We start from the raw sequence: 55657 nt of genomic DNA on the forward strand, positions 1-55657 counted from the left end.
GATGATCGCATAATTGGGATCCATGTCCTGGACCCAGTGCGTGGGATCGAACCAATCGCCATCGCCGGCCAGCGCCGACACATATTTGTACGGGTTCTGGCGGACGATGTCCTGCCAGTAGAGGAACAGCGGCGGGTACACCGAATATTCGCCGTAGGTGCCGATCCCGCCATTGTACGACCAGCCGCCGGTCAGCACGCCCGCGACGACCGGCTTGAAGCCGCCGTTGCCGTCGCTGAACGTCTGGTCGATGATCAGCGGGCCGCCGGAATCGCCGCCGGCCGTCGAGCCTTCGAGATCGAGCGCGGTGCCGCCAAGGCCGTTGAAGTCGTAATAACCATTGTCGCGGCCGCAATAATTGTTGGCCAGGGTCGGCGTCTGGCCGGGCGCGCAAGGTTGCGACGTGTCGACGAAGAAATTGTCCGGCAGGTTGTCGTAGTCGAGCGTGGGATCGTCGAAGTCCATCCAGTAGAGCGAATGGGCATAGTGGCTGAAGCCCTGGTAGCGGCCCTGCGCCGGGCTCGACGCCCAATCGTCGGACGACATCAGCGCATCCACCATATTTTCCGCGACGCGGCGGCGGTAATCGATCCCGGCGAGGTCGCCGAGCGGCGTCAGGCCAACGCCGGCGCCACCGTAACCGGTGATCGTGGCATGTGCCGGACCTTGCAGCGGCGAGAACAACAGCGTCCAGGTCGGAATGTTGTCGGCGTGGGTATCGAGCGTCACCAGCGCGATATCGCCGAGGCCGAATTCCTTGGTCGCTTCCTCGTGATACCAGACCTGGTTGCCGTTATAGATGCTGAGCGCGGTCTGGGTCTTGTACCCGCTGTCGCGCCACACCTCATACGGGCCGGTGCCGTTGACGCAGCCATTGACCGCGATCCCGCGGCAGCGGTTGGTCGCTTGGAAACCGAAGCTGATCGGGATGCCGTTGGATGCCGGCAGGCCCTGCCCTGCGGGAACGCCGCCACCGACGCCGGTCACGCTGCCGTAAAATTCCTGCGGCGCATCATAAACGCAGTGCGCGGCAGTGATCACCGTGCGCGGATTGATGAGCGTGCCGGTGCACAGCCCAAGGAACGGGAAATCGATGCTGATCTGCTGGCCGACGCCGTTGACGCCGCTGGTGTCCAGCACCTGGCTGCTGTTCGCATAATTCGCGCCCGTGGTGGCATCGCCAACCCCTGGCGTGACGAGGTGGTTGATGATGATGCGATGGTCGGCATTCCACCCGGTTCCGGTCGACATGCCGGCCAGGGCCTGCTGCGCGTTGCGGCGATCCTTCTCGTCACTAAGGCTGCCATAGGCATTGGCCGAAGCGGGCGCCGCCATGGCGATCATCGACAGCGAAGTTGCGGCCAGCAGCGCGACACGCGCGGACATGTGAGACATTTTCATTTGAACCCCTCCAAAACCGATTGGTGGGGCCCGTCCGAATCGTACCCCCATCGAATCACTACCTTATCGTGCAAAATCAAAGCGCAAAGCGATTTGTTAAGATTTATGAAAGGAATCGGCCGTCTCGTTGCGGGACGGCCACATGTCTTTGGAAAGACTAGGGTTTTGCATGGATCGCAGGGCCGGTCTAAGGCGCAGTCGATTTCCGTGATCTGGAGTGACCAAGTGGGCGAGCCCAAACTCCTGCCGTTCGACTGGCAGGATCCCTTCGACCTCAACCATCAATTGACCGATGAGGAGCGGCTCGTCCGCGACACCGCCGAAGGCTATGCGCAGGAGAAGCTCCTGCCGCGCGTCACTTCGGCCTATCTCGAGGAACGCTTCGACCGCGAGATCATGAGCGAGTTCGGTGAGCTTGGCCTGCTCGGCGCGACCGTTCCGCCCGAATATGGCGGCGCGGGGCTGGGTTACGTCAGCTATGGCCTGATCGCGCGCGCGGTCGAGCGCGTCGACAGCGGCTACCGCTCGGCGATGTCGGTCCAGTCGAGCCTCGTGATGTACCCGATCTTCGCCTACGGATCGGAAGAGCAGCGCAAGAAATACCTTCCCAAGCTGGCATCGGGCGAATGGGTCGGCTGCTTCGGTCTGACCGAGCCCGACGCGGGCTCCGATCCCGGCGGCATGCGCACGCGCGCGCAGAAGGTCGACGGCGGCTATCGCCTGTCGGGCTCCAAGATGTGGATCACCAATTCACCGATCGCCGACGTCTTCGTGGTCTGGGCCAAGTCCGACGCGCATGACGGCAAGATCCGCGGCTTCGTCCTCGAAAAAGGCATGGCCGGCCTGACCGCCCCCAAGATCAAGGAAAAGCTGTCCCTCCGCGCCTCGATCACCGGCGAGATCGTGATGGATGGCGTCGAGGTCGGCAAGGACGCGCTCCTTCCCAACGTCGAAGGATTGAAGGGGCCGTTCGGCTGCCTCAACCGCGCGCGCTACGGCATCAGCTGGGGCTCGATGGGCGCGGCCGAGGCCTGCTACGCCGCCGCGCGCCAGTACACGCTCGACCGCAAGCAGTTCGGACGTCCCCTCGCCGCCACCCAGCTCGTCCAGCTGAAGCTCGCCAACATGGCGACCGAAATCACGCTCGGCCTGCAGGCGTCCCTGCGCGTCGGCCGCCGGCTCGAGGAGGGCGAACTGGTGCCCGAGACGATCAGCCTGGTGAAGCGCAACAATTGCGGCAAGGCGCTCGACATCGCCCGCATCGCCCGCGACATGCACGGCGGCAACGGCATCAGCGCCGAATTCCACGTCATGCGGCACGCCGCCAACCTGGAAACCGTCAACACCTACGAAGGCACCCACGACGTCCACGCCCTCATCATGGGCCGCGCCATCACGGGGCTGGCCGCCTTCTAATGTCCGTCATCCCGGCCTTGAGCCGGGACCCGCCTTGTTCTTGGCTAGGAAGATGGAAAAAGTACCCTGCGTATATATTCTGGCGAAGTCGTCGCACGGAACTCTCTACACCGGCGTAACGTCAGATCTTGTCGGGCGGATTTGGCAGCACCGCGAAGGGCTCGTTAGCGGCTTCACGCGCGACTACGGTATCAAGCGGCTGGTATGGTTCGAGCGCCACGAAGATATGGAAGCTGCTATTCAGCGGGAGAAGCGGATTAAGCGCTGGCTGCGCGCGTGGAAATATGAGCTGATCCACAAGGACAACCCGACCTGGCGTGATTTGGCTGAAGATTTCGGACTTCCGCCTCTGCCCCGGAAGTGAAGGCAGGTCCCGGCTCAAGGCCGGGATGACGACGGGTCAGACGCCTCTCGAAGACCGGCTAAGCTAATGCCGCGTTTGCAACCCAAGCGGTCATCCCGGCCTTGAGCCGGGACCCGCCTGACCTCCGTCAAACTTTAAATCCCGCATGACGCTCTCCCGAAATTGAATTATGCCGACCGCAACAAACGCGGGGCGGGCATGGGCATTTTCGGTTGGGTTATCCTCGGAGCCGTCGCGCTCCTCCTCGTGCTTGCAATCGCGATCTACAACCGCCTCGTCCGCCTGCGTGCGCTGGCCAAGGAAGGCTTCAGCGGGATCACCGTGCAGCTCCGCCGCCGCGCCGACCTGGTTCCCAACCTGGTCGAGGCAGTGAAGGGCTATGCGACGCATGAGCGCGAGACGCTCGACCAGGTCACCGCGCGCCGCGCCGAGACGACGCGCACCGGCAGCGTCGAGGAGACCGCCCGGGCAGACGCGCAAATGACCAGCCTGCTCGGCCGCGTGATGGTGATCGCGGAGGCCTATCCCGAGCTCAAGGCCAACACCAACTTCCTCCAGCTGCAGGACCAGCTGGCGAATATCGAAACCGAGTTGCAGAGCGCGCGGCGCTATTACAACGCCACCGTCCGCGACCTCAATTCGAGCATCCAAAGTTTTCCGCCGGTGCTCATCGCGCGGCCCCTGGGCTTCACCGAAGAGCCCTTTTACAATGACGAGGACCCCGCGATCCAAAGCGCGCCGAAAGTGTCGTTCGACCGCCCGGCGGCGTGAACACACGGTGCTTCCAAAATAGGATTTGGCTCGCCACCATGCGCTGCATGATCACGGCGCGCCTCCGCTTCCTGTCCGGAACGGCGCAACCGGCTAAAGGTCACGCCAAAAGCGCCGCACACCATGACATTAATGACCGTAAGCGCGCCTCTTCTCTTGTGCGCACCTGGCTAGTCCGCTGCATTGCTGCGCTTTTCATGCTTTTTGCGCCGTTTTCGGCCGCAAATGCCGAAGAAAGGATCACGCACTTCGTCAGCGACGTCCGGATCCAGCCCGATTCCTCAATCGAGGTCACTGAGACCATCGAGGTCCGCGCTGAACGCGATGCGATCAACCACGGCATCTACCGCGACTTCCCGACGCGCTATCGCGGCCGGCACGGCGGGTTCGTTCGCGTTGGATTCACCTTCCACGGCGCCACGCTCGACGGGCAAGCCGTGCCAGCCGCGGTTGAGGCGTTCGGCAACGGTGTCCGCATCAAGCTCGGCGACCCGGAAGAATATGTGGACGTGGGCGACCACCGCTACGTCCTGCGCTATCGCACGACGCGGCAGATTGGACGTTTTGGCGACTATGACGAGCTCTACTGGAACGCCACCGGCAACGGCTGGATGTTACCGATCGACACCGCCGAAGCGCGCATTCGCTTGCCGGGCGCGGTGCGGTTCGGACAGCGCGCAGCCTATACGGGCCCCGCCGGCGCAAGCGGGTCGGATGCCGAGGTGGTCGATGAACGGCCGGGCGAAATTGCGTTCCGGACGACGCGAAGTCTGGCGCCGTACGAAGGCCTGACCATCGCCGTCGCCTTCCCCAAGGGGGCCGTCGCCGAAGCAAACAGCGGTAGCCGGCTCGCGTCATGGCTGGCCGACAACGGACCGCCCCTTGTCGGCGGCCTCAGCTTCCTCGGCCTCCTCGCGTTCTACTATGTCGCCTGGGCGCGCGTCGGCCGCGATCCGCGCAAGGGCACGGTCGTCCCGCTCTTCGCGCCGCCCGACGACCTCTCCCCCGCGGCGATGCGCTACGTGACACGCATGGGCCTCGACAATCGCGCATTTGCCGCGGCGCTGGTCGACATGGGCGTGCGCGGGCACATCCGCATGACCGAGGTTGAAGGCGGCCTGTTGTCGCGCGAGCGGCGAAGGATCGAGCGCTTGCCCTCCGCAAGTCCCCTCCCCGCCGACGAGGCGGCGGCGCTCGAAGCGCTGCTCGACCCCGGCGAGACTATCTTCATGGAACAGGCTAACCATGGAAAGTTCTCCTCTGCCAAGAAGGGCTTGGAAGAGGTCTTGCAGTCGGCGCATCAGGGGCGGTTGTTCAACAAGAATTGGGGCTGGGCGGTCGCCGGTGCGCTTCTGCTCATTGCCGCTCTCTGGCTTGTGGCGGCCTCGATCGTCGCCGCCATGGGGCTCGATGTGACGATGGTCCTGGTCCCGCTTGGTGCCGCCATCGTCGTCGCGCTGCTCCTGTGGTGGATTCAGTCGGCGACGGCGGTCGGCAAATGCCTGGCGATCGTCATCGCCTTCGTCTTCGCGGCGCTGGCCTTCACCACTGGCGCGCCGGTGCTGTTCCAGGCGCTTGCGACGGGCTGGCTCCTGCCCTTCGCATTGCCTGCGCTTACCCTGCCGCTGGTCCTGTCCGCCTTCGCCTGGATCGACGCGCCGACCAAGGAAGGCCGCGCGGTTCTCGACCGCATCGCGGGGTTCAAGCAATATCTGTCGATCACCGAGGGCGAGCGGCTCGACCGCATGCACCCGCCCGAAGCCGATACGCCCGAATTGTTCGAGAAATATTTGCCCTATGCGGTCGCGCTGGGGGTTGAGAACCGCTGGGCCGACCGCTTCGCCGGCGTCCTCGCCGCGGCTGCTGCGCGGGGTCACAGCGGAATGGCCTGGTATTCCGGCAGCCACAGTCCGTGGTCCGACCCCGGCGGCTTCGCCGACAGCATCGGCTCGTCGCTCACCAACAGTATCAGCTCGGCGTCGACGGCGCCGGGGTCACGGAGCGGTTCGGGAGGTGGCGGGTCGTCGGGGGGTGGCGACGGCGGAGGAGGCGGCGGCGGCTGGTAGTTCAGGCCCAGGCCGGGCGCTTCAAGACCAGGATCGGGTCGTCCTTGTACCGCGTCTCATGGATGTGCTCGAAGCCGAGCTTCTCGGCGAGCTTGATCGACGGTGCATTGGCGGGGGCGATGATCGCCCAGATCGGGCTCGGCGGCAGGTTCGCCTCGGCCCAGTGCAGCGCCGCGCGGCATGCTTCCCCCGCAAGCCCTTGGCCGTGCGCCTCGGTGGCGAAGATCCACCCCATCTCAGGATCGTGGCCGAATTCGGGGTCAAGGTCGCGCCAGCCGGTAAACATGGCGAGCATGCCGACCAGCTTGCCGTCGCTTCGCCGTTCGACCGCCCAGCCGCCGAAGCCGTTAAGCAGCCAGCTTCCCGCCGCCGCGTTCACGCGCCGCCAGCTCTCCTCCATCCCCATCGGATCCGGCCCGAAGTGGCGGAACACCGCGGGTTCCTGGAGGATAGCGAAATAGGGTTCGCGGTCGTCCCGGCGCCAGGCGCGCAGGACCAATCGCTCGGTCTCCAGCGTCGGAGCCGAGCGACTAGCGTCCGTCATGCCGCGAACGGCTTACTTCTTGCCGAGGGTAAGACCGCCGAAGCGCTTGTTGAAGCGCGCAACCTGGCCGCCGGTGTCAAGCAGCTTCTGGTTGCCGCCGGTCCACGCCGGGTGCGAGGTGGGATCGATGTCGAGGTGCAGCGTGTCGCCCTCTTTGCCCCAGGTCGAGCGCGTCTGGAACTTGGTCCCGTCGGTCATCTCGACGTTGATCGTGTGATATTCGGGGTGGATACCGGACTTCATCAGATTTTCCTTGGTTTCGCGGCTGGTTCCGACCAGCTCCGCAAGGTTGCGGGCGCGCCTTACAAAAGGCCCGCGCAACTTGCAACCGAAGCCCCGATCAGGCGGTCGTCGGCCGAAGTGCCGGCACTTGTCGTTCGAGCAGAGCGAAACCGCCGAACAGGACGCCTGAAAAGAACAGGTCGCCGGCAACGCTGTTCTGGAAGAACGGGATCGCCGCGACATAGCAGGCCTGCAGCCCAGCCAGCGTCATGGGATAGTATCCGCTCGACAGCCACATGCCGAAATTGGTCAGGACGAAGAACACGATCGAGCTTGCCAGGGCCGCGCCCGCCACCCGGAACAGCGAACGGCGCTGCAGCGCGAGCCACCCGATCAGCACCACCAAAGCCGTGCTGAAATAGACCGTCGCCATCCCCGCATAGAAACCAAGGATGAGGTCGCTGAGCAGCAAGGCGCCGAGCGGCGCGGCCAATGCGATCGCGCCCTTCCGCCCCAGATAGGCGCCGCTGAACAAGGCCATCGCGCCGATCGGCGTGAAATTGGGCGGATGCGGGACAAGGCGCAATGCGGCCGCTGCGACGATCGCGGCGAGCAGCACCAGCAGGCGGGCGTGATTGGTCGTCATGACGCGCTGAATAGCGCCGGCCGCGGGGATTTGACAGCCCGCCCGGTCGCCGCCAATCACGCGGGCGGATCAAGGTGCCGTCCACAGGCCCTCGGGCTTGCCGGGGACGGTTCAAAGGGAAGCCGGCGAAATTCCGGCGCTGTGCCCGCAACTGTGAGCCACGGACACTTCGTCCGCGGCGAAGTCAGGAACCTGCCATGATCCATCGTCCGTTGCCCCGGCCGGGTCCAGCCGCGGGTGCGTGGGCCGCGCTGCCCTCCGTGACGAGCATTTTCGTTCATGGAGGATCACATGCCCGCAGTCCCGATCGACACCGACCAGATCATCATCACCGCGTCGCGCGCGCCCGACGACGCCAGCCGCTCCGCGGCAAGCGCGACCATGCTCGACCAGGTCCGCATCGTCCGGCTGGGTGAGCCGCTGGCCCCTGCCCTGCTCCGCCTCGCACCTTCGACCGCAATCACTGCCCAGGGGCCGAGCGGCCTCTTCACCGAGGTGCGCATTCGCGGCGCGGAGAATAATCACACCTTGCTGTTCATCGACGGCATCCGCGCCAACGATCCCGCCACCGGCGACTTTGCGCGCTTTGAATTGCTCAACGCAGATCTCGCCTCGCGCATTGAGGTCGTGCGCGGCCCGCAATCGGCGCTGTGGGGGTCGCAGGCGATCGGCGGCGTGATCGCGATCAACGGGCTCGACGAGCCTGCCGGCGCGATGGCGATCGCCGAAGCTGGGTCGTTCGGATCGCGCCGCCTCGGCGCGTCGGGATCGATGGGCGCCGAGCGCGCGAGCCTCAGCGGGGCGATCGGCTGGCAGCGCGCCTCTGGTATCGACAGCTTCTCCGGCGACGGCGACCGCGACGGCTATCGCAACATGTCAGGGCGGCTGCGCGGGACGATCACGCTGTCGTCGGCGGTCACGGTCGGCGCCTCGGCGCTGGCGCTTACCGGCACGTCCGAATTCGACGGCTATGACCTTGTCACCTTCGAGCGTGCCGACACGCTCGACACCAGCAAGAACCGGCTCGCCGCAGCACGGGTGTGGGCCGCACTGGGCCAGGTCGACACCCAATGGCGGGGTCGCGTCGGCGCCACCCTCCTCGGTTCGTCGAACGACAATCGCCGCGACGGCAATCCGGTCAACCGCACCAAGGGCACCCGCCGCGCGCTCGATGCGCAGGTCGAACGCCAGTTCGTCACCGGCCGATTGGAGCATCAACTGATCGCGGCCTTTGATGCCGAGAGCGAAACCTTCGAAGCCCGCGACACCATCTATTTGGGCGCGACGAACCAGGACCGCGACCGGTCGCACAAGGCGATCACCGCCGAATGGAAAGGCGACGTCGGCGCCTTCACCGCCGACGTCGCGATCCGCCGCGACATGTTCAACCGCTTCAAGGACGCGACGTCGCTGCGCGCCTCGCTGTTGACTCAAGTCGGCGGCGGGTTCGCACTCGCCGGATCCTATGCGCAAGGCATCGCGCAGCCGACCTTCTTCGACCTGTTCGGCTTCTTTCCCGGCGACTTCGTCGGCAATCCCGACCTCAAGCCCGAAAGCTCACGCGGGTTCGAAGGCTCGGTGCGCTTCCGCCGCGACCGGATCGCGGCCTCGCTAAGCGTCTATCGCCAGCACCTGCGCGACGAGATCGTCGACAACGCGAACTTCACCAGCGTCGAGAATAGCGAGAGCGCGAGCCGCCGGTGGGGCGTGGAGGCCGAACTCGGCTGGCAGCCCGTCGATGCGCTGCGGGTGACCGCACATTACGCCTATCTCAAGTCGACCCAGCCCGACCGTCTGACCAACCAACAGCTGGAGGAATGGCGCCGGCCGCGCCACAGCGGGTCACTCGCGGCCGACGGTGGGATCGGCTGCTGGTCCTATGGTGCGTCGATCGCCTACGTCGGGTCGCATCTCGACCGGCAAGAGGTCGCGCCCTTCGCCATTGTCAGGCTCGACTCCTATGTGCTGGCGAACGCGCGCATTGCCTATGCGGTGACGCCCGGCGCCGAGCTGTTCGTGCGCGGATCGAACCTGCTCGACAGCGACTATGAGGATTCGGCCGGTTACCGCACCGAGGGGCGCGGGCTGTTCGTCGGGATCAGGCTGGCGGATCGGCGATCATCGCCGTGAAGTTCGCTTCGGCGGCAAGCTTGCCGTCGATGCTCGCGCGGCCGGTGAACTTGCACACCGTAGCGCGCTTCTGGACGAATTCGACGTCGAGTTGGAGGAGCACGCCCGGTTCGACCGGCGTGCGGAATTTCGCGCCGTCGATGGCCATGAAATAAACCAGCTTGCCCGAGTCCGCGAGGCCCAGCGATTCCACCGCAAGCACGCCCGCCGCCTGTGCCAGCGCCTCGACGATCAGCACGCCGGGCATGATCGGCCGTCCCGGGAAATGCCCCTGGAAGAACGGCTCGTTCATGCTCACCGCCTTGATCGCGGTGATCGATTGGTCGGGGACGATCCGCTCAACGCGGTCGACCAGCAGCATGGGATAGCGATGCGGCAGCGCCGCCATCACCCGCCGGATATCGAGCGGGCCCATGGCGGAGCCGGCCGTTTGACCGTCCATGCGCGCCTTAACGGCCCGGTGCCGCAGCTTGCGCCGGTGCCGTGGTCGCGATGGTCGGCAGCGCCGTGTTCAGCGCGGCCAGAACGTCGTTGGTGACATCGAGGCTCGTTCCGGCGGCAAGCGTCGTGCCCGTTTCAACCATCAAGTTGGCGCCACGGCGCTGCATGACCTGCTGGTAGATTGGGCCGAGCTTCTGGCCGACCTGCTGCTGGATATAGGCCTGGTTGCGCTGGATCTGCTGCTGCTGCCGCTGAATCTCCTGCGAGCCCTGCTGCTGCTTCTGCTGGAAGGCACGCACGCGGGCCTGGAGCGCCGCGTCGGGCTGCGCGCCCTTCAGCGCATCGACCGCGGCCTGGATGGCCTTGGCTTCGGCCTCGAGCGGCGTGCCCAGCGCGCGTTGCCGGTTCTCAAGCGCCGTCACTTGCGACCGCAGCGCGGCCGAAGCGGTCTTGCACGCGTTGCATTCGGCCGTGACGCGCTCAAGGTTGACGACCGCGATCACCGCGGCCGGAATGGTCTGCGCCGACGCGGCAGCCGGGGCAAGGGCAGCGGCCGCGACGGCCGCGGAGAGAAGAATTTTCCGCATTAGAATGAAGTCCCTACGTTGAAGCTGAAGAGTTTGGTGTCGTCGCCTTCCTGCTTGAGCAAGGCCTTGGCGAGATCGATGCGCAGCGGGCCGAACGGCGACGTCCAGTTGACGCCGATGCCGATCGACACGCGCGGTTTGGGGGAATCGCCCAGATAGACCTCCTGGAACCCCGGAACGCGCGTGTAATCCGTGCCGCCGCCCGCATCCACGCACGGCGCGGTCGGGGTTGCTCCTGGAATCTGGAACGACGGCGCCGTCGGATTGGTGATCGTTGGCACGCAGGTCGCAGCGATGTTGGTCAGGTTCGGACGCGTGAGCTTCCACAGCGAACCGGCGTCGATGAAGGCTGACGGCCGCAGGCCAAAGCCGCGCAGCGTGGCGTTGATCGGGAATTCAAGCTCAGCCCGGCCCATATAATAGGCACGACCGCCAAGCGCATCGGTAACGCGACTTTGCTCCGGCAAAAGCGTGCCGTCAGTGTCATAGGGGACGCGCTGGATGCGCGGCCCGATGCCGCGAATGTCGAAGCCGCGAAGTTGTGGACCGAAGAAGCGGTCGGTGATCCGCACCGGGTCCCGGCCCGGCCCGGGGGATTCCGAACCCGGATGAATGTAGCCGCCCTCTCCGCGCAGGGAGAAGACCCAGCCGCCGCCAAGGCTCTTGTAGCGCACGGCTTCGCCGCGCGAACGCAGATACTTTACGTCCCCGCCCAGGCCAGCAAGGTCCTGCGACAGGACGACGCGACTGCCCCGCGTCGGCCGAATCCCGTTGGTGCTGTCGTAAACGGTCGACCAACCGATCAGCGACGTGACGCGCGAGCCGATTTCGTCGCACAGATACTGACCGGCGCGAAGCGGATCGCACTCATTGTCCTCAAACACACCATCGCCATCGCGGTCGGTGTAGAACGTATCCCGGTCGAGCGTGATCTTGTCCTGGACCAGACTGTAGCGCCCGCCGAACGTCACGAAATCGGTGACCGGGAAGCCCGTACGAAGCGAAAGTCCGGTGCTGACCTGCGAATAAGTGCGGTTGCGCTCCCCATCCTCGAGGATGTTGAAGCTGTTGTAATCGCGGCGATAGATCGTTCCGCCGAGCAGGATCGGCTTATCGAGGAAATAGGGCTCGACGAAGCCGAGCTGGACCGAGCGCGCATAGCGCGACCAGTTGACCGAAGCGTCGAGCTGTTGGCCCTTGCCCATGAAATTGTTCTGCGCGACCGCAAGCTGAAGCACGAAGCGCTCAAGGCTTGAATAGCCGCCCGACACGGACAGCTGACCGGTCGGCTTCTCCTCGACATTGACGCCAAGCACGACGCGGTCGGGCCCGGAGCCTTCGGTCTGCTTGATCTCCAGATTTTCCTGGAAGAAGCCGAGGCTCTGGATGCGGTCCTGGCTGCGCTTGAGGCGGATGGCATTGAAAGCGTCGCCTTCGTTGAGCCGGAACTCGCGGCGGATGACCTTGTCGCGCGTGATCGTATTGCCGGTGATGTCGATGCGCTCGACATAGACGCGCGGCGTCTGCCCGATCTTGAAAGTGACGTTCATCAGCCGTTTTTCGGCGTCGCGCTCATATGCGGGGTTGATGTCGGCAAAGGCATAGCCGCGGTTGCCGGCCGCTTCGTTGAGATTGGTGACGTCGTCCTCGACCGTCTTGGCGTTGAACCATTCGCCGGGATCGACGCGAACGATCGTGCGGACGGTTTCCTCGGGAAGGTCGCGCAAAGCACTGTCCACCGCGACCGTGCCGAACTTGTACCGCGGTCCTTCTTCGACAACGTAGGTGATGACGAAGTCGCGGCGGTCGGGGGTCAGCTCGGCCAGCGCCGAGACGACGCGGAAGTCGGCATAGCCTTCGGTCAAATAGAAGGACCGCAGCTTTTGCTGGTCGGCAGCCAGGCGATCGGGGTCGTAAGTGTCGTTCGACTTCATGAAGCCGAGCAGGCCGCCCGCTTCACGCGTGAACATTTCCTTCTGCAAACGCCCATCATCATATTGTTCGTTGCCGATGATGTTGATCTGGCGCACCTTGGCGAGGTCGCCCTCGAAAATCTCGAACACCACGTCGACGCGGTTCTGGTCGAGCTGGACGATCTTGGGCTCGACCTGGGCGGCGAAGCGGCCCTGGCGGCGATAGAGCTCAAGGATGCGGTCGACGTCCGAACGGGCGGCCGAGCGGGTGAAGATCTGCCGCGGCGCAAGCCGGATCTCAGGCAGGATCTTGTCGTCTTTGAGGCGCTTGTTGCCCTCCAGCACGATGCGGTTGATGACCGGGTTCTCACGCACCGAAATGACGAGGTCGCCGGTTTCCGCGCCGGTGATGGTGACGTCAGCAAAGAGTTGGGTCGCGTACAAATCCTTAAGCGACTGATCGAGCGTCTGCGCGCTGTAGGTCTGGCCCGGCGACAAGTTGGCGTAGGCGCGGATGGTATCCGGCTCGAGGCGCTGGTTGCCGCGAACCGAGATCGAGCGGATGACGCTTTGTGCCTGCGGGCCGCCCGGCACGATGACGTTCGGCTGCGCGGGCGCCGGAGCGGGAGCCTGGGCCATTGCGGGAGTCGCAGCCGTGCCCAGCGCCGTTCCGACCAGAAGCACGCCACCGGCACGCTTGAAACTCTTCGACTTTGAAATCACTCGTCCCCGCCTTTGCGTGCAGTGGGGCGGCGGCAATCAGCCCGCCCTGCCCAAGTATCAGCCCTGCCCCAAGCCCACTATCCAATCAAGCGCTGAAGCCGGTCCCAAAAGCCGATGGAGCCGAGATCATTGACGGTCGTGAAGACAAGAAGCGCCAGGATGACGGCCACGCCGCCGCGGAACGCCCATTCCAGCGCCCGTGCGCTGAGAGGCCGGCGCCGAACCGCTTCGACAGCATAGAAAGCCAGGTGGCCACCATCCAACATCGGGACTGGCAAGAGGTTGATGAATCCCAGATTAATTGAGATCAAAGCAACCAGCTGAATGAACTCCAGTGCGCCGAGTGACGCCTGTTGTCCGGCGATCTGAGCAATCTTGATCGGCCCGCCGATGTCCTTGATCGAACGGCGGCCGCTGACGATCTGCCACAATCCGTCGATCATCCACCGAGTCAAAGTGAAGGTATAGGCAGTCGCCTGCGGGATGAGTTCCAGCGGCGACAGCCGGACGAACTGCCGCTGATTTCCTTGCACGCCCAGCAGTCCGCGCTCGAAGCTCTGGCCGAAACGGTCCTTTTCGAGCAGCTTTCCGAGCTGGGCGCTCAGGGGTATCTGGCTTCCACCGCGCTGGACGGTGATCGCCACCGTTTCGCCGGGGCGCAGGGTCACAATCCGCTGCACATCCTCGAACGAATCCGTCTGGCGGCCTGCAACCGAGACAATGCGGTCGGATGCCCGGATGCCCGCGCGTTCCGCCGGACTGCCGGCTTGAACCGCAGAGACGAAGTTGGACGTGCGCGGCATCCCCAGCGCGGCGAACAAGGCCGCGAAGATGGCGATCGCAACCAAAAAATTGGCCAGCGGCCCGGCAAGGACGATCAGCGATCTCTGCCAGACCGGCCGCAGGTGAAAGCTACGCGCACGATCTTCCGCACTGAGGGGCTGCGCCTCGCTCGGCTTGCTCGCCTCGTTCTCGTCACCGACGAAGCGGACGTAGCCGCCGAGCGGGAGCCAGCCGATCTGCCAGCGGGTGCCGCGCTTGTCGGTCCAGCCCGCAATCTCGCGACCGAAGCCAATCGAGAACACCTCGGCGCCAACGCCGAGCCGGCGCGCCACCCAATAATGGCCGAACTCGTGGATCAGCACGAGCGGGCCGATCGTGCACAGGAAGGCGATCAGGATGAACCACAGGGGCGGATTCTGGAGGATCATGGGCAGGTCGCTTCCATCATGCCACCGACGAGGTCCCGCGTCACGCGGTCGATCTCCAAGACTTCGGCGATCGACGCGGGCGGCGTGTGGTCGGATCGGTCGAGGCAGCGTTCGACGAGCGCGGGAATGTCGGTGAAACCGATCTTGCCGGCGAGGAAGCGTTCGACCGCGACCTCATTGGCGGCATTCAGGACGATCGGCGCCGCCGCCGACGCCTCGAGCGCTTCACGCGCTAGGCGAAGTGCCGGAAATCGAACAAGATCAGGCGCTTCGAAATCGAGGCGCGCAATCTGCTGGAGGTCGAGGCGCTCGGCCGGAGTCGCCATCCGGGCGGGCCATGCCAGCGCGTACGACAAAGGAATGCGCATGTCCGGCGAGCCGAGCTGCGCAAGCACCGAACCATCGACATATTCGACTAGCGAGTGGATCACGGACTGCGGATGGACAACGATGTCGATCCGCGCCGACGGCAAGCCGAAGAGATAGTGAGCCTCGATCAGCTCGAGACCCTTGTTCATCAGGGTCGCCGAATCGACGGAGATTTTAGCACCCATCGACCAATTGGGGTGGGCGACGGCTTGCGCGGGCGTCATCGCCTGCAGGGATTCGGCGCTGGCGGTGCGGAAAGGCCCACCGCTGGCAGTCAAGATAAGCCTTGATACATCTTCCGCGCGATTTCCGGCAAGGCATTGAAATATCGCATTATGTTCGCTGTCCACGGGCAACAATGTCGCGCCGCTCGCGCTCGCCGCTTGGGTCATGAGCGCGCCCGCCGTCACCAACGCTTCCTTGTTCGCCAGGGCTACCGTCCGCCCCGCCTCGACCGCCGCCATCGTCGGGCGAAGACCGGCGCAGCCGACAATCGCGGCGACGACCAGGTCGGCGTCCATGGTCGCAGCCTCGATCAACGCATCCTCGCCCGCCGCGGCACGGCACGACGATCCCATCAGCGCTTCCGCCAGCTCCGAAGCACGGCGCTCATGCGCGACCACGGCGAACTGGGCGTTGGTCCGGCGCGCGATGTCGGCCAGAGCGGCGGCGTTGGTTGCCGCGGTCACCGCGACGACTTCGAATGCGTCCGGCGCGCGCTCGATTAAATCGAGCGTAGACTTGCCGATCGATCCCGTCGCGCCAAGGATGACGATGCGCCGCTTCACGTCAGGCCGCCGATCTGCGCCATTGCGGTCAGCACCGCGACCGGCACCAGCCCGTCCAGGCGATCGAGGACGCCACCATGACCCGGCAACCAGCTACCCGAATCCTTGACCCCGGCACGGCGCTTCATCCAGCTTTCGAACAGGTCGCCGCCCTGTGCGGCAACACCGAACAACGGCGCTAGAAATAGAAGCGCGACCCCAAGTCCCGTCAGCAGCGCCCACGCACCACCCAGCAAGGCCGCTGCGGCCACGCCGCCCCAAAACCCCGCTACGGTCTTGCCCGGACTGATCGCTGGCGCGAGCTTCCGTTTGCCCACCGCGCGGCCAACGAAATAGGCACCGATGTCGGTCGACCATGTCACAATGAAGGTCCATAGCAGCAGGTACAGCCCGCTCGCATCACGCTCCCGGATCCACAGCAGGGCCAGCGCTGGGATCAGGGCGTACAGGAACCCCGTGACCCACCAGATTGCGCCCCATCCCCGCGCCAGACGCGTCCACTCGTAATAGATCGCCATCGCGACGAGGCCGACGCCCACAGCGAACACGTTCCCGCCCTTGGCCGCCGCAGCGAGCGCAACGGCTATCATGGCAACCCCGGACAACGTGCGAACAGCGAGTTCGCTCATCGGCCGCCAAACCGGCGCTGACGTGCCGCGTAGATCCCCAGCGCATCGGCGAAGGCCTGCTCGCTGAAATCTGGCCATAGGACATCCAGGAATAGCAGTTCGGCATAAGCTGCCTGCCACATCAGGAAGTTGGACAGCCGAACTTCGCCCGAGGTCCGGATTAGTAGGTCGAGGTCGGGCAGATCGTGCGTTTCCAGCCCCGCGGCGAACGCGGCCTCGTCAATCGCATCCGCGCCAATCTCACCCTGCTCGACCCGCGCCGCGAGCTTGCGGGCGACCGACACCAATTCAGCGCGTGAGCCGTAATTGAGCGCGACGACCAGCGTCAGGCGATCGTTGGCCTGGGTCCGCTCGACCGCCCGTTCCAGCCGCGCCTTCAACTCGGGCCCGAACGCCGCATAATCCCCGATCAACTTGAGCCGGACATTCTCCTTGAGGAGCGTGTTCAGCTCGCGCTCCAGATAGAAGCGCATCAGACCCGTCAGATCGGAAATTTCTTCGGGGCTCCGCCGCCAATTTTCGGATGAGAATGCGTAGAGCGTGAGCACCTCGACGCCATGATCGACCGCCGCCTGCATCGCGCGGCGTACAGCCTCCGCACCCGCCTTGTGCCCGGCGGCGCGCGGCAGTCCGCGCTGATCGGCCCAGCGCCCATTGCCATCCATGATGATCGCCACGTGGCGCGGGATTGCACCGTCCGGCCGAGCACGCTCGGCATGGTCCGGCGCCGGAACGGCGCTCACTTGTTGAGGATTTCCTTTTCCTTGGTGCCGGCCGCGTCGTCGATCTCCTTGATCGTGTCGTCGGTCAGCTTCTGCACTTCAGTCTCGAGGCGCTTGCGCTCATCCTCGCTGATTTCGTGCTTCTTCTCGTCCTGCTTCAGATGGTCCATGCCGTCGCGGCGCACGTTGCGCACGGCAATGCGCGCCTTTTCGGCATATTGGCCGACCAGCTTGGCCAGCTCCTTGCGGCGCTCCTCCGTGAGCTCAGGGATCGGCAGGCGGATCATCTGCCCATCGGTGATCGGATTAAGGCCGAGGCCGGCCGAGCGGATCGCCTTCTCAACCGGCTGGACGTTCGACCGGTCCCACACCTGCACCGAAAGCATCCGCGCTTCGGGCACGGACACGGTCGCCACCTGATTGAGCGGCATGTTGGCGCCGTACACCTCGACATTGACCGGATCGAGCAGCGCGGTCGACGCGCGGCCCGTGCGCAAGCCGGCGAGGTCATGCTTCAGCGCCTCCACTGCCCCGTGCATCCGACGCTTGAGATCGCCGGTGCTGATGCTCGTCGTCATGTCTCACTCCCATGCTGGACGATCGTCGCCACCCCGCGCCCGGCCAGCACTTCGGCAAGATTGCCGGGCTGGCGAACGTTGAACACGACGATCGGAATGTTGTTGTCCCGGCACAGCGCGACCGCGGATGCGTCCATGACCTTCAAGTCGTCGCTGAGCACCTTGCTGAAGGTCAGCGTTTCATAACGCTTGGCGTCGGCCACCTTCTTTGGATCGGCGCTGTAGATACCATCGACGCTGGTGCCTTTGAACAGGGCGTCGCAGCCCATTTCGGCGGCGCGCAGCGCGGCTGCGGTGTCGGTCGTGAAATAGGGATTGCCGGTGCCTGCCGCAAACAGGACGATGCGGCCCTTATCGATGTGCCGAAGCGCGCGGCGGCGAATGTACGGCTCGCTCACGCTGGCCATCGGGATCGCCGACTGCACGCGGGTCTCCGCGCCAAGCTTCTCGAGCGCGCCCTGCAGCGCTATGGCGTTCATCACCGTTGCCAGCATGCCCATGTAATCGGCGCTGGCCCGGTCGAAGCCCTTGGCCGCCGCCGCCATACCGCGGAAGATGTTTCCACCGCCGACAACCAGGCACAGGCCCGGGCAGTGGTCTCGCGCGGCGATGATCTCGCGAGCCAGGCTTTCGACCGCTTCGGGATCGATCCCGAACTGGTTCTGGCCCATCAACGCCTCGCCGGACAGCTTCAGCAGGATGCGGTTGAAACGCGGTCGGGTCATTCTTCGGGGCGATCCTTGGGCGAAAGCGGGGCGACACGCCTTTATGGAAGCGCCGCCGCCTTGCCAACTGCCTTGACCCGATCGCGCGCCCCGCCGCTTGCCAGCAGCGCGGATTGCACGCACGATTGCGACCTGGGGAGCCGGCGATGGCGCGCGTATTTCTGAGCTATGGCAGGGAAGATGCGGCGGTCGCGGCTCCGATCGCCGCGGCGCTTGAGCGCGCCGGCCATGATGTGTGGTGGGACCAGCACATCCGCGGCGGCGCGCAATATGCCAAGGAAATCGAGCAGGCTTTGAGGGCCGCCGAAGCCGTGGTCGTGCTGTGGTCGGAAGTCTCGGTCGAAAGCCCGTGGGTGCGCGATGAGGCGGCGAGCGGGCGCGACCGCGGGCGGCTCGTGCCACTCAGCCTCGATGGCACCGAGGCGCCCTTAGGCTTCCGCCAGTTCCAGACGATCGCCCTGCCGCGCCGCCGCTTGGGCAAAGCGCAATCCCACGCGCTCATCAAAGCCGTCGAGGCGGCGGCGGGTCTTTCCGATGCCATATTGGCTAGGCCCCATGCGCAACGTCAGGCGCCCGCTCTGCCGAGATGGTGGATCCTCGCCGTGGCGGCGCTCATCGCTTTCACCGGTGTCGGCCTGGTCGTGTGGAGGCCATGGGCGAGTAACGGCGAAACTGTGCTGTCGGTCGGTCCGGCAAGTCGCGACGCTGCCTCGCAAGCCCTCGCGCGCGACCTGGCGATCAAGCTGGGCGCCTTGCAAACGGCATCCGCAACTTCGCTCAGGCTGGTCGATGCCGCTGGCGCTGCAAATGCCGACCTGTCCTTTGAAGCGGCCGCGGTCGGACCGGCGGGCGCCACGCTGGCCCTCAAATCGGTGCAGGACTCGGCGCTCCTCTGGTCGCGCGAGTTCGAGCAACCGTCGGGCAGACGCCCCGATCTCCTCCAGCAACTTGCGTACACGGCAGCGAGGGTCACTAGCTGCGCGACCGAAGGCCGAGGCGCTTCGCCCCGCCTGTCGTCGGAAGCGTTCAAAACTTACCTGATTGCCTGCGCCGAGCTCTCAGAAATTCAAAACGACGACCCGCGCCCGGTTCTGCGGTTGCTCGAACAGGTCGTCTCCGCGGCGCCACGCTTCGCGTCCGCGTGGTCGCTCCTGCTGCTCGCCGAAAGCGACACCGTCAGCCTGGTCTTCACGCGCGGCGAACAGGCCTCTGCCGCAGTGGCGGAGCACAAGGCGCATATCGCTCGGGCCAAGCAATTCCTTCCCGGTCTTCCGGCCATCGAGATTGCCGAGGCGCAGCTCGTTCCGCCAAGAGATTTTTCCGTGCGCGCTCGGCGGATCGAACGGGCCGCCGCTCGCGCTCCCGGCGATGCTGCATTGCAGCTCTATCTGGCAAATAGCTTGTCGGCGACCGGGCGAACCGCCCAAGCCGTCGCGACTATCGCTCGGGCCCGGCAATTGGATCCTCTATCACCGCGCGTTTCCAGCCTGTACATCGCACAGCTGGGTTATTCCGGCGCGTTTGAAGAAGCCAAGCGCGAACTCGCCAAGGCCGAGCGCCTCTGGCCCGGCACTGCGAGCGTCGACGACGCGCGATTCCGCTTTCACTATCGCTACGGCGACCCGCAGATTGCGAAGGAGCTTTTCGAGCAACGGACCGATTTCGGCGGGCGCGCCGTTCGGATGCTGATCGAAGTGCGGCATGATCCCGCACCAGCCAAAATCGACGCATTCCTGGCATTCGTAAAGGAGCGGTTGCGGACGATGGAGAATCCAAGCGCGGGTTTTGGCTTCGCGACCATGGCGTTCGCGCAGTTTGGGCGCACAGAGGACTTCTTCGCGACGCTGCTGACCTACCCCCGCGTCGACGATATCGCGATCATCTCGGAAGTTTTCTTCCGCCATGAGTTCAGGGACATTCGCCGAGACCCGCGGTTCCTCCGCGTCGCGCAGCGCGCCGGCCTTCTCGATTACTGGCGCACAAGCGGGAAATGGCCCGACTATTGCTTCGAGAATGACCAGCCTTACGATTGCAAGGAAGAAGCGGCGAAGCTGAAATGAAAGGGCGAAGCTTTCGCCCCGCCCTTCATGATCTAACGCAACGGCTTTCAGGCGACCGGTTCGTCCTTCTTGACGCCGGCGGCGGCGGCCACTTCGGCGGCGAAGTCATCCTGCTTCTTCTCGATGCCTTCACCGAGCTGGAAGCGGACGAACTGCGCCAGCGTGATTGCGGTGCCGGCGTCCTTGGCGGCCTGCGCCACGACGTCGGACACCGGGGTCTTGCCGTCCATCACGAACAGCTGCGACAGCAGAGCATTCTCCTTGCGGAACTTGCCCAAGCCCCCTTCGACCATCTTTTCGATGATGTTCTGCGGCTTGCCGCTGTCCTTGGCCTTTTCCATCGCCACTGAACGTTCGCGTTCGATCAGCGCCGGATCCAGGTCGTCGGCGTTGAGCGCAAGCGGGTTGGCGGCCGCGACATGCATCGCGATCTGCTTGCCGAGCGCGGTCAGCGTGTCCGCCGGGGCATCGCTCTCAAGCGCGACGAGAACGCCGATCTTGCCGAGGCCCGGTGCGACCTGATTGTGGACGTAGGGTACGATGACACCCTGGTTCACGTCGAGGATCGCCGCGCGGCGCAGCGACTGGTTCTCGCCGATCTTGGAGATGTTGTCGGTCAGCTTTTCAGTGACGGTGCCGCCATCGGGATAAGCGGCGTTGCCGAGCGCTTCGATGTCCGTGCCGTGCGCAAGCGACAGCTTGGCAACGTTGCGCACGAAATCCTGGAAAAGCTCGTTCTTGGCGACGAAGTCGGTTTCCGAATTGACTTCGATCACCGCGCCGCGATTGCCCTCGACGACCACGCCGACCAGACCCTCGGCGGCGGTGCGGCCGGCCTTCTTGGCCGCGGCGGACAAGCCCTTCGCGCGCAACCAGTCGATCGCGGCTTCCATATCGCCATTGGTTTCGGCCAGTGCCTTCTTGCAGTCCATCATGCCGGCGCCGGTGCGCTCGCGCAGTTCCTTCACGGAAGCAGCCGTGATCTCAGCCATGTCTTGTTCCTTTCGCTCCCCTCCCGCCTGGGGGAGGGGTTGGGGGAGGGAATGTTGAAGTGGAGAGCCCGGTTGACCAGGCCCTCCTGGCCCCTCCCGCGAGCGGGAGGGGAATCGTTCAAGCCTCGAGCGCGGCCTCGACCGGCGGCTCGGCCATCGAGCCGATATCCTGGCCACGCGCCTGCGCATTGCCGCTGCGGCCTTCGCTCGCCGCCTGCGCCACCGAATCCGCATAGAGGCGGATGGCGCGGCTGGCATCGTCGTTGCCCGGCACCGGGAAAGCGATGCCGTTCGGGTCGCTGTTCGAATCGAGGATTGCGACGACCGGAATGCCAAGCACGTTGGCTTCCTTGATCGCCAGCTCTTCCTTGTTGGTGTCGACGACGAACATGACGTCGGGCAGGCCGCCCATGTCGCGGATGCCGCCAAGGCTCTTTTCAAGCTTGTCGCGCTCGCGCGTCAGCTGAAGCACTTCCTTCTTGGTCAGGCCGGCGGTGTCGCCCGAAAGCTGCTCCTCAAGGCTCTTGAGGCGCTTGATCGAGTTGGAAATCGTCTTCCAGTTGGTCAGCATGCCGCCGAGCCAGCGGTGATTGACGAAATGCTGGCCCGACGCACGCGCCGCTTCGGCGATCGCGTCCTGCGCCTGGCGCTTGGTGCCGACGAACAGCACCTTGCCGCCGCGCGCGACGGTCTGCGACACGAAGTCGAGCGCGCGCGCGAACAGCGGCACGGACTGCGACAGGTCGATGATGTGGACGCCATTGCGGTCGCCGAAGATGTACGGCTTCATCCGCGGGTTCCAGCGGTGGGTCTGGTGGCCGAAATGTGCGCCGGCCTCAAGCAATTGCTGCATCGTGACGACGGTGGTCGCCATAGGGATCGTCTCCTTCCGGTTATGCCTTGATGGAGCCGAATGACCAGCCTTGCGGCTAGCACCGGTATGGTAGCTCCATCTGCGGGATGCCGGCGCCCCTAGCCCAGCGCGGGTTACTTTTCAAGCGCTCGCGGAAGGCTTGACATAGGAGAACAAAGCAGGAACATTATCTTGCCTAGGCAAGGCGCCTGCTCCGTGTTGGAACGAAACGGGTCCATATGGGTTAGGCGCTCTCAAGAAGGAACCAAGCAATGCTCGCAGCTCTGGCCACTCTTGTTTTTCTCTCGACCCTCTGGCTCCTCGCCGTCCTCGTCGCGACGGTGCTCGAACATAGCGGCGGCAAGATTGCCGCGGCGTTCAAGGGACAGCTTGGCAGGTCGATCGCCCAGCCGGCGCCTTATGCGCGGCTCCGGGTCAGGTCGCGGTTGCCGCAGCCGATGCGCGCTCGCCCGCGGTGGCGCGACGCCGCTTGACGCGGGCATAGCTCGCCAACGCAACGGGGATTAGCGCAAGATAGAGCGCGGACACCGCCAATAAGGTAATCCACGGCTCGTTGATGAGCGCGGTGCCGAGCAGCGCCACGCCCGCAAGCGCGAACAAGCGCCAGCTCTTGCGGATCCGGAACACGGTCCAGCTGAAGGTCGGAAGGCTCGAAATCATCAGCGCGGCAATGAACAGTGTCCAGGGCATGACCAATTGCCACTGCCGGAACAGGTCGTCGCCGGTAATCAGCCACAGATAAATCGGGACGAAGGCCAGGCCTGCGCCCGCGGGTGCGGGAACTCCCGTATTGAAGCCGGCGGTCTTGTGCGGCTGCTCCTCTGCGTCGATCCGCGAATTGTACCGCGCCAGGCGAAGCGCGCAGCACACCGCGAGTGCCAACGACACGGTCCACCCGAATTTCGGTGCATGCTGCAACGACCAAATAAAGACGATCAGCGCGGGCGCAGTCCCGAAGGCGATATTGTCGCTGAGTGAATCGAGTTCCGCGCCGAACTTGCTCTGCGCGCGCAGCAGCCGGGCGACGCGGCCGTCAAATCCGTCGAGCACGCCGGCAAGCACGATCGCGCCCATCGCCAATTCCCATTCACCGGCAAAACCGAAGCGAATGCCAGTCAGGCCGAAGCACAGCGCAAGCGCGGTAATGGCGTTGGGAACGAACGCGCGAAAGGCAATCCCGCGCCCTTCGTCCGCCGCTTTCACTGGCTCGTCCCGACCAGCTCGGGATCGACGCCGATTTCCCCGATCACGGTCTCACCGGCGATCGAGCGCTGGCCAAGCATCACGCGCGGCCCGGTCCCGGCGGGGAGGAAGACATCGACGCGGCTGCCGAACCGGATCAGGCCGATGCGCTGCCCAGCCTCGACCTGGTCGCCTTCGCGCACGAAGGCGAGGATCCGCCGCGCGATCAGGCCCGCGATCTGGGTGATGGCAATGCTTGCGCCATTGCTGCCCTCGATCAGGAAATATTGCCGCTCATTATCCTCGCTCGCCTTGTCGAGGTCGGCGTTGACGAACTTGCCGGGGACATAGGCCATGCGCCGGACGCGTCCCGAAATCGGTGCGCGGTTAATGTGGACGTCGAACACACTCATGAAGATTGACACGCGCGTATACTGGCCGTCGGCCATGCCGTCCGTGCCGCTCAGCTCGCGCGGCGGCGGCACCTTGGTGATCATGGTGATCAAGCCGTCGGCCGGCGCGATGACCAGTTTGTCACTGCGCGGGGTGGTGCGCACCGGATCGCGGAAGAAAGCCGCGACCCAGATCGTCACCGCAAGCAGGATGACGGTGAGGAATTCCCACCCGACCAGATAGGTCAGAAGCGTGATGAACGCGGCGCCGACCACGAACTTGCGCCCCTCCGGATGAACCGAGGGGAAGCACCATTTGACGTTGGTGGTGAGCGGGCCGTCGGGCTTTTCGAGTGCGGGCATGGCGTCGCTTTAGGGCGGCCCCGCGACGCGCACAACGGCGCGGTTGCCTGCCCTGCGCCCGCATCCTAATGCCCCGCCAACATCTGAAAGCGCAGGAACAGGCATGTCCAAGATCAAGGTGAAGAACCCCGTCGTCGAGCTCGACGGCGACGAAATGACCCGCATCATCTGGCAATGGATTCGCGAACGGCTGATCCAGCCCTATCTCGATGTCGAGTTGCTCTACTTCGATCTGTCGGTCGAAAATCGCGACGCCACCGATGACCAGGTCACGATCGACGCGGCCAATGCGATCAAGCAGCACGGCGTCGGCGTCAAATGCGCGACGATCACGCCCGACGAGGCGCGGGTCGAGGAATTCGGCCTCAAGAAGATGTGGAAATCGCCGAACGGGACGATCCGCAACATCCTCAACGGCGTCGTCTTTCGCGAACCGATCGTCATCGCCAACGTGCCGCGCCTGATCCCCGGCTGGACCGACCCGATCGTGGTCGGCCGCCATGCGTTCGGCGACCAGTATAAGGCGACCGATTTCAAAGTGCCGGGCAAGGGCAAGCTGACGATGCGCTGGCAGGGCGAGGACGGCCAGGTGATCGAGGAGGAAGTGTTCGACTTCCCCGACGCCGGGGTTGCCATGGGCATGTACAACCTCGACGAATCGATCCGCGCCTTTGCGCGAGCCAGCTTCAACTACGGCCTCAATCGCGGCTGGCCGGTCTATCTGTCGACCAAGAACACCATCCTCAAAGCTTATGACGGCCGGTTCAAGGATATCTTCGAGGAAATTTTCGAAAGCGAATTCAAGGATAAGTTCGCCGAAGCGAAGATCGAATATCAGCATCGACTAATCGATGACATGGTCGCCTCCGCGCTCAAGTGGAGCGGCAAGTTCATCTGGGCGTGCAAGAATTACGATGGCGACGTCCAGTCCGACCTGGTGGCGCAGGGCTTCGGCAGCCTTGGCCTGATGACCTCGGTGCTGATGACTCCCGACGGCAAGACGATCGAAGCCGAAGCCGCGCACGGCACGGTCACGCGCCACTATCGCATGCACCAGCAGGGCAAGGCGACCTCGACCAACCCGATCGCGTCGATTTTCGCCTGGACGCGCGGCCTCATCTACCGCGGCCAGTTCGACGGCACGCCCGAGGTCGTGCGCTTCGCCGAAACGCTCGAGCGCGTGTGCGTCGAGACCGTTGAAGGCGGTCAGATGACCAAGGATCTCGCGATCCTCGTCGGGCCCGACCAGGCGTGGATGACGACCGAGCAATTCTTCGAAGCAATCGTCCAGAACCTCGAGACCGCGATGGCCGAGGAAGGCGTGGCCGCCTAGGCCGCCGGCGAGCGCACCTGCTCGCGGCGGATGCCGAGGCCGATGATTCGGCCGGGGATCCGGCGCAGCAATGGAAAGCGGTCGAGCAAGCGGACGAGGCGCGGGGCGCGCACGGTTCCGCCGCTCAGCACCGGTCCGATGATCCGATCCTGCGCGGCGACCTGGCCCGCCTGGATGATCCGCGTCGGCAGCAGGCGGCGTTGCTGCACCTGGTGCAGGAGCGGGTCGACGTTTTCGCCCGCGGCCATTGGCGCGGCGAGGATGTTGGCCGCCGCAACCGCGTCCTGGATCGCAAGGTTGATACCAATCCCACCGATCGGGCTCATCGCGTGGGCGGCATCGCCGATCGCCAGCAAGCCGGGACGCGACCATTGCCGCAGCCGATCGACCGCGACGCTCAGCAATTTGACGTCTTCGTCGCGCTCCAGGAAGGCGCCTTCAAAGCGCAGATCGGGGAAAGCGCCCTCGACCTCGCCGCGCAGCCACCCCAACCCCTTGGCGCGAACTGCGGCTTCCTCGCCCTTGCCGATGACGAACGCCGCCTGCCAATAATCGTCGCGGTCGATCAGCACGACGATCCGCCCGGGATTGACCGATCCGCGCAAGGCATCGCCGCCGTCATCGGTCTTGGGAAGCTTGAACCACAGGACGTCGATTGGGGCGCCAAGCGTTTCCATCGGCAGCATCCCGAGCCGGCGAACGAGCGATGCACGCCCATCCGCCGCGATCACCAGGCGCCCTGCCCGCTCCTCCCGTCCCGATGCGTAGCGCACGCCGGTGACTCGCCCGCCCTCCTCGACAAAGCCAATAACTGCTTCGTCCATCACTAGATCGAAGGCAGGAAAGCGCTCGGCTTCGTCACGCAGGAAATCGAGGAAGTCCCATTGCGGCATCATCGCGATGAACGGTGCCGGCGTCGACAAGTGCGAAAGGTCGCCGATCGTCCAGTCTCGCCCCTCGATCCGCAGCTGGGCTTTGTTCACGCGGTTATGCGGGCGCTGGAGAAATTTCCCCAACAGGCCAAGCTGGTCGAGGATTTCCATGGTCGACGGGTGGACGGTGTCGCCGCGGAAATCGCGGAAGAAGTCGGCGTGCTTTTCGACCACTTTGGTGGACACGCCGGCACGCGCGAACAGCAGGCCTGTCATCACGCCCGCCGGTCCGCCCCCGACGACAATCAGGTCCGCTTCGCGTTCTGACGTCATGACGCCACCGGCGATATCGCCGACGGCGCTGCTTGGGAATGGCGGCTAGCGCGCCTTGGTCAGCGCTTCCGCCTTGTGCGCGGCCTGCTTGCCCTCATTTGTCTCGACGAGATATTCGGGATTGTCCTTAGACGCCGCGACCTTGTGGCCCTTGATCATGCGCGGCGAGGTCAGTTTCTTGACCACTTTTCCGGTCGAGCCGCCGCCGCTCGATTTCCATTTGACCTTGTCGCCGACCTTGACCGATTTCGCCATCTTGCATCTCCTCGCGCGGTCAACGTTCGACGAGTGACAGGTGCCCCCGCGCCTGCTCTAAAGCCCGTAGCATGCATGGCGAATTCAGCACGTCGGGGTTCAGTGATGCGCTGGTGATCCTGGGCGCCGCGGGCCTCGTCATTCCTGCCTTCGCCCGCCTTCGCATCAGCCCGATCATCGGCTTCATCCTGATCGGCCTGCTGGTGGGGCCGTCGGCCCTCGGCTCGCTGTCGGGACAATATCCGTGGCTCAACTTCATCACCATCTCGAATCCCGAAGCGATCGCGCCGTTCGCCGAGCTGGGCATCGTCCTCCTCCTCTTCTCGATCGGGCTCGAGCTGTCGTTCCGGCGCTTGTGGTCAATGCGTCGCCTGGTGTTCGGGGTCGGCGCCGCAGAGCTGCTGGTGTCGGCGGCGATCATCGGCCTGGTGCTGTATTCGATGGGCCAGGGCACCGCCGGTGCGGTTGGCCTGGGCCTTGCGCTTGCCTTGTCCTCCACCGCGATCGTCATTCCCCTGGTGGGCACGCATACGCCGGTCGGCCGGTCGGCACTGGCGATGCTGCTGTTCGAAGACGTAGCCCTTGTTCCGATCGTCTTCGCCCTCGGCGCGATGTCGCCCGCGGCGGCGGATGCCGGCGTCGGATCCCTGCTGTGGACGATGCTGCTGGGTGGCATCGTATCAGTCGCGATGCTGTTTGCCGGTCGGCTGCTCCTGCCGCGGCTGTTCGCCCAGGCGGCACGCACCAAGAGCCCGGAGATGTTCTTGGCCGCTTGCCTGCTTGTCGTGATTGTTGCGAGCCTGGTCACGTCGGGCATCGGATTTTCGCCAATCCTCGGCGCGCTCATCGCCGGAATCGTGATCGCCGAGACCGAGTATCGCGGCGAAGTCGAAGTGATGACCGCGCCGATCCGCGGGCTTGGCCTCGGCATTTTCCTGATCACCGTCGGCATGAGCGTCGACCTGAGTTTCGTCGCCGCCAACTGGCAGAAGATTGCGTTGGCGCTGACCGCGGTCCTCGCCATCAAGGCCTTGGTCACCGCCATCCTCTTGAGGCTCGAGGGCGCGAAGGCGAGCGTCGCCGCGGAGACCGGCGTCCTCATGTCGTCACCGTCGGAAACCACGCTGATCGTCCTTGGGGCGGCGACCACGGCCGGGCTGATTGCCGCGGACACCGCGACCTTCTGGCAAATCGTCACCGCGCTTGGCCTGACCATCACCCCGCTGCTTGCCAAGCTCGGCCGCTTCGCCGGTCTCCGCGTGGCGGGCCATGAGCTTGCCGACCAGATGGACGCGACCATCGACAACGCCGCGCACGGGCAGGTCGTCATCCTCGGCTTCGGCCGGGTCGGGCGGATGGTCGCCGACATGATGGACGCCCATGCCAAGGATTATATGGCGATCGACGCGGATGCCGATGCGGTCGGGTCGGCGCGCAAGGAGGGTTATGACGTCATCTTCGGCGATGTCGCGCACCTCGAACTTCTCGACAAGCTTCGCGAGCGGGACCCCAGCGCCTTCATCCTGACCATGGACAATCCCGTGCTGGTGAAGCGCATCGCCCGCGACTTGCGGGACAGTTTTCCCGACCTGCCGATCATCGCCCGCGCCCGCGACGCCGAGCACGCTGCCGCTCTGTATCGCGCGGGGGTCACCGATGCCGTCCCCGAAGCCGTCGAAGCCTCGCTCCAGCTATCGGAGGCCGCGCTTGTCGATCTCGGCGTGGCGATGGGGCCGGTAATCGCCTCCATCCACGAAAAGCGCGACGAGTTGCGCGCCCAGATCAAGGCCGAGGCCGACCTTGAGGTCGCGCCCAGCCTGGGTCGGCGCCGCGCCCGCGATGGTCAGCCGTCGGCGGGCTCGTAGCGCAAGACGCCCGCGACACGGCTGCGGTGCTGCGGGTCGTCGGATGGGTGCCGCTCGCCGTCGAAGACGACGATTTCGCGAAAATCGAATGGCGACAGGCCATTGAGGCACGCGACGTTGATGCCGAACTGGTCGGGGTTCGATCGGCGCTTATGATGCGTGTATATGCCGCAGGTGCGGCAGAAATGATGCTCCGCCACGCCCGTGTTGAAACGATAGGTGGCGAGGTGATCGGCGCCCGCGAGCAGATGGAATCTGGCGATGCTGCCGGTTACCGCAACCGCGCCGCGCATGCGGCATAGACTGCAGGTGCAGCGGCGCGCCGAAGCGAGACCTTCAGGAAGCAGGACGGTGAAGCGGACGGCTCGGCAGTGGCAGGCGCCGTCGAGCGTGACAGGCGCGCGCGAGTCTGGGTCGATCACGCCGCCACTTTTTCCAGCGCGTCCTTGACCGCCGCAAGCGCTTCGCCGGCCTTGGTCCCATCGGGCCCGCCCCTTGCGCCATGTCGGGGCGGCCGCCGCCGCCCTGCCCGCCAAGCGCCGCCACCGCGACTTTGACCAGATCGACCGCGCTGACCTGACCGGCAAGATCGTCGGTGACGCCGACAGCCACGCTGGCGCGACCGTCGTTGACCGCAACGAGCGCCGCAATCCCGGTGCCAACGCGTTGCTTCATCGTATCAACGGTCGATCTCAAGTCCTTGGGGTTAAGCCCGTCTATGATTTGGCCGATAAACTTGTGCCCGCCGACGTCTTCGGGGCCGGATTCGTCTGCCTTCGCTGCGCCGCCGCCCATCGCCAGCGCCTTCTTGGCATCAGCAAGCTCGCGCTCGAGCCGGCGCCTGTCCTCGACCAGCGCGGCGACACGTACCGGCACTTCTTCGGGTGAACTCTTCAATGCGGCGGCCGCCTCGCGCAGCTTGTCATCGCGGTTGACGAGCCATGTCCGCGCCGCCTCCCCGGTCAGCGCCTCGATGCGCCGCACGCCCGAGGACACCGCACTTTCGGAGATGATCTTGAGCAACTGGATGTCGCCCAGCGCGCGTACGTGCGTGCCGCCGCACAATTCGACCGAATAATCGGCACCTGCGCCCCGGCCCATCGACAAGACGCGAACCTCATCGCCATATTTTTCCCCGAACAGCGCCATCGCGCCCGCTGCAATGGCCTCGTCGGGGGTCATGAGGCGCGTCGTCACCGGCTCGTTGCCGCGGATCTGCGCATTCACGTCGGCTTCGACCTCGGCGATTTCCTCGCGAGTGAGCGCCTTGGGGTGCGAGAAGTCGAAACGAAAATAATCGGGCGCAACCAGGCTGCCCTTTTGCGTGACATGAGTGCCAAGCCGGTGGCGTAGCGCGGCATGCAGCAGGTGGGTCGCACTATGGTTGGCGCGCGTGCGATCGCGACGCTCCGCATCGACCATCTGATGCACCGTTTCACCGATGGCGATCTCGCCCGCGGCGACCTTGGTGCGCAGCACGTGCAGCTTGCCCAGCGGCTTCGACGTGTCCTCGACTTCGCCCTGGAAGCCCTTGAGCGTGCTCAGCTTCCCACTGTCGCCCGTCTGCCCGCCGCTCTCGCCATAGAAAGGTGTCTGGTTGAGCAGCAGATCGACAGTATCACCCGCCGCAGCGCGGTCGACGCGCGCACCGCCCTTGACGATGGCGAGTACGACACCCTCGCCTTCGTCGCCCGAATAACCTGTGAACTCGGTCGCGCCATGCTCTTCGACCAGGTCGAACCAGATGTCGTCGCTGGCCTGTGCGCCCGATCCCTTCCACGCCGCGCGCGCCATTGCCTTCTGCTCGCCCATTGCCCGTTCGAAACCGGCATGATCGACCTTGAGGCCCTTTTCGATCAGCGCCTGCTCAGTCAGGTCGAGCGGGAAGCCGTAGGTGTCGTAAAGCTTGAACGCGGTCTCACCGGCGAGCGTGCCGCCCTCCTCGAGTCCCTCGGCCGCTTCGTCGAGAAGGCGCAAGCCCGTCGCTAGCGTCTGGCGGAAGCGCGTTTCTTCCTGCTGCAGAGTGGCCTCGATCAGCGGTTGCGCACGCACCAGTTCAGGATAGGCCGCCCCATTTCGGCGACGAGCGCGGGGACGAGGCGGTGCATCAAAGGCTCGCTCGCGCCCAGGAGGTGAGCGTGGCGCATTGCGCGCCGCATGATGCGGCGCAGAACGTAGCCGCGGCCTTCATTGGCCGGGAAGACGCCGTCGGCGACGAGAAAGCCCGACGTACGAAGGTGGTCGGCGATGATGCGGTGGCTGGCGGCACTCTCGCCATTATTGCTGGTCAGCGCCTGCGATGCCGAGATCAGCGCCTTGAAGGTGTCGGTTTCGTAATTGTCGGTGGTCCCCTGGAATACCGCCGCCACGCGCTCGAGGCCCATGCCGGTGTCGATGCTTTTCCTGGGCAGGTCGCTGACGATCTCGCCGCCGGCCTGCTCGAACTGCATGAAGACCAGGTTCCAGATCTCGGTGAAGCGATCGCCATCCTCGTCGGGGCTGCCGGGGGGGCCGCCCGGGACATGCTCGCCATGGTCGTAGAAGATTTCCGAGCAGGGTCCGCACGGCCCGTCATCGCCCATCGACCAGAAATTGTCCTTGGTCGGGATGCGGATAATGCGGCTTTCGGGCAGGCCCGCGATCTTCTTCCACAGGTCGAACGCCTCATCGTCGGTGTGATAGACCGTCGCGGTGAGACGATCGGGGCTGAGGCCCCACTCCTTCGTCAGCAAGGTCCACGCGAGCTCGATCGCGCGATCCTTGAAATAATCGCCGAACGAGAAATTGCCGAGCATTTCGAAGAATGTGTGGTGGCGCGCAGTGTAGCCGACATTGTCGAGGTCGTTGTGCTTGCCGCCCGCGCGCACGCATTTCTGGCTGCTCGTCGCCTGGCTGTAAGGCCGGCTTTCGAGCCCGGTGAAGACGTTCTTGAAGGGCACCATGCCGGCGTTGACGAACATCAACGTCGGGTCGTTGTGCGGGACGAGTGGCGCAGAGGGCACCCGCGCGTGGCCGTTCTTCTCGAAAAAATCGAGGAAGCCGCGGCGGATGTCATTGGTGGAGGTCATGAAGCGGATGTAAATCTTGTGCTGCACTGCGGCAAGGTGAGCCGCACGCCGCAGTTCATCGACGCGGGAGGCAATCTCGTCGAGTGATGCTATTCGTACTGGCGCGCACTGCCAGCATGATGCGGTTGGGGGAACGTGTCATGCTCATGGGTCGGTATCTTGCGGTTGCCTTGGCAATCTTTGGGGCAGCGGCGCAGGCGGCGCCGGCCAAATCGCCGACCGCGGCGCAGCTTGCCGATCGCACGTGGCAGACGCTCCCGACCGAAGCCTACAAGGGAAAGCGCGACGACATCCACTTTGCCGATGCCCGCACGGGTTTTTACGGCACTGGTGCCGGCGACCTGTTTCGCACCGATGACGGCGGGCGCAGCTGGACCAAGGTGTGGAGCCGCAAAGGCACCTTCATCCGCGCGCTTGGCTTCGTTGATGCCAAGCATGGCTTCATGGGCAATGTCGGCGACTATTACCCGGGCGTGACCGACCGCGTGCCGCTGTACGAGACGAAGGATGGCGGGGCGAGCTGGGCGCCGGTCGACCTAGGCGGCGTCATCGTTGAAGGCATTTGCGCGATCGACGTCCTTCGCATCCGCTCCATCTATCAGGGCGAGCTTCGCGACAGTGCGGTGATCCACGCGGCGGGTCGCGTCGGCGGGCCGGCCAAGCTGCTGCGCTCGGTCGATGGTGGCCGGACGTGGTCGTATCTCGATTTGTCGGCACATGCGGGCATGATTCTCGACGTCAAATTCATCGACGCGCGCACCGGCTTCGTCTTCGCCGGCAGCAATTCCGACATCAAGGACAGCGAAGCGTTGATCCTCAAGACCACCAACGGCGGCCGGACGTGGCGCCCGGTCTATCGATCGGGCCGCAAGCTGGAGAACAGCTGGAAGGGCAGCTTCGTCAATGCCCGCACCGGCTTTGCCACCGTGCAGACCTACGATCCCGAGCGCACGCAGCAGGTGATCGTGCGCACCACCAACGGCGGTGAAACGTGGCGCGAGCTGCCGCTGGTGAGCGACGCCAAGGCGCGCCAGTTCGGGATCGGCTTCGCGACCGAGCAGGTCGGCTGGGTGGGCACCGCGGCCGGGGGTTTCGAAACGCGCGACGGCGGCCGGACCTGGAAGCCTGCGCCGATCGCCAAGGCCGCGAACAAGATCCGCGTCAAGGCGGCCGACGGGACGCCGATGATCGTCGCCATCGGCACCGAGGTTCAGGCGCTGAGCACCCCCTCGACGCCCTGATCCCGGCCCGCTAGTCCGCCATCATGGCAGCGCGGACCGGACCGAGCATTCCCCGATACAAGCGCAAGCGGCAGCGGTCGTTGCCGCGGCGGCTTTTCGGCTGGCTGGTCAAATTGATCCTTATCTTCCTCATCGGATCGGTGATCTGGGTCCTCGCATATCGCTTCATCCCGCCGCCGATCACCGTCACCATGATCGGCGATGCCCTCGCCGGGCGGGGGGTCGAGAAAGACTGGATGAGCATCAACCAGATCGACCGTGATATGGTCCGGGCGGCGATCGCCGCCGAGGACAGCAAGTTCTGCCAGCACAATGGCTTCGACTGGGATTCGATCGCGGAGGCAGCACGACGCAATGCGTCGGGCGGGCGGATCCGCGGCGGGTCGACGATCAGCCAGCAGACCGCGAAGAACGCCTTTCTGTGGCAGGGCGGCGGCTACGCCCGCAAGGGACTGGAGGCATGGTTCACCTTCCTGATCGAAAATCTGTGGGGCAAGCGGCGGATCATGGAGGTCTATCTCAACCTCGCCGAAACCGGCATCGGCACCTATGGCGTCAACGCCGGATCGCAGCGTTACTTCGGCCATGACGCCAGCGCGATGAGCGCGACCGAAGCGGCGCGGATCGCGGCGGTGCTGCCGCTTCCCAAGAAGCGCGGGGCGGTTGCGCCCAAGGGCTTCACCCGTCGCTACGGCAGTACGATTGCGGCACGCATTGGCGTCGTCGCTCGCGACGGCCTCGATGGCTGCGTCTATCGTGGCACGACGGCGCCCGCCAACCGCACTGCGCCGAGCGTGACCAAGTCGTCGCGGCCCCTCCCCGGCGACGAATATGAAAGCACCAATCCGCCCCCGCCGGTCGACGATATCGATACGTCGGCACCGCCCGCGGCGACCGAGCCCGTGATCGAGGACACGCCGCTCCCCACGCCCGACAACGCCGTCGAACCGGCAATTGAAAGCGAGCCCCCACCCGTCCCCGAGGAAGAAACCGCGAACCGCCTTTGATCCGTTCGCGCGTGCTGCGGCGGGAAACAGCAGTGGGAACGCGGCGCTTGCCCCACCCGTTGTCGCAGCGATCTTCAGCAAGGAGAATTCGCATGGCGACGCGTACCCAAAATCGTTCCTCGAACCGCACGTCCAGCCGGTCCGGCGCCTCCCGCAGCACTGGTGACAAGAGCCGCTCGGAAAGTCGGAGCAGCAACAGCCGCAGCGCCTTTTCCTGGGGCGACAACGCCGGACCGCTGATCGGTGCGGCATTGGCCGGCGTAGTCATCGGGGTTGCAGCCAACTTCGGCCGCAAGGCGATCATGCAGGGCATGGAAGCCAGTGCAGGCGAATGGGACGAAATCCTCGCCACCGAGCATGAAATGGCGCTTGCCATCTTCGACAAGATGTTGGCGACGGACGAAAGCCAGACGTTCAAGCGCAAGATGCTTCTGATGAAGCTGACCCATGCGCTCGACAAGCATGCGCACCAGGAAGAAATGGTCGTTTATCCCGCGCTGCGCGAGGCCGGCATCCTGGTCGAGGCCGACCAGCTGGAAGCCGAGCATGGCGAGGTGAAGACGTTCCTCTACCGGCTCCAACAGATGGGCCCGGACGCGCCCAACTGGCTGGAAACGGTGCGCGAATTCCGCGCCGCTGTGTCGCAACACGCGCACATGGAAGAGGAACAGGTCTTCCCCAATTTCAAGAAGGACCTGAACGAGGAGCAGGATGCGCGCATCACCAGCCTCGTCAACCGTGACGGCTTCTGGATGACGTAAGAATTAGCCGACGAGGGCGAGCTTCGGCGGTTCCTGCACGGACAAGTCGACGTTCCCCTCGCCGGCGATGCGCTCGATCTTCAACGCCAGTTCGGCGTCGAGCGCGAAGTCGCGCCCGGCAAGAATATGCGCTTCGCCCCCCGTTGCGATGGACACGATGATTCGCACGCTCCCGTTGCCTCCTCGTGAGCCCGCCAGAATATCACCCAACGCCGGCGCTGCGCCCGCGTCGTTGAGGCGAACGGTCATGCGCAACCGCGTCGATTTTGCGAGGCCTTCGAGCGGCTGGATACGCTTGATCGTGACGCGCGGCGCCTCGTCCCCGGCGCGGCGATCCAGCTCGCAGCTTAAAAGGCCGCACGCCCCGGAGCGCGCCGCCGCTTCCAGCGCCGCACAGACGTCATCGTCGAACGCGGTTGCGAGGAACTGCCCCGACGGGTCGCTTGCGGTGACCATCATGTAGCGCCGGCCCCGCGCCGACGTGCGCCACCGCGCATCTTCGATCAGCGCCGCCATGCATGCGCCCGCCCGCTCCCCTTCGGCAATGCGCACTTCGCCCAATTCGGCGAAGGTCCGAACCTTGTGCGCGGCAAGCAGATGCTTGTGCGCGTCGACTGGGTGCGCGGAAAAATAGAAGCCGAAGGATTCGCGCTCCGCCGCCATTCGCTGCGCCAGCGTCCATGCCGCGTCGCGCGGCAAGCGGATCGGCGCCAATTCCTCGCTTGCGCCCCCAAACAGTGCCGCCTGCCCGCTCTCGCGCTGCTCGTGCGCACTGGTGGCGTGGGCAAGGATCGTCTCGGCCGCCGTGAACACTACAGGGCGGTTGGGGTTGATCGAATCGAACGCGCCCGCCCCGGCAAGACTTTCGAGCTGCCGGCGGTTGAGCAGCCGCGGGTCGACCCGCGCGGCAAAATCCTCGAGGCTTCGGAACGGTCCCTTGCGCGCCCGCTCCTCGACCAGTGCATCCATCGCCTTTTCGCCAACGCCCTTGAGTGCGCCCAGCGCATAGCGCACGCTGTTTCCCTCTGGGCCGTCCTCGACGGTGAAATGGGCGTGGCTGGCGTTAATGTCGGGCCGCAGGCAATCGGTGCCGCCGCGGCGCATGTCCTCCGTGAACAGCGCCAGCTTGTCGGTCGTCGCTGTGTCGAAGCTCATCGAGGCCGCATAGAATTCGGCGCGGTGATGTGCCTTCAGCCACGCGGTCTGATAGGCAACAAGCGCGTAGGCCGCGGCATGGCTCTTGTTGAACCCGTAGCCGGCGAACTTATCGATCAAGTCGAACAGCTCGTTCGCCTTGGCCGGCGGGATATTGTTGTGCGTGCCGCAGCCCTCAACAAAGCTCGCGCGCTGGGCGTCCATCTCCGCCTTGATCTTCTTGCCCATCGCGCGACGTAGCAGATCGGCACTGCCGAGCGAGTATCCGGCGAGGATCTGCGCCGCCTGCATCACCTGTTCTTGATAGACGAAGATGCCGTAGGTTTCGGCCAAAATGCCTTCGAGTAAGGGGTGCGGATATTCGATCGTCGCACGCCCATTCTTACGGTCGCCAAACATGCCGATATTGTCCATCGGGCCCGGCCGGTAGAGCGCAACGAGCGCGATGATGTCGCCGAACGCAGTGGGTCGGACGGAAGCAAGCGTGCGCCGCATCCCTTCGGATTCCAGCTGGAACACGCCGACCGTGTCGCCGCGCTGAAGCAATTCATAAACCGCCGGATCGTCCCAGGGCAGCGTCGCGAAATCGACCTCGACCCCCTGCTCGGCGAGCAGGCGCTTGCCTTCCTGGAGCACCGACAGAGTCTTGAGACCGAGGAAGTCGAACTTCACCAGCCCGGCCGCCTCGACATATTTCATGTCGAACTGAGTCACCGGCATGTCGGAGCGCGGGTCGCGGTAGAGCGGCACGAGCTCGTCGAGCGGGCGGTCGCCGATCACCACCCCCGCCGCGTGGGTCGAGCTGTGGCGCGGCAGGCCCTCCAGCTTCATGGCCAGGTCGAACAGGCGTTTGACGTCGCGCGCGTCGCGATATTCGTTGCGCAGCTCGGGCACTTCCTTGAGCGCACGGTCGAGCGTCCACGGATCGGTCGGATGGTTGGGGACGAGCTTGGCGAGCCGGTCGACGTGGCCATAGCTCATCTGCAGCACGCGGCCGGTATCCTTGAGCACCGCGCGGGCCTTCAAGCGCCCGAAGGTGATGATCTGCGCGACGCGGTCACGGCCGTATTTCTGCTGGACGTAAGCGATCACCTTGTCGCGATGCGTTTCGCAGAAATCGATGTCGAAGTCGGGCATCGACACGCGTTCGGGGTTGAGGAAGCGTTCGAACAGCAGGCCCAGCGCCAGCGGATCGAGGTCGGTGATGGTCAGCGCCCAGGCGACGACCGAGCCCGCGCCGGACCCGCGGCCGGGCCCGACGGGAATGTCGTTGGCCTTGGCCCATTTGATGAAGTCGGCGACGATCAGGAAGTAGCCGGCAAAGCCCATGCCGATGATCACGTCGAGCTCGAAATCGAGCCGCTCGGCATAGCCCGCGCGCTCTTCCATCGGGCGACCGGCTAGGCGCGCCTCGAGACCCGCGTGGGCATCGCGGCGCAGCTGCTCGTCCTCGTCATCGCCGAGCCGCGGAAGGATCGGCTTGCGCTTGGGCGCGGCGACCGCGCACCGCTTGGCGATGACCGCGGTGTTGGCGAGGGCCTCGGGAAGATCGGCGAACAACTCGCCCATCAATATGCCATCCTTCAGCCATGCGTCAGGCGAAGAGGTGATGCGCTCGGCACTTTCGACATAGGCCGAATGGGCGATGCACAGCATGGCGTCGTGCGCGGCGTGGAAGGTTTGGTCCGCATAGGCCGCCGGGTTGGTCGCGACGATCGGCAGGTCTCGCGCATAAGCCAGGTCGATCAAGGCCGCCTCGGCCGCATCCTCGATCGGATCGTTACGGCGCACGATTTCGATGTACAGGCGGCCGGCGAACATCTGCTGCAGCCGGTCGAGATAATGCTCCGCCTGCGCTCGCTGCCCATCCGCAAGCAGCCGCGCGAGCGCACCTTCATTGCCGGCGGTCAACGCGATCAGCCCCTCCGACAATCGCTCCAGCATCTCCAGCGGGACATGCGGCACTTGCTCGAGCGGCCGATCGAGATGGGCCGCGGAGACCAGCTTGGCGAGGTTGGCATAGCCGGTTTCGTCCTTCGCCAGCAGGATAAGCCAGTCGATCGCGCCGACGCCGCCGAGGTCCTCGGGGCGGGCAATCGCGAGGGTCGCGCCGATGATCGGCTGGACTCCCTTGGCAACGCAGGCGTCCCCAAACGGCATTGCACCATAAAGGCCGTTGCGGTCGGTCAGTGCGATGGCGGGAAAGCCGAGCGCAGCGGCGCGCTCGGCGACGGTCTTTGGCTCCATCGCGCCTTCGAGCATGGAATAAGACGACAGGACTCGAAGCGGGACGTACGGCGCGGTCACGCCGACGTTATGCGCATTCGGCGGGCCTCTTGGAAGGATGCGCCGGCACTTATCCCCAGCTTAGCGGGGCTGCCAGCGGCCCGACATGATGTCGCTGATTTCGCGCATCCGCCCGCGATACGCGTCGGCGATGCACGAATCGGATCGGCAGGAATCGCGATAGGACAGGAAGCGGCCGCGCGTTTGCTGAAGTAGCGCCCGCTCCTCGCCGTCGGCCCGCGACATCGCGCCGTTGAACTGCGCCGCCATCTGGCGGTCGAGCGAGGCCAACCCCGCGTCGGAGCAGACGGCGGTCTCGCCGCGCGTGCGAGCGTTGGCGCAATTGAAACTGGGCCGCGCCTGACCCTGGCGCACCGGCGCGGGCTCGGTCGGGCCGGGCTCGATCACCGTCTCGGGCGGCTGTGGCGCGAGAGGGTCGTTTGATGCCGGCGGCGGCGGCGCATCGGGCGTGGGCAAGCTCGCCGTATCCTCGACGCGCGCAAGCGTGGCCAGCGGCGTGACGATGGCGTCGGCATTGCGCAGCAGGACGACGGTACCGCTGCCATCGGCGGCGGGCTGAACGCTATAATCCACGTCCGCGCTGAGCGACCGCCGTCCGCCGATCACCGCCAGGCCGGGCGGGAGATCGAGCGACAGCGAGCCCGAGCAATTGACCGCGCCGCTAGAATCGTCCTCGCTCTCCATGACCGGATTTTCCATGCGGATGACGGCGGAGGCTGAAATGCGATCGAAGGCCGACTGGTCGCTTTCCCGGGTCTGCGCCGCACGGCGAAAGAGATCGCGCTTGATGAGATCGTAGGTGGCTTTGCTGGCGCAGCGCTGCTCCGCGCTGGCTTGCGGCGCGCCGGCCGTTTCGTTGCCCGTCAGCTTGTCCTGGTCGGCGCTGCGATTGGCGCTGAACGCCCAGAACAGGAGCAGCAGGATGACGATGCCGCCAAGCGCCAGCACGGTGGGGTTGATGCGCCGCATGGGCCGCTGAACGTCCGCCTCGCGCTCCGGCTCCACTATTTCAACTTTCCGTCGTGCAGGCGCACCACGCGGTCCATTCGCGCCGCGAGCCGTTCATTGTGGGTCGCGACCAAAGCCGCCGTGCCTTCTTCTCGCACCAGCTTCACGAATTCGGCGAACACCGTGTCCGCGGTGTGCTCGTCGAGGTTGCCGGTAGGCTCGTCGGCAAGGACGAGCGGCGGCTTGTTGGCAAGCGCCCGCGCAACCGCGACGCGCTGCTGCTCCCCGCCCGACAGCTTCGACGGCCGGTGATCGAGGCGCTTGGACAGGCCCAGCACGCCGAGCAGCTGGTCGGCGCGCGCGCCGGCAGTCTGCTGGTCGGTGTCGCGCACCAGCTGCGGAATGATCACATTCTCGCGCGCGGTGAACTCGGGCAGCAGATGGTGGAACTGATAGACGAAGCCGAGGAGGTCGCGGCGCAGCCGGGTGCGCCCGTCATCGTCAAGGTCAGCGGCTTCCTGGCCGTTCAGCCGGATCGATCCTTGAAAGCCCCCCTCGAGCAGCCCGACCGCCTGGAGCAGAGTGGACTTGCCCGACCCCGACGGGCCGAGCAGCGCGACGATCTCGCCCGCGCCGACGGTCAGGTCGACTCCGCGCAGGACGTCGATCGTGACATCGCCTTGCCGGAAGCTGCGGCGCAGGTCGCGCGTGGCGAGGACGGGCTCACTCATAGCGCAGCACCTGCACCGGGTCGGTGCTCGCCGCCTTGTAGGCCGGATAAAGCGTGGCGAGGAACGACAGGATGAGCGCGATGAAGATGATCGCGCCGACTTCGAACGGGTCGGTGCGCGACGGCAGCTCGGTCAGGAAGCGCACCGAGGGATCCCACAAATTGGCGCCGGTCAGGGTCTGGATCGCGCTCACCACCGCTTGGCGGAAGAAGAGGAAAATCGCGCCGAGGACGATTCCGAGGATGATCCCGAGCGAGCCGATCGTCACGCCGACGGTGACGAACACCTTCATCATGCCGCGCCGGCTGGCGCCCATGGTGCGCAGGATGGCGATGTCGCGCGTCTTGGCGCGCACCAGCATGATCAGCGACGACAGGATGTTGAATACGGCGACCAGCACGATCAGCGACAGGACGACGAACATCGCCACGCGTTCGATCTCGAGCGCCTGGAACAAAGCAGAGTTCATCTGCCGCCAGTCGACGATCACGGCTTTCCCGGTGATCACCCGCTGAAGGGGGGCGAGGATTTCGTCGACCTTGTCCGGATCGGTCGTCTGGACCTCGATCATTCCGACGAGGTCGCCGAGCATCAGCAGGTCCTGCGCGTCCTGCATCGGCATGATGACGAAGGCCTTGTCGTAATCGTAGACGCCGACTTCGAACACCGCGCCGATCGTATAGCTGACGATGCGCGGCACGGTCCCGACCACGGTCGAGCGGCCTTCAGGGCTGATCAGGCTGATTTCCATCCCCGGATAGACGCCCAGCGTCTGCGCCAGCCGCGAGCCGATGGCGATGCGGTTGCTGCCCGGCGTGATCGACTTCATGTCGCCGGCGACAACGTTGGAGTTCATCGTCGCATTGCCGCGAATGTCCTCCATGCGCAGTCCGCGCACCAGCACGCCTTCAACGCGGCCGTTGGACGAGGCCATCAACGGCTGTTCGATCAGCGGCGTCGCCTCGGTAATGCCGGGCGTCTTTCGCGCCTGGTCGGCGATCTGCTCCCAATCGGCGAGGCGCCCGTCGTAGCCATTGATGATCGCATGACCGTTCAAGCCGACGATCTTGTCGAACAGGTCTGCGCGAAAGCCGTTCATCACGCTCATGACGATGATCAAAGCGGCTACGCCAAGCGCGACCGCAACCAGGCTGATGCTGGCGACGAGGAAGATGAACCCCTCGCCCTTGCCGGGAAGAAGATAGCGTCGGGCGAGCATGCGCTCGGCGCGGTTGAGAATCATGAAGTCAGTCTCGCCAGAGCGCTTTCGATGCTCAGTTCCTCGCGCTCGCCGGTTGAACGACGCTTTAACTCGACCGTTCCGGCGGCAATGCCGCGCGGGCCGATAACGACCTGCCAGGGCAGGCCGATGAGATCCATCGAGCCGAGCTTGACCCCGCCGCGCTCGTCGCGATCGTCGTACAGCGTCTCGACTCCAGCCTCCTGCAGCCTGGCGTAAAGCGCGTCGGCGGCATTGACGGTCGGCTCGTCATCGGCGCGCATCGTCACCAGCCCGACGCGCCACGGCGCAACCGCCTCGGGCCAGATGATCCCGGCCTCGTCATGGCTCGCCTCAATGATCGCGCCCACCAGCCGCGATACGCCGACGCCGTAGCTGCCCATGTGGGGAGTCACCATCGATCCGTCGCGCCCCGAGACTTTGAGACCCATCGCCGCCGAATATTTCTCGCCGAAGTAAAAGATGTGGCCGACCTCGATACCGCGCCCGGTGCGCTGCTTGTCCGCCGGAAGTTCGGCCCAGCGCGCTTCGTCATGGGTTTCGTCGGTCGCCGCGTAAGTCGAGTTCACGCGGTCGAACAGGCCCTGCAACCCCGCCTCGTCGCCATAGCGCAAGTCGGACTGCTGCCAGTCGAACTCCTCGTAGGCCGCATCGTAGAACACCTCGCTCTCGCCGGTCGGGGCAAGGACGATGAATTCGTGGCTAAGGTCGCCGCCGATCGGGCCCGACGCGGCCTTCATCGGCACCGCCTGGATGCCCATTCGCTGGAAGGTGCGCAGATAGGCCAGCATCTGCGTGTAATAGCTCTGCCGCGCGCCGGCCTCGTCGAGGTCGAAGCTGTAGGCGTCCTTCATCAGGAACTCGCGGCCGCGCATCACGCCGAAGCGCGGGCGGACCTCGTCGCGGAATTTCCACTGGATGTGGTAGAGCGTGCGCGGCAAATCGCGATAGCTTTTGACCTCGTCGCGGAAGAGCGCCGTGATCATCTCCTCGTTGGTCGGGCCGTAGAGGATCTCACGCTCATGCCGGTCCTTGATGCGCAGCATTTCGGGCCCGTAAGCGTCGTAGCGCCCGCTTTCGCGCCATAAGTCGGCCGATTGCAACGTCGGCATCAACATTTCGAGCGCGCCGGCGCGGTCCTGCTCCTCGCGCACGATCTGTTCGATCTTTTTGAGCACACGAAAGCCGAGCGGCAGCCAGGCGTAGATGCCGGCGGCGGTCTGGCGCACCAGACCCGCGCGAAGCATCAGCTTGTGACTGACGATCTGGGCGTCCGACGGACTTTCCTTGAGGACGGGCAAGAAGGCTTGTGACCAGCGCATGGCGCCGCGCTGTAGCGGGGGCGCATCGCCGCTGGCAACCGCGACCCGATGTGGCCGGTGCGACACAGGGTGCGCACAAACAACAACACCTGTTGCATTCATGGGTGACAGACGCGCCCGCCCGGCTTAGCGACTCCCTTGTCCGAACGAACTGGCCTTGGGTCGTGGTTCGGCAGGCGGCGTACGGCAGGGGATGTGCGCCGCAACGACATCCAAGGGGGCTGACGAGCAATCGTCACGCAGGACGCCCGGACCGCTGGTCGGTCCGGGCGTTTGCTTTTGCGAAACGCGGTTGACGTCAGGCTGCCCTTAATGGACACGCATCCCACTGTTCGCAAACAGGAGGGAAGCATGCGCAGAAAACTGACAGTTGCGTTGCTGGCCGCGGCAGCTTTCGCGATCACGCCTGCCGTTGCTCAAGTCACTACGGACGTTCCACCCGAAACCGTCACCCGCACGGGCAGCGACGACGGCCAGTTCTGGTATAATCTGATCGGGCTCATCGGCCTGCTCGGGCTGCGCGGCCTTTGGCGCGACAGCGACAATGACGGCTACACCGACGATCCGGTCTGATCCGTAGCACAACCAACGTCTGACGAAATTTCTTGGAGGAATATGATGCGGTACGCGACCCCGTTGATGATTGCCCTGGCTTTTGCCGTTTCCGCGCCGGCCCTGGCGCAGGAAACCAACGCCGCCGACAACGCCATGGCAAATGCCGCCGATCCGGCAGCGATCGAGGCCAATGCGATGGCGGTTGATCCGGCCCTCGCTAACGACGTGGCGATGGCTCCGGCCCCCGCCCCGGCCACCGATCCTTCGCTTGCACCCACGGCGGCACCGGAGGAAGACAATGACGGCGGCGGATTCCCGTGGGGACTCCTTGGATTGCTCGGCCTGGTCGGCCTAATCCCGCGCTCGCGCAACTAAAGACGCGCCAGTACCATGCCGGGGGCGCCGAGCCGCTCCCGGCAGCAATCCCATGACAGACCCTCCGCACCGCGACGCGACCCGGCTGGTCGAAGCCGGCCGCCGCAAGGCGTGGCGCGGGCGACTGGTGAATCCGCCGGTCGAGCGTGCCTCGACGATCCTGTTCGATAGCGTCGCCGAGCTCGACGGCGGGCAAGCCCGCCTTGGCGAATATCGCTATGGCCTGCAGGGCACCGCCACCCATTGGGCCTTGTCGGATGCCCTGACGGAGCTCGAGCCCGGCGCGGCCGGAACGGCGCTCTTTTCGTCGGGGCTGTCTGCCATCACCACGGCCTTGCTTGCCGTTCTGCGGTCGGGCGACGAACTGCTGGTCACCGACAGCGTCTACGGCCCGACGCGCAAGTTCTGCGACACTTTGCTCGGCCGCTACGGCGTCGCCACCCGCTACTACGACCCGTTAGTCGGCGCAGGGATAGCCGAGCTGATCGTCCCGTCCACCCGTGCCATTCTGCTGGAAAGCCCGGGCACCCTTACCATGGAGGTCCAGGACGTTCCCGCAATCTGCGCGGTGGCGCGCGAGCGGGGAATCGTCACGCTGATCGACAACACCTGGGCGACCCCCCTGCTGTTCCCGGCGCTGGCCGCCGGCGTCGACATCAGCATCATGGCGCTGACTAAATATGTCGGGGGACATGCGGACGTCATGCTCGGGTCTGTGACGGCGGGCGAGGCGCATTTCGACCGATTGCAGACGATCAGCTGGGATCTGGGCCATGCCGTGTCGCCCGACGACGCTTTTCTCGCCTCGCGCGGCTTGCGCACGATGGGGCTTCGCCTCAAGCAGCACGAAGCCAACGCGCGCGAAGTTGCCAATTGGCTGGCCGAGCAGCCCCAGGTCGGGCGGATGCTCCACCCGGCGTTCGATTCCTGTCCAGGCCACGACAATTGGGTCCGCGACTTCAAAGGCTCGTCGGGGCTCTTTTCCTTCGAGTTCCGCGGTGACGAGGCAGCGCGGAGGCGCTTCATCGACAGCCTGGAACTTTTCGGCATCGGCTATAGCTGGGGCGGGTTCGAAAGCCTGGTCCTCCCCGCCGATCCCGTGCGCACCGTTTCGGAACCGCCCGCAGCCAATCTCGTCCGGCTCCACGTCGGCCTGGAGGACCCGCGCGACCTCATCGCCGACCTCGCCAACGCCTTCAAAGCGGCGGCCTGACCCGTCCTTCCGGCCCTATTGCGCTATCCAGGAAGGTCGCACATGATCGGCCAAACCCTTGTTACAGGAAGCAAATTCATGACCGTTCGATGGATGTCCGCGCTCGCCGGGCTTGGCGTGCTCGCGCTTACTGTTCCCGGCGCAAGCGCCCAGACCAGCGCCCCCGCCTTCAGATATTCCGCACCGCTCAAGGCCGCCGTGGCGGATGCGCGCCGCACGCCCGAGAATGTCCTCCGCGACCGTTATCGGCATCCCTATGAAACGCTGCGCTTCTTCGGGGTCGAGCCCAACGACACAGTCGTCGAAATCTGGCCTTCGCGCGGCTGGTACACCGAAATCCTGGCCCCCTATCTCTCCGCAGGGGGCGGCAAGCTTCTGCTCGCGACGCCCAACGGCCAGCTCGGCCCCATTGCCCAGATGCAGAAGGCCCACCCCGCCATCTACGGCAACCTGTCGGCCGGGGTGTTCCCGGCGTTCACCCCGGACGTGACGCGCATTCCCGATGGCACGGCCGACGTCGTCCTCACCTTCCGCAACGTCCACAATTGGCGGATGGGCAGCGGCCATGCCGAAAAGCAGGACTATAGCGCCGACGCCTTCCGCCAGATGTACGCGATGCTCAAGCCCGGCGGCGTGCTCGGCGTGGTCGACCATCGCCTTCCCGAAAGCGCCAGCGATGAGCGCGAGCGCACCAGCGGCTACGTCAAGGTGTCGACCGTGCGCCGTCTGGCCGAGGCCGCCGGTTTTCGCCTCGCCGGATCGTCGGAGGTCAATGCCAATCCCAAGGACACCACCGACTGGCCGCGCGGCGTGTGGACCCTGCCCCCGGCCTATCGGCTCGGCGACCAGGACAAGGCCAAATATGCCGCCGTTGGCGAAAGCGACCGCATGACTCTGAAGTTCGTCAAACCGCGCTGACTCGCGCGCCCACACCGAACTGAAATATTCGCTGCGAATAAAAGGACTTCGCATCGCGGCGCAGCCGCGTTAGCTTCGCGAAATGCCCGCAGCGGGATGGGCAAAAGGAGGCAGCATGAAATCGCATCTCGTCCTGGTGGGCGCGTTGGCAGGGCTGGTGTCGTCGCCGGCCCTCGCCGACGCCAGCAAGTTCAGCCATGGTCCGGTGATCCAGGGCTTTGGCGCGGTCGCCAAGGTCGATGCCGATCTCGCGATTCCGGCCAACCTCGACCACAAGATCGCCTACGACATTGGCAGCGGGTCGCCAGGAACGAAGAGCAAGGGCCTTGATGGCGTTGCCCGGCTGATCAACATGCTGGCTGCGAACGGTGTGCCGATGTCGCGAATTCATCCCGCGGTCGTGGTCCATAATGCCGCGCTTTGGGACGTTACGACGGACGCGAAATATACCCAGCAGTTCGGAACCGCGAACCCGAATACGGAACTGGTCAAGCAATTGCTCGCCAAAGGCGTGCCGATCTACGTTTGTGGGCAGTCGGCGGCGATGTCGGACGTCGCCAAGGCCGACCTCATTCCCGGGGTGAAAGTGGCGCTGTCGGCGATGAACGCCCATGCCATCCTGGACAGCCAGGGCTATTCGCTCAATCCGTTCTGATCGAAACGCGGGGGAAGTGCCAATGCGCGCCAAAGTAATGCTTGCGGTGGCGGGAATGGCAGCCGTAGCCACACCCGCGCGCGCCGATACGGTGTGCGAATGGATGGACCTTGCAGCCAAGGTTGAAACCGCCGGCGTCGCAGCGCAAAAATTGGTGGTCCGCACCGGGGTCTATGATCGTGCGCAAACCCAGGTGGCGCTGGCAATGTTCGAAGCGTTGAACGCGATCGACCACCGCTATGAATCTTACGTCGGCATGACTGCTCACGATCCCCGCGCTTCGCAGGATGCCGCTGCGGTCACTGCGGCGTACCAAGTTCTCCTCGCCCACTTCCCGAGCCAGAAAACGAGCCTCGACGAGGGTTATGCCAATGCGATGGAAGGCGTGACCGACTCCGCCGCGCGCGACGCCGGTCGCCGGCTTGGCGAGCTTGCGGCGCAAGCGGCGCTGAAGTCAGGTATCGTCGACCCCGCGGTCACGCAGGTGCCCTACCGCCCGCGCACCGCGCCAGGCGTCTGGACGGCGACCGAACTACCGGTCTTTTCCCCCTCCTACGTCGCCCAGAAGCCGTGGATCCTCAGCCGCATCGATCAGTTCCGTCCGGCCCCGCCCCCGGCGCTGACCAGCGAGACCTACACGCGCGGCTTCAATGAGGTGAAGGCGCTGGGCGGCAAGTCGAGTAAGGCGCGTACCCCACACCAGGCGCGCATGGCGCGTTACCGGATTAATGCCGACATGTTGCCCGCCATGCGCCAGGTGACCGACCAGGTGGGCCGGCGGCTGGTCGACAATGCCCGGCTGTTCGCGCTGTACGGCATGATCGACGACGAAGTGATGCTCGCCAATGCCGAGGCCAAGCTTCATTATAACTTCTGGCGGCCGGTGACCGCGATCCGCAACGCCGACCAGGACGGCAATCCGGCGACCGAATCCGACCCCGCGTGGGAACCGCTGATTAACACGCCCAATCACCCCGAATATCCGTGCGCGCATTGCACGCAAGCCGCGGCAACGGCCGAGCTGATGAAGCGCGAATATGGCAATGCACCCGCGTCGGGAGTGCGCATCTCCTCGCTGTCGCTGCCCAATGCGGTCGTCCAGGTGCATCCGACCTGGGATAAATGGGCGGAAGAGGTCAGCGCGTCACGCGTGCTGGGCGGGGTTCATTATCGCTTTTCGAACGAGGCGGGCGAGAAGATGGGCCGCGAGATCGCGCGGGAAGCGCTGCGCAAGGTCATGCGGCCGCTCAGAAAGTAACGTTCACGGCTCGAACCCGAGCGTTGGACGTTGTTGTTTTGCGTTCATGCGGCGAATCAGCCCGTGCGCTCGTTCTAATCCTCAACTCCCCCGGCATTCTCTGGCGGAGATTGAGGAATTTCCATGAAAACCGCCTTTTTCATCGCTGCAGCGGCGGCGATCGCCGGTGTCGCCGCTCCGGCCGCCGCGCAGACCGGCTATCCCTACCCCTATCCGCAGCAGCAATATCCGCAGACCTACCCGCAGCAATATCCGCAGAGCGGATACGGCTATCCCGGCCAGCCTAGTTACGGCGGCACCAATGTCGTCGGCCAGGTGATCAACCAGCTGCTCGGCAACCGCTACAACGTCACCGATCGCACCGCTGTTTCACAATGCGCAAGCGCGGCGCTGACTCAGGCAGCGGCCCGCGCCGGCGGCTACAACGGCTACAACAATGGCTATAACCAGCAGGGTTATGGGCAGCAGTATGCCTATCAGGGCAACGCCCGCGTAACCGCGATCACCAACGTCGAGCGCCGCAACAACGGCCTTCGCGTCAGCGGCCTGATCAGTTCGGGCATGTACGGGAACGGCTACGGTCAGGGTTATGGGCAGGGCTACGGCCAGGGCGGCTACGGCAATCCGGCTTACGCCGGCGCCGCGGCGGACCTCAGCTTCCGCTGCAACGTCGATTATCGCGGCGTCGTGACTAATGTGCGCGTCATGCGCAACAACGGCCGTCGTGGCTAGATTGACGTCGGGTGCGCGGCCAGCGTCGCGCACCCATCGTCGCGCGCGATGACCCGCGATCCATTGTTGGAGTGGTAGCGGAGGAGGGACTTGAACCCCCGACACGCGGATTATGATTCCGCTGCTCTAACCAGCTGAGCTACTCCGCCCCAAATTCAGGCAAGCGCACCGGGCCGGCCGATGCGATGGCGCGCGATATAGGGTCGGGCCGGCGCACGGTCAACGCGAGGAACCGGCGGACCCTGCCCTCGTTGTCGAGGGAACAGGAGACCCCGTGAATGGACCCGCTGACCTCGCTCGACACCCTCTGCCGGATCATCCTTCGAGCGCGCGAATATGAAGCGCAGACCGCGACCGATTACGACGGCAACGAAGCTGCCGAGAATGTCGACGACGACGAGGAAGGCACTTTGTCCGTCCTCGACGACACCATCAATGACAGTGTCGAGGAAGAGTTGAAGGCCGCGCTCGAGGATCTGGGCGAAGACCAGCTGGCGGAAGTCATGGCCTTCTGTTGGGTCGGCCAGGGCACCTACGACAGCAGCGACTGGGACGAGGCGATGGAAGAAGCGCAGTCGCTGGTCAGTGACGGCGCCAGCGGCGCGATCAGCGAATTGGTCGATATGCCGATGCTCGCCTCGGTGCTGGAATCGGGCATGGCCGCCTTCGACCTTAGCTGCGACGGGATTGGCGAACTCAGCTAGCGGCCGCGGAATCGAGAGATCGCGACTACCTCCCAAGGCCCGCCGAGATAGCGGTGGAGCCCGAGGCCGCTGATCCCAAGAGGTTTTGGCACGAAGTCCGACTGCAGGGACTCGAGGAGCGTCCGCGCCACCTTGGCTGGCACCTTGTTCTGGATCGTCACGTGGGGGCGCCAGCCGCCCGAATCCTGCGCGCTGAGCAGGCCGTGAAAGGCCGCGGCAAGCTCGGCGCGGATGCGGTCGAGATCTGGCGATACCACGCGATAGGCGACTCCGCCGCCAAGGTTCATCAAGCCAGCGATCGATGCGTCCGGCGGCGGATCTCGGCCGAAGTCTTTGAGTCGCGCGCAAACCTCTTGCTCGGTTGACGGCGGCAGCGCGTGAAACATCGTGAGATGGGCAGACAGATGATTGCGCTCAGGCGGGAAGTGCGCGCGGCGCAACCGGTCGAGCCAGGCGAAATCTGCCTGCGCCAGTTCGGCCGTGACGATCAGCGCCCCGGCCATTGATCCTTCGGCAGCTTGTCGAGCTTCGCAAATTCGCTGGGGTCGATCGCCACGACGATCCGCTCCCCATCGACATGGGCGCGATCCCAAGGGAGTCGGCGCAGCGTTTCGCCGACACCGGCCACCCCGCCCTCGCCGACCACCACGTAAGCTAGGCGTCCGCTGCGGCAGCCCGCCATGGCGTCGATCGCCTGACCGAGCTTCCCGCCTTGCCCGTCGACCACCGCCTTGCCGAGCAAGGAGACGGGAAACAGCGCTTCGCCAGGCGTGTGGCGGCTCGCCTGGGCGGCCGCCTCGCCCCCTCCTCGACCCGCGCCTCGCGACCCAGCCAGCGCCAGATGCCGAAGATGTTGAGGGCGGTAAGAACCACGTTGGTCCACATCAACGCGGGCTGGTTGGTCATCACGCCCGTGGTCAGCCAGGCGATCGATCCCACCAAGAAGACGATGAAGCCGTAGCCGGTGATCCGCGCCCCCAGGTTCGACGCGGTCATGCTTGCGGCTATAATCGTCGCTGCCGTAGCGACCCAGGAAATGATGTCAGCCATGCGCGGCGCAATGCGCGGGACGCGCCGAAGGTTCAGATTTCCAGCTGGCTGCCAAGCTCGACCACGCGATTGGTCGGCAACTTGAAGAATTCCATCGCACTGACCGAATTGCGCAACATCCAGGCGAACAGCCGCTCGCGCCACAGCGCCATGCCGGGCCGCTTGGCCGACGGCAGCAAGGTCTGGCGAGCAAGGAAGAAGCTGGTGTCCATCGTCTTGCATTGCGGCCCACATTCCTTGAGCTGAGCCAAGGCGTCAGGCACCGCGACCTCTTCCATGAAGCCGTAGCGCAGGATCACGCGGTAGAAACCCGACCCGTAGTCCTTCGCTTCCGAGCGCTTTTCGGCCGGCACATAGGGCACGTCCTCGATCTTGACCGTGAGCAGGATCACCCGCTCGTGAAGAACCTTGTTGTGCTTGAGGTTGTGCAGCAGCGCGTGCGGCACCCCGCTCGCCGAACTGGTCATGAACACCGCCGTGCCTTGCACGCGTGCAGCGCTCGGCGCGGCCGATTTGATGAAGATTTCCATCGGCAGGCTGGCTTCGCTCATGCGGTCGATCATCAACTTGCGCCCGCTTGCCCAGGTGGTGAGCAGGGTGAAGGCGACGACCCCGACGAGCAGGGGGAACCAGCCCCCGTCGGGCACCTTCAGCATATTCGCCGAGAAGTAGAGCAGGTCGATGGTGAAAAAGAGGGCGAGCAGGCCAATCGACAGCCAGCGGTTCCATTTCCACATCATCAGCAGCACGACGGCGATGAGCACGCTGTCGATCAGCATCGCGCCGGTCACTGCGATCCCGTACGCCGCCGCCAGGTTCGACGAGCTTTGGAAAGTAATGACCAAAAGCAGGACCATCACCAGAAGCGCCCAATTGACGAGCGGAATGTAGATTTGCCCGGCCGCGCGCTCGCTGGTGTGGAGAATGCGCAGGCGCGGGATGAAGCCGAGCTGGATTGCTTGCTGCGTGACCGAGAAGGCGCCGGTGATGACCGCCTGGCTGGCGATGACCGTTGCGGCCGTAGCAAGCAGCACCAGCGGCAGCCGAAGCATTTCGGGCGCCAGATAAAAGAAGGGGTTGCGGACCGTCTCGATCGCCTGGGCCGCGGGCTGCGCAAGCAACATCGCCCCTTGGCCCAGATAGTTGAGAAGCAGCGCGGGCATGACGAAGGTGACCCACGACACGCGGATCGGCTTGCGCCCGAAATGCCCCATGTCCGCGTACAGCGCCTCGGCGCCCGTCACCGCCAACACGACCGAGCCCATGGCGAAGAAGGCGCGCAGTGGCTCTTGCAGGAAGAAATTGACCGCGTTGAACGGGTTGAGCATCGCCAGCAGCACGCTCGGGTAATCGAGCACGTGCCATACGCCGAGCGTTGCCAGCGTCAGGAAATAGACAAACATCACCGGGCCGAACATTGACCCGACCTTGGCCGTGCCGCGCGACTGGATCGAAAACAGGCCAACCAGGATGCCGACCGCAATCGGCACCACGAACGGCTGCAGATTGGCATTCACGGTGGTCAGCCCCTCGACCGCCGACAGCACCGAGATCGCCGGCGTGATCATGGAATCGCCGTAGAACAAGGCGGTGGCGAACACGCCGAGCAGGACGATCCACGCCGTCCAGCGCTTCTCTTTGCCAATCGAACGGTTGATCAGGGCCAGCAGCGCCAGGCTGCCGCCCTCGCCCTTGTTGTCGGCCCGCATGATGACCGTCAGGTATTTCAGGCTGACGATGATCATCATCGACCAGAAGATCAGGCTGAGCACGCCGAAGATGTGGAGCCGGTCTGGCGCCAGCGTATGATGCCCGGCGAAGGTCTCGCGAAAGGCGTAGATCGGCGACGTGCCGATATCGCCGTAGACGACCCCGATGGCGCCGATGACCAGCTTGCTCAGCGGGCCATGGGCATGCCCATGCGGATTGTCAGCTGGCGCTGAAGATTCGGCGCCGGCAGAAGCTGTCGTGCTCATGGGATGAAATTCAGACTCGCCAGACTGCGTCCTTGTGCGGCTCGACTAGCACCGCCGTTACGCCCCTGCAATCTCACGGGACAGACGGGCAAAGCCTGTCTATAGGCGCGGCAATTCAAGCCAAGTGGAGCAAATTGATCATGCGCGTCGGGGTGCCGAAGGAAATCAAGAATCACGAATATCGGGTCGGCCTGACCCCGGCCAGCGTCGCCGAGCTGGTTGCCGCCGGGCACGAGGTCGTGGTCGAAACCAAGGCCGGCACCGGCATCGATTTTTCGGACAAGGCTTACGAAAAGGCCGGCGCGACAATCCTGCCAAGCGCTGCCGAGGTGTTCGAGACGGCAGACATGATCGTCAAGGTCAAGGAGCCGCAGGCGCCCGAGATTGCGATGCTTCGGCCCAAGCAGATCCTGTTCACCTATCTTCACCTCGCGCCCGACCCGGACCAGGCCAAGGGGCTGATGGAATCGGGTGCGACGTGCATCGCCTATGAAACGGTCACGTCGAACAGTGGTGCCCTTCCTTTGCTCAAACCGATGAGTGAAGTCGCCGGGCGGATGAGCATCCAGGTCGGCGCACATTATCTTGAAAAGGAACAGGGCGGCCGCGGCGTCCTGCTCGGCGGCGTTCCAGGCGTTGCGCCGGCCAAGGTTGCGATCCTCGGTGGCGGCGTTGCGGGCATCAACGCCGCGCAGATGGCGACCGGGCAGCGCGCCGACGTCACCATCTACGACATCAACAATGATCGCCTGGCCGAACTCGACATGCATTTCGGCAGCCAGATCAAGACCGCCTTCGCGTCCAAGGCCGCAATCGCGCAGGCGATCCAGGAGGCCGAACTGGTGATCGGCGCGGTCCTCGTGCCTGGCGCGGCCGCGCCCAAGCTCGTCACGCGCGACCAGCTCAAGACCATGAAGCGCGGGTCGGTTCTAGTCGACATCGCGATCGACCAGGGCGGCTGCTTCGAAACGTCGCAGGCAACCACGCACGACGATCCGGTCTACGAAATCGACGGCGTCATCCATTATTGCGTCGCCAACATGCCGGGCGCGGTGGCGCGGACCAGCACCTTCGCGCTCAACAATGCGACATTGCCCTTCGCGCTTCGTATCGCGAACCTTGGCGCCGAGGCGGCGATGGCGGCGGACCCGCACCTCGCCGCCGGGCTCAACGTGTCTGACGGCAAGATTCGCCACGAAGCGGTCGCCGAAGCGCTCGACCTTCCATTCGAGGCCGCGGCCTAACGCGACGGTGCCGGCTCGCCGATCAGGGCGAGCCCCTGCACCACCATCGGACGCCAGCCCGCATCGGCCGGTGCCGACGCCAGCAATGCACGCCAGATCCGCGCGGCTTCGGCGCGGTCGCCGTAGCGTGCGAGCGCGAGCGCGCGGAAGAAGTCGGGCGCGGGATAGCCTGGCGACAGCTGGGCCGCGCGATCGAACGCGAATTGCGCGGGCGGAGTCATGCCGCGCGCATGATCGACCAGCGCGTTACCCAAACCGACCCATAATTGCGGATCGCCTGGGTAGCGCCGCACCGCATTCTGCAGCAGGCCGACGGCATCTTCGGTGTTGCCCGCACGTGCGCGCCCTTCGGCGAAGATCAGCCAGCGTTCGCCCGGCCCGAAGCTGCCGTAGAAGGCATGGCGCGCCTGGGTAAGTGGCACGACGCTACGCGCGGCTGCAGTGTTGCCGTCGGCAAAGGTGGGTGTGGCGGCGACAAAGCCGACGGCCGCAACCAGCATCGCGCCGAAGCAGATCAGCAGCAACCGGCCACGCACGCCGAGGATCGCCAAAGCCGCGGATGCAAGTGCCAGCAAGATGGCGAGGGCGACCGCCGTCATGCGTACGACCGCCGCCGAAAATCGGTCTCTGGCCGCCGCCGCCACCATCGCCAGCCGCGCGCGGCGGCAATCGTGAACGCGCCAATCAGCGCGAGCCCCAGCCCGGCCCAAACAACGCCCAGGAATGGCCGCCACGTCAAGCGGATTGGCCATCCGCCATCGCTTTGACGCGGGCCGAGAGTCGCGCCGAGCCGGCCAACCGCAAGCGAATGGGCTGCGGGGACGGCTGCGGTCGGTTGCGCCGTGCCCAACGCGTATCGCTGCTGCGGCTTGAGCCGTTGTGCGCCGGCCCCGCGCGACGCCTCCAATTCAGCCTCCAGCGCAACCCAGCCTTCACCCGCGGCCGGCGTGATTCCATTGAGCTGAACCAGCCACGGACCGATCGCGCCCCGCTGCCCTTCCTGCAGCGTAAGTGAGCGCGTTTCGGCCAGCGCGAGCGACGCAATCAACCCGGCAAGAGCAAGGGCAACGCCACCATGGGCGATTGCTGCGCCCCATTGCTGCGCCGAAGCGAGCGATCTTTGGCGGCGCCCCCGCACGGCGATGACGTGCAGCGTGACGCTCGCGACCGACCAACCAATCGCCGCGGGGATCGACGGGAGTGCGAAGGAGCCGACCATTCCGAGAAGGAGGGCAAGGGTCAGCAGACTCCAGGCGGCAAGTGCCCATGGCCGCGCGGCAACCGCCAGGCGGCGCCTGGTTCGTTGATCGTGGAAAATCGCCATCGCCGCCGCCACCGCGAGGACAGCGAGCCCGCCGTTCATCACCAGACTTTCGGCGGATTGCGCAGTCGCGAAAGCCTCGGGTGGCAGCCAAAAGAGCACCGTTAATCCGCCCATGATACCGCTGAGCAGGATATTCGCCCCGCGCTGGCCCGCTCGCGAGAACCGCGAGCGCGCCAAGACCGCCACGCCCGTTGCCAGGACCAGCATGTAGACAGCGGTGACCGATATGCCGAGCAGCACAGCTGGCGCCGCCAGGATCGCACAGGCGATAGCGATGGGGGCGATCTCGACACCGCCATCGGCGTCGCTCCTCGACAAGGCTACGCCCAGCAACACGAACGCCAGTGCGCCGCTCAGCCCAAGGGCCGCGAGCGCCGACTGGTGGATCACTGTTCCAGAGTCTTGTCGGCCTGCTCCTCGGCCGCGAGGTTGCCGAGTTCGGGCGGCATGTAGCGCTCGTCATGTTTGGCAAGGATGTTGTCGGCGACGAAGGTGCCGCCTTGCAGCCGGCCTTCGGCGACCACCCCGCTGCCTTCACGGAACAGGTCGGGGACGATGCCGCGAAAGGTCACCGGGGTGCTTGCCTTGCCATCGGTGACGACGAAGCGGATCGTTACGCCGTCGGGGGCGCGCACAATGGAGCCGCGCTCGACCATGCCGCCAAGCCGAACCGCGCGGCCCTCGATCGCCGTCCCCGCGGCGACGTCGGCGGGCGTATAGAAATAGGATGCACGGTCCTTAAGGCCCCACATCGCCAGCAGCACTGCGGCGAGCACCGCGACCATCGCCGCGGCGACGAGGACGAGGCGCTGGTTCTTCGGTTTCATTTCGACTTGAACGTGTCGGCCGCAGCTTCGGCGCGGCGCATTGCGCGCCACGACCAGAGGATCAGCAGCGCCGTCGAGACGATGGTCACGGCATAAGCCGCGGTGACGAACGGCCAGGGGTTCATGCGCCTTGCATCCGCCGCATGCGCGCTTCCATCTTAAGGTCGGCAAGGTCGGCGCGGATGCGCATCAGGACGACCGCGGCGAACAGGCAGGTGAAGCCGATCAACGTCAGCGGAAGCGGCCACAGGATCGACCCGTCAATGCTCGATCCGCCGC

53 protein-coding genes, 1 tRNA gene, 2 pseudogenes and 1 riboswitch (2 of these 57 running past the window's edge) are annotated in these 55657 nt (G+C 65.2%); of the genes and pseudogenes, 20 read left to right on the forward strand and 36 right to left on the reverse strand.

The annotated features are described in order from the left end of the window. Nucleotides 1-1401, reverse strand: partial view of an autotransporter outer membrane beta-barrel domain-containing protein gene (locus H9L13_RS08075; RefSeq protein WP_187537245.1) — the start only. The gene continues 2055 nt to the left of window position 1, outside the view; only the first 1401 of its 3456 coding nucleotides appear in the window; the start codon lies at nucleotides 1399-1401; the stop codon falls past the left edge of the window. 225 nt (nucleotides 1402-1626) lie between these two features. Between H9L13_RS08075 and H9L13_RS08080 the strand changes: the two genes are divergently transcribed. From H9L13_RS08080 to H9L13_RS08095, 4 genes are all read left to right on the forward strand, one after another. Then, a complete protein-coding gene (locus tag H9L13_RS08080) occupies nucleotides 1627-2817 on the forward strand; it encodes an acyl-CoA dehydrogenase (RefSeq protein ID WP_235090793.1) in 1191 nt (396 codons plus the stop codon). Nucleotides 2818-2869: 52 nt separating this feature from the next. Beyond that, nucleotides 2870-3181, forward strand: coding sequence for a GIY-YIG nuclease family protein (locus H9L13_RS08085; RefSeq protein WP_187537247.1), 312 nt, complete (start codon nucleotides 2870-2872; stop codon nucleotides 3179-3181). A gap of 162 nt (nucleotides 3182-3343) precedes the next feature. Beyond that, nucleotides 3344-3952, forward strand: a complete 609-nt coding sequence (locus tag H9L13_RS08090; RefSeq protein WP_244954801.1) for a LemA family protein — start codon at nucleotides 3344-3346, stop codon at nucleotides 3950-3952. Between the two features lie 197 nt (nucleotides 3953-4149). Then, nucleotides 4150-6018, forward strand: coding sequence for a DUF2207 domain-containing protein (locus tag H9L13_RS08095; protein WP_187537249.1), 1869 nt, complete (start codon nucleotides 4150-4152; stop codon nucleotides 6016-6018). A 1-nt stretch (nucleotide 6019) separates the two neighbouring features. Here the strand turns inward: H9L13_RS08095 and H9L13_RS08100 are convergent, their stop codons facing one another. From H9L13_RS08100 to H9L13_RS08110, 3 genes are all read right to left on the reverse strand, one after another. Beyond that, entirely contained in the window at nucleotides 6020-6562 is a 543-nt protein-coding gene (locus H9L13_RS08100) for a GNAT family N-acetyltransferase (protein ID WP_187537250.1), read from the reverse strand. Between the two features lie 12 nt (nucleotides 6563-6574). After that, complete coding sequence (gene rpmE, locus H9L13_RS08105) at nucleotides 6575-6805, reverse strand: 50S ribosomal protein L31 (RefSeq protein ID WP_187537251.1); 231 nt, start codon at nucleotides 6803-6805, stop codon at nucleotides 6575-6577. A gap of 97 nt (nucleotides 6806-6902) precedes the next feature. After that, on the reverse strand, nucleotides 6903-7430 hold the full coding sequence (locus H9L13_RS08110) for a DUF6580 family putative transport protein (protein ID WP_187537252.1): 528 nt from the start codon (nucleotides 7428-7430) through the stop codon (nucleotides 6903-6905). A gap of 55 nt (nucleotides 7431-7485) precedes the next feature. Continuing rightward, a riboswitch (cobalamin riboswitch) is annotated at nucleotides 7486-7644 on the forward strand. Nucleotides 7645-7721: 77 nt separating this feature from the next. Here H9L13_RS08110 and H9L13_RS08115 point away from each other — a divergent pair. Then, nucleotides 7722-9560: a TonB-dependent receptor plug domain-containing protein gene (locus H9L13_RS08115; protein WP_187537253.1), complete on the forward strand. Its 1839-nt coding sequence runs from the start codon at nucleotides 7722-7724 to the stop codon at nucleotides 9558-9560. On the opposite strand, the gene fabZ is transcribed toward H9L13_RS08115, so the two are convergent. From fabZ to pyrH, 9 genes are all read right to left on the reverse strand, one after another. Next, nucleotides 9529-10002 (reverse strand): 3-hydroxyacyl-ACP dehydratase FabZ, encoded by a 474-nt coding sequence (gene fabZ, locus H9L13_RS08120; RefSeq protein WP_235090795.1) that lies wholly within the window; start codon nucleotides 10000-10002, stop codon nucleotides 9529-9531. The genes H9L13_RS08115 and fabZ overlap by 32 nt on opposite strands. A gap of 7 nt (nucleotides 10003-10009) precedes the next feature. Further along, complete coding sequence (locus H9L13_RS08125) at nucleotides 10010-10588, reverse strand: OmpH family outer membrane protein (RefSeq protein ID WP_187537254.1); 579 nt, start codon at nucleotides 10586-10588, stop codon at nucleotides 10010-10012. Next, nucleotides 10588-13224, reverse strand: a complete 2637-nt coding sequence (gene bamA, locus H9L13_RS08130) for an outer membrane protein assembly factor BamA (RefSeq protein WP_235090797.1) — start codon at nucleotides 13222-13224, stop codon at nucleotides 10588-10590. The genes H9L13_RS08125 and bamA overlap by 1 nt, the downstream gene beginning before the upstream one ends. 77 nt (nucleotides 13225-13301) lie before the next feature. Further along, the gene (rseP, locus tag H9L13_RS08135) at nucleotides 13302-14435 is read right to left on the reverse strand and encodes an RIP metalloprotease RseP (protein ID WP_328282540.1); all 1134 of its coding nucleotides are present in this window, start codon (nucleotides 14433-14435) and stop codon (nucleotides 13302-13304) included. Next, nucleotides 14432-15592, reverse strand: coding sequence for a 1-deoxy-D-xylulose-5-phosphate reductoisomerase (locus tag H9L13_RS08140; protein ID WP_187537255.1), 1161 nt, complete (start codon nucleotides 15590-15592; stop codon nucleotides 14432-14434). Before H9L13_RS08140 ends, rseP begins: the two co-directional genes overlap by 4 nt. Beyond that, on the reverse strand, nucleotides 15589-16221 hold the full coding sequence (locus H9L13_RS08145; protein ID WP_187537256.1) for a phosphatidate cytidylyltransferase: 633 nt from the start codon (nucleotides 16219-16221) through the stop codon (nucleotides 15589-15591). Before H9L13_RS08145 ends, H9L13_RS08140 begins: the two co-directional genes overlap by 4 nt. Beyond that, nucleotides 16218-16886, reverse strand: a complete 669-nt coding sequence (gene uppS, locus H9L13_RS08150) for a polyprenyl diphosphate synthase (protein ID WP_187540258.1) — start codon at nucleotides 16884-16886, stop codon at nucleotides 16218-16220. The genes H9L13_RS08145 and uppS overlap by 4 nt, the downstream gene beginning before the upstream one ends. 74 nt (nucleotides 16887-16960) lie before the next feature. Next, on the reverse strand, nucleotides 16961-17521 hold the full coding sequence (gene frr, locus H9L13_RS08155) for a ribosome recycling factor (RefSeq protein WP_187537257.1): 561 nt from the start codon (nucleotides 17519-17521) through the stop codon (nucleotides 16961-16963). Beyond that, a complete protein-coding gene (gene pyrH, locus H9L13_RS08160; RefSeq protein ID WP_187537258.1) occupies nucleotides 17518-18246 on the reverse strand; it encodes a UMP kinase in 729 nt (242 codons plus the stop codon). Before pyrH ends, frr begins: the two co-directional genes overlap by 4 nt. Nucleotides 18247-18392: 146 nt before the next feature. On the opposite strand from pyrH, the gene H9L13_RS08165 reads away from it, so the two are divergent. Then, nucleotides 18393-20306: a toll/interleukin-1 receptor domain-containing protein gene (locus H9L13_RS08165; protein WP_187537259.1), complete on the forward strand. Its 1914-nt coding sequence runs from the start codon at nucleotides 18393-18395 to the stop codon at nucleotides 20304-20306. Between the two features lie 47 nt (nucleotides 20307-20353). Here the strand turns inward: H9L13_RS08165 and tsf are convergent, their stop codons facing one another. The 4 genes from tsf to H9L13_RS08185 all read right to left on the reverse strand — a co-directional run bounded on the left by tsf (nucleotide 20354) and on the right by H9L13_RS08185 (nucleotide 24109). Beyond that, a complete protein-coding gene (gene tsf, locus H9L13_RS08170) occupies nucleotides 20354-21298 on the reverse strand; it encodes a translation elongation factor Ts (RefSeq protein ID WP_187537260.1) in 945 nt (314 codons plus the stop codon). 118 nt (nucleotides 21299-21416) lie between these two features. Next, nucleotides 21417-22172: a 30S ribosomal protein S2 gene (gene rpsB, locus H9L13_RS08175; protein ID WP_187537261.1), complete on the reverse strand. Its 756-nt coding sequence runs from the start codon at nucleotides 22170-22172 to the stop codon at nucleotides 21417-21419. A gap of 414 nt (nucleotides 22173-22586) precedes the next feature. After that, on the reverse strand, nucleotides 22587-23375 hold the full coding sequence (locus H9L13_RS08180) for a CDP-alcohol phosphatidyltransferase family protein (protein WP_187537262.1): 789 nt from the start codon (nucleotides 23373-23375) through the stop codon (nucleotides 22587-22589). Next, nucleotides 23372-24109, reverse strand: a complete 738-nt coding sequence (locus H9L13_RS08185; protein WP_187537263.1) for a phosphatidylserine decarboxylase — start codon at nucleotides 24107-24109, stop codon at nucleotides 23372-23374. Before H9L13_RS08185 ends, H9L13_RS08180 begins: the two co-directional genes overlap by 4 nt. Before the next feature lie 103 nt (nucleotides 24110-24212). Between H9L13_RS08185 and H9L13_RS08190 the strand changes: the two genes are divergently transcribed. Next, nucleotides 24213-25442: an NADP-dependent isocitrate dehydrogenase gene (locus H9L13_RS08190; protein WP_187537264.1), complete on the forward strand. Its 1230-nt coding sequence runs from the start codon at nucleotides 24213-24215 to the stop codon at nucleotides 25440-25442. Here the strand turns inward: H9L13_RS08190 and H9L13_RS08195 are convergent. Then, nucleotides 25439-26647: an FAD-dependent oxidoreductase gene (locus H9L13_RS08195; protein WP_187537265.1), complete on the reverse strand. Its 1209-nt coding sequence runs from the start codon at nucleotides 26645-26647 to the stop codon at nucleotides 25439-25441. The two genes, H9L13_RS08190 and H9L13_RS08195, sit on opposite strands and share 4 nt — an antisense overlap. Before the next feature lie 45 nt (nucleotides 26648-26692). Then, complete coding sequence (locus H9L13_RS08200) at nucleotides 26693-26902, reverse strand: hypervirulence associated TUDOR domain-containing protein (protein ID WP_187537266.1); 210 nt, start codon at nucleotides 26900-26902, stop codon at nucleotides 26693-26695. Between the two features lie 71 nt (nucleotides 26903-26973). Here H9L13_RS08200 and H9L13_RS08205 point away from each other — a divergent pair, with 71 nt between their 5' ends. Further along, nucleotides 26974-28767: a cation:proton antiporter domain-containing protein gene (locus H9L13_RS08205; protein WP_187537267.1), complete on the forward strand. Its 1794-nt coding sequence runs from the start codon at nucleotides 26974-26976 to the stop codon at nucleotides 28765-28767. Here the strand turns inward: H9L13_RS08205 and H9L13_RS08210 are convergent. Continuing rightward, nucleotides 28746-29189 (reverse strand): GFA family protein, encoded by a 444-nt coding sequence (locus H9L13_RS08210; protein ID WP_235090799.1) that lies wholly within the window; start codon nucleotides 29187-29189, stop codon nucleotides 28746-28748. The genes H9L13_RS08205 and H9L13_RS08210 overlap by 22 nt on opposite strands. Beyond that, nucleotides 29186-31835: pseudogene (gene alaS, locus H9L13_RS08215) on the reverse strand (alanine--tRNA ligase). The gene H9L13_RS08210 and the pseudogene alaS overlap by 4 nt, the downstream one beginning before the upstream one ends. Before the next feature lie 140 nt (nucleotides 31836-31975). Between alaS and H9L13_RS08220 the strand changes: the two are divergent. From H9L13_RS08220 to H9L13_RS08230, 3 genes and pseudogenes are all read left to right on the forward strand, one after another. Then, nucleotides 31976-33076, forward strand: coding sequence for a WD40/YVTN/BNR-like repeat-containing protein (locus H9L13_RS08220; RefSeq protein WP_187537268.1), 1101 nt, complete (start codon nucleotides 31976-31978; stop codon nucleotides 33074-33076). 23 nt (nucleotides 33077-33099) lie between these two features. Further along, a pseudogene (mtgA, locus tag H9L13_RS08225) lies at nucleotides 33100-33828 on the forward strand (monofunctional biosynthetic peptidoglycan transglycosylase); the annotation flags it as partial. Between the two features lie 347 nt (nucleotides 33829-34175). Beyond that, on the forward strand, nucleotides 34176-34844 hold the full coding sequence (locus H9L13_RS08230; RefSeq protein WP_187537270.1) for a hemerythrin domain-containing protein: 669 nt from the start codon (nucleotides 34176-34178) through the stop codon (nucleotides 34842-34844). A 3-nt stretch (nucleotides 34845-34847) separates the two neighbouring features. Here H9L13_RS08230 and dnaE read toward each other — a convergent pair whose 3' ends face one another. The 5 genes from dnaE to proS form a co-directional block, all read right to left on the reverse strand. Beyond that, nucleotides 34848-38261 carry a DNA polymerase III subunit alpha gene (gene dnaE, locus H9L13_RS08235; RefSeq protein WP_187540263.1) on the reverse strand — a complete coding sequence of 1138 codons (3414 nt, stop codon included), beginning with the start codon at nucleotides 38259-38261 and terminating at the stop codon, nucleotides 34848-34850. 105 nt (nucleotides 38262-38366) lie between these two features. After that, on the reverse strand, nucleotides 38367-39275 hold the full coding sequence (locus H9L13_RS08240; protein WP_187537271.1) for a lysozyme inhibitor LprI family protein: 909 nt from the start codon (nucleotides 39273-39275) through the stop codon (nucleotides 38367-38369). A 35-nt stretch (nucleotides 39276-39310) separates the two neighbouring features. Further along, entirely contained in the window at nucleotides 39311-39985 is a 675-nt protein-coding gene (locus tag H9L13_RS08245) for an ABC transporter ATP-binding protein (RefSeq protein WP_187537272.1), read from the reverse strand. Next, nucleotides 39978-41228, reverse strand: coding sequence for a lipoprotein-releasing ABC transporter permease subunit (locus tag H9L13_RS08250; RefSeq protein WP_187537273.1), 1251 nt, complete (start codon nucleotides 41226-41228; stop codon nucleotides 39978-39980). Before H9L13_RS08250 ends, H9L13_RS08245 begins: the two co-directional genes overlap by 8 nt. Further along, nucleotides 41225-42547, reverse strand: a complete 1323-nt coding sequence (gene proS, locus H9L13_RS08255; RefSeq protein ID WP_187537274.1) for a proline--tRNA ligase — start codon at nucleotides 42545-42547, stop codon at nucleotides 41225-41227. Before proS ends, H9L13_RS08250 begins: the two co-directional genes overlap by 4 nt. A 351-nt stretch (nucleotides 42548-42898) precedes the next feature. Between proS and H9L13_RS08260 the strand changes: the two genes are divergently transcribed. From H9L13_RS08260 to H9L13_RS08290, 7 genes are all read left to right on the forward strand, one after another. Continuing rightward, on the forward strand, nucleotides 42899-43120 hold the full coding sequence (locus H9L13_RS08260) for a hypothetical protein (protein WP_187537275.1): 222 nt from the start codon (nucleotides 42899-42901) through the stop codon (nucleotides 43118-43120). A gap of 42 nt (nucleotides 43121-43162) precedes the next feature. Next, nucleotides 43163-43477, forward strand: a complete 315-nt coding sequence (locus H9L13_RS08265) for a WGxxGxxG family protein (protein WP_187537276.1) — start codon at nucleotides 43163-43165, stop codon at nucleotides 43475-43477. Between the two features lie 52 nt (nucleotides 43478-43529). Then, entirely contained in the window at nucleotides 43530-44690 is a 1161-nt protein-coding gene (gene metC, locus H9L13_RS08270) for a cystathionine beta-lyase (RefSeq protein ID WP_187537277.1), read from the forward strand. Nucleotides 44691-44768: 78 nt separating this feature from the next. Further along, the gene (locus H9L13_RS08275; RefSeq protein WP_235090802.1) at nucleotides 44769-45608 is read left to right on the forward strand and encodes a class I SAM-dependent methyltransferase; all 840 of its coding nucleotides are present in this window, start codon (nucleotides 44769-44771) and stop codon (nucleotides 45606-45608) included. Nucleotides 45609-45723: 115 nt separating this feature from the next. Continuing rightward, the gene (locus H9L13_RS08280; protein WP_187537278.1) at nucleotides 45724-46263 is read left to right on the forward strand and encodes a DsrE family protein; all 540 of its coding nucleotides are present in this window, start codon (nucleotides 45724-45726) and stop codon (nucleotides 46261-46263) included. 55 nt (nucleotides 46264-46318) lie between these two features. Beyond that, nucleotides 46319-47521 (forward strand): vanadium-dependent haloperoxidase, encoded by a 1203-nt coding sequence (locus H9L13_RS08285; RefSeq protein ID WP_187537279.1) that lies wholly within the window; start codon nucleotides 46319-46321, stop codon nucleotides 47519-47521. A gap of 123 nt (nucleotides 47522-47644) precedes the next feature. Further along, nucleotides 47645-48253: a hypothetical protein gene (locus H9L13_RS08290; RefSeq protein WP_187537280.1), complete on the forward strand. Its 609-nt coding sequence runs from the start codon at nucleotides 47645-47647 to the stop codon at nucleotides 48251-48253. Between the two features lie 72 nt (nucleotides 48254-48325). Here H9L13_RS08290 and H9L13_RS08295 read toward each other — a convergent pair. Beyond that, nucleotides 48326-48402 (reverse strand) — tRNA-Met (locus H9L13_RS08295). A 129-nt stretch (nucleotides 48403-48531) separates the two neighbouring features. Between H9L13_RS08295 and H9L13_RS08300 the strand changes: the two genes are divergently transcribed. After that, entirely contained in the window at nucleotides 48532-48957 is a 426-nt protein-coding gene (locus tag H9L13_RS08300; protein WP_187537281.1) for a DUF3775 domain-containing protein, read from the forward strand. Here the strand turns inward: H9L13_RS08300 and H9L13_RS08305 are convergent. Genes H9L13_RS08305 through H9L13_RS08320 form a run of 4 tightly spaced genes read right to left on the reverse strand, consistent with a single transcriptional unit; the run spans nucleotide 48954 to nucleotide 51983 of the window. Further along, on the reverse strand, nucleotides 48954-49460 hold the full coding sequence (locus H9L13_RS08305; RefSeq protein WP_187537282.1) for a 2'-5' RNA ligase family protein: 507 nt from the start codon (nucleotides 49458-49460) through the stop codon (nucleotides 48954-48956). The two genes, H9L13_RS08300 and H9L13_RS08305, sit on opposite strands and share 4 nt — an antisense overlap. Then, complete coding sequence (locus tag H9L13_RS08310; RefSeq protein WP_244954839.1) at nucleotides 49445-49684, reverse strand: PRC-barrel domain-containing protein; 240 nt, start codon at nucleotides 49682-49684, stop codon at nucleotides 49445-49447. The genes H9L13_RS08305 and H9L13_RS08310 overlap by 16 nt, the downstream gene beginning before the upstream one ends. Next, complete coding sequence (locus tag H9L13_RS08315; protein ID WP_187540445.1) at nucleotides 49612-50007, reverse strand: hypothetical protein; 396 nt, start codon at nucleotides 50005-50007, stop codon at nucleotides 49612-49614. Before H9L13_RS08315 ends, H9L13_RS08310 begins: the two co-directional genes overlap by 73 nt. 32 nt (nucleotides 50008-50039) lie before the next feature. Further along, nucleotides 50040-51983, reverse strand: a complete 1944-nt coding sequence (locus H9L13_RS08320; protein WP_187537284.1) for a potassium transporter Kup — start codon at nucleotides 51981-51983, stop codon at nucleotides 50040-50042. Nucleotides 51984-52123: 140 nt separating this feature from the next. Here H9L13_RS08320 and ald point away from each other — a divergent pair, with 140 nt between their 5' ends. Beyond that, nucleotides 52124-53227, forward strand: coding sequence for an alanine dehydrogenase (gene ald / locus H9L13_RS08325; RefSeq protein ID WP_187537285.1), 1104 nt, complete (start codon nucleotides 52124-52126; stop codon nucleotides 53225-53227). On the opposite strand, the gene H9L13_RS08330 is transcribed toward ald, so the two are convergent. The 5 genes in view from H9L13_RS08330 to ccmC are tightly spaced (each overlapping or abutting the next) and all read right to left on the reverse strand, a layout consistent with a single transcriptional unit that may run on beyond the window. After that, nucleotides 53224-53826, reverse strand: a complete 603-nt coding sequence (locus tag H9L13_RS08330; protein ID WP_187537286.1) for a tetratricopeptide repeat protein — start codon at nucleotides 53824-53826, stop codon at nucleotides 53224-53226. The genes ald and H9L13_RS08330 overlap by 4 nt on opposite strands. Further along, complete coding sequence (locus H9L13_RS08335) at nucleotides 53823-54941, reverse strand: cytochrome c-type biogenesis CcmF C-terminal domain-containing protein (protein ID WP_187537287.1); 1119 nt, start codon at nucleotides 54939-54941, stop codon at nucleotides 53823-53825. Before H9L13_RS08335 ends, H9L13_RS08330 begins: the two co-directional genes overlap by 4 nt. Beyond that, nucleotides 54938-55378: a cytochrome c maturation protein CcmE gene (ccmE, locus tag H9L13_RS08340; RefSeq protein ID WP_187537288.1), complete on the reverse strand. Its 441-nt coding sequence runs from the start codon at nucleotides 55376-55378 to the stop codon at nucleotides 54938-54940. Before ccmE ends, H9L13_RS08335 begins: the two co-directional genes overlap by 4 nt. Further along, nucleotides 55375-55503: a heme exporter protein CcmD gene (ccmD, locus tag H9L13_RS08345; RefSeq protein WP_187537289.1), complete on the reverse strand. Its 129-nt coding sequence runs from the start codon at nucleotides 55501-55503 to the stop codon at nucleotides 55375-55377. Before ccmD ends, ccmE begins: the two co-directional genes overlap by 4 nt. Further along, nucleotides 55500-55657: the end of a heme ABC transporter permease CcmC gene (gene ccmC / locus H9L13_RS08350; RefSeq protein WP_187537290.1), read on the reverse strand. Its footprint extends 562 nt past the window's final position; only the last 158 of its 720 coding nucleotides appear in the window; the start codon falls outside the window, past its right edge; its stop codon occupies nucleotides 55500-55502. Before ccmC ends, ccmD begins: the two co-directional genes overlap by 4 nt.

Source organism: Sphingomonas lutea (genome assembly GCF_014396785.1).
Taxonomy (GTDB): domain Bacteria; phylum Pseudomonadota; class Alphaproteobacteria; order Sphingomonadales; family Sphingomonadaceae; genus Sphingomicrobium; species Sphingomicrobium luteum.

Excerpts from the sequence above, each read along its gene's own strand:
- H9L13_RS08190 (WP_187537264.1), top strand. The coding sequence starts at position 24,213 with ATGTCCAAGATCAAGGTGAAGAACCCCGTCGTCGAGCTCGACGGCGAC.
- H9L13_RS08280 (WP_187537278.1), top strand. The coding sequence starts at position 45,724 with ATGAAATCGCATCTCGTCCTGGTGGGCGCGTTGGCAGGGCTGGTGTCG.
- H9L13_RS08320 (WP_187537284.1), bottom strand. The coding sequence starts at position 51,983 with ATGAGCACGACAGCTTCTGCCGGCGCCGAATCTTCAGCGCCAGCTGAC.
- tsf (WP_187537260.1), bottom strand. The coding sequence starts at position 21,298 with ATGGCTGAGATCACGGCTGCTTCCGTGAAGGAACTGCGCGAGCGCACC.
- rpmE (WP_187537251.1), bottom strand. The coding sequence starts at position 6,805 with ATGAAGTCCGGTATCCACCCCGAATATCACACGATCAACGTCGAGATG.
- rseP (WP_328282540.1), bottom strand. The coding sequence starts at position 14,435 with ATGATCCTCCAGAATCCGCCCCTGTGGTTCATCCTGATCGCCTTCCTG.
- frr (WP_187537257.1), bottom strand. The coding sequence starts at position 17,521 with ATGACGACGAGCATCAGCACCGGCGATCTCAAGCGTCGGATGCACGGG.
- rpsB (WP_187537261.1), bottom strand. The coding sequence starts at position 22,172 with ATGGCGACCACCGTCGTCACGATGCAGCAATTGCTTGAGGCCGGCGCA.
- H9L13_RS08195 (WP_187537265.1), bottom strand. The coding sequence starts at position 26,647 with ATGACGTCAGAACGCGAAGCGGACCTGATTGTCGTCGGGGGCGGACCG.
- H9L13_RS08095 (WP_187537249.1), top strand. The coding sequence starts at position 4,150 with ATGCTTTTTGCGCCGTTTTCGGCCGCAAATGCCGAAGAAAGGATCACG.
- H9L13_RS08165 (WP_187537259.1), top strand. The coding sequence starts at position 18,393 with ATGGCGCGCGTATTTCTGAGCTATGGCAGGGAAGATGCGGCGGTCGCG.
- H9L13_RS08300 (WP_187537281.1), top strand. The coding sequence starts at position 48,532 with ATGGACCCGCTGACCTCGCTCGACACCCTCTGCCGGATCATCCTTCGA.
- H9L13_RS08260 (WP_187537275.1), top strand. The coding sequence starts at position 42,899 with ATGCGCAGAAAACTGACAGTTGCGTTGCTGGCCGCGGCAGCTTTCGCG.
- H9L13_RS08265 (WP_187537276.1), top strand. The coding sequence starts at position 43,163 with ATGATGCGGTACGCGACCCCGTTGATGATTGCCCTGGCTTTTGCCGTT.
- H9L13_RS08330 (WP_187537286.1), bottom strand. The coding sequence starts at position 53,826 with ATGACGGCGGTCGCCCTCGCCATCTTGCTGGCACTTGCATCCGCGGCT.
- ald (WP_187537285.1), top strand. The coding sequence starts at position 52,124 with ATGCGCGTCGGGGTGCCGAAGGAAATCAAGAATCACGAATATCGGGTC.
- H9L13_RS08285 (WP_187537279.1), top strand. The coding sequence starts at position 46,319 with ATGGCAGCCGTAGCCACACCCGCGCGCGCCGATACGGTGTGCGAATGG.
- proS (WP_187537274.1), bottom strand. The coding sequence starts at position 42,547 with ATGCGCTGGTCACAAGCCTTCTTGCCCGTCCTCAAGGAAAGTCCGTCG.
- H9L13_RS08245 (WP_187537272.1), bottom strand. The coding sequence starts at position 39,985 with ATGAGTGAGCCCGTCCTCGCCACGCGCGACCTGCGCCGCAGCTTCCGG.
- ccmE (WP_187537288.1), bottom strand. The coding sequence starts at position 55,378 with ATGAAACCGAAGAACCAGCGCCTCGTCCTCGTCGCCGCGGCGATGGTC.
- ccmD (WP_187537289.1), bottom strand. The coding sequence starts at position 55,503 with ATGAACCCCTGGCCGTTCGTCACCGCGGCTTATGCCGTGACCATCGTC.
- H9L13_RS08290 (WP_187537280.1), top strand. The coding sequence starts at position 47,645 with ATGAAAACCGCCTTTTTCATCGCTGCAGCGGCGGCGATCGCCGGTGTC.
- H9L13_RS08110 (WP_187537252.1), bottom strand. The coding sequence starts at position 7,430 with ATGACGACCAATCACGCCCGCCTGCTGGTGCTGCTCGCCGCGATCGTC.
- H9L13_RS08085 (WP_187537247.1), top strand. The coding sequence starts at position 2,870 with ATGGAAAAAGTACCCTGCGTATATATTCTGGCGAAGTCGTCGCACGGA.
- H9L13_RS08115 (WP_187537253.1), top strand. The coding sequence starts at position 7,722 with ATGCCCGCAGTCCCGATCGACACCGACCAGATCATCATCACCGCGTCG.
- H9L13_RS08185 (WP_187537263.1), bottom strand. The coding sequence starts at position 24,109 with ATGCCCGCACTCGAAAAGCCCGACGGCCCGCTCACCACCAACGTCAAA.
- H9L13_RS08275 (WP_235090802.1), top strand. The coding sequence starts at position 44,769 with ATGACCGTTCGATGGATGTCCGCGCTCGCCGGGCTTGGCGTGCTCGCG.
- H9L13_RS08230 (WP_187537270.1), top strand. The coding sequence starts at position 34,176 with ATGGCGACGCGTACCCAAAATCGTTCCTCGAACCGCACGTCCAGCCGG.
- H9L13_RS08305 (WP_187537282.1), bottom strand. The coding sequence starts at position 49,460 with ATGGCCGGGGCGCTGATCGTCACGGCCGAACTGGCGCAGGCAGATTTC.
- fabZ (WP_235090795.1), bottom strand. The coding sequence starts at position 10,002 with ATGGACGGTCAAACGGCCGGCTCCGCCATGGGCCCGCTCGATATCCGG.
- uppS (WP_187540258.1), bottom strand. The coding sequence starts at position 16,886 with ATGGATGGCAATGGGCGCTGGGCCGATCAGCGCGGACTGCCGCGCGCC.
- pyrH (WP_187537258.1), bottom strand. The coding sequence starts at position 18,246 with ATGACCCGACCGCGTTTCAACCGCATCCTGCTGAAGCTGTCCGGCGAG.
- metC (WP_187537277.1), top strand. The coding sequence starts at position 43,530 with ATGACAGACCCTCCGCACCGCGACGCGACCCGGCTGGTCGAAGCCGGC.
- H9L13_RS08240 (WP_187537271.1), bottom strand. The coding sequence starts at position 39,275 with ATGCGGCGCATCAACCCCACCGTGCTGGCGCTTGGCGGCATCGTCATC.
- H9L13_RS08250 (WP_187537273.1), bottom strand. The coding sequence starts at position 41,228 with ATGATTCTCAACCGCGCCGAGCGCATGCTCGCCCGACGCTATCTTCTT.
- H9L13_RS08145 (WP_187537256.1), bottom strand. The coding sequence starts at position 16,221 with ATGAGCGAACTCGCTGTTCGCACGTTGTCCGGGGTTGCCATGATAGCC.
- H9L13_RS08125 (WP_187537254.1), bottom strand. The coding sequence starts at position 10,588 with ATGCGGAAAATTCTTCTCTCCGCGGCCGTCGCGGCCGCTGCCCTTGCC.
- dnaE (WP_187540263.1), bottom strand. The coding sequence starts at position 38,261 with ATGCTCGAAGGCGCGATGGAGCCAAAGACCGTCGCCGAGCGCGCCGCT.
- H9L13_RS08220 (WP_187537268.1), top strand. The coding sequence starts at position 31,976 with ATGCTCATGGGTCGGTATCTTGCGGTTGCCTTGGCAATCTTTGGGGCA.
- H9L13_RS08100 (WP_187537250.1), bottom strand. The coding sequence starts at position 6,562 with ATGACGGACGCTAGTCGCTCGGCTCCGACGCTGGAGACCGAGCGATTG.
- H9L13_RS08205 (WP_187537267.1), top strand. The coding sequence starts at position 26,974 with ATGCATGGCGAATTCAGCACGTCGGGGTTCAGTGATGCGCTGGTGATC.
- H9L13_RS08315 (WP_187540445.1), bottom strand. The coding sequence starts at position 50,007 with ATGGCTGACATCATTTCCTGGGTCGCTACGGCAGCGACGATTATAGCC.
- H9L13_RS08200 (WP_187537266.1), bottom strand. The coding sequence starts at position 26,902 with ATGGCGAAATCGGTCAAGGTCGGCGACAAGGTCAAATGGAAATCGAGC.